General features: G+C 59.2%; 56 protein-coding genes and 1 tRNA gene. 15 read left to right on the top strand and 42 right to left on the bottom strand.

The genetic code is table 11. The annotated features are described in order from the left end of the window. The 3 genes from GHO03_RS11760 to leuA form a co-directional block, all read left to right on the top strand. The coding region (locus tag GHO03_RS11760; protein ID WP_306108792.1) for an exodeoxyribonuclease VII large subunit at positions 1 to 322 on the top strand (322 nt) is incomplete at its 5' end. Between the two features lie 3 nt (positions 323 to 325). Further along, positions 326 to 1,150, top strand: coding sequence for a peptidoglycan DD-metalloendopeptidase family protein (locus tag GHO03_RS11755; RefSeq protein WP_095018339.1), 825 nt, complete (start codon positions 326 to 328; stop codon positions 1,148 to 1,150). A gap of 345 nt (positions 1,151 to 1,495) precedes the next feature. Beyond that, positions 1,496 to 3,175: a 2-isopropylmalate synthase gene (gene leuA, locus GHO03_RS11750; RefSeq protein ID WP_095001460.1), complete on the top strand. Its 1,680-nt coding sequence runs from the start codon at positions 1,496 to 1,498 to the stop codon at positions 3,173 to 3,175. 211 nt (positions 3,176 to 3,386) lie between these two features. Here the strand turns inward: leuA and GHO03_RS11745 are convergent, their stop codons facing one another. The 21 genes from GHO03_RS11745 to trmJ form a co-directional block, all read right to left on the bottom strand. Then, positions 3,387 to 4,178: an amidohydrolase gene (locus GHO03_RS11745; RefSeq protein ID WP_153380724.1), complete on the bottom strand. Its 792-nt coding sequence runs from the start codon at positions 4,176 to 4,178 to the stop codon at positions 3,387 to 3,389. After that, on the bottom strand, positions 4,166 to 5,314 hold the full coding sequence (locus GHO03_RS11740; protein WP_153380726.1) for a pyridoxal phosphate-dependent aminotransferase: 1,149 nt from the start codon (positions 5,312 to 5,314) through the stop codon (positions 4,166 to 4,168). The genes GHO03_RS11745 and GHO03_RS11740 overlap by 13 nt, the downstream gene beginning before the upstream one ends. Positions 5,315 to 5,437: 123 nt before the next feature. Continuing rightward, a complete protein-coding gene (gene der / locus GHO03_RS11735; protein ID WP_016779615.1) occupies positions 5,438 to 6,907 on the bottom strand; it encodes a ribosome biogenesis GTPase Der in 1,470 nt (489 codons plus the stop codon). A 138-nt stretch (positions 6,908 to 7,045) separates the two neighbouring features. Next, complete coding sequence (gene bamB / locus GHO03_RS11730) at positions 7,046 to 8,197, bottom strand: outer membrane protein assembly factor BamB (RefSeq protein ID WP_095001463.1); 1,152 nt, start codon at positions 8,195 to 8,197, stop codon at positions 7,046 to 7,048. Beyond that, a complete protein-coding gene (locus tag GHO03_RS11725; RefSeq protein ID WP_178102644.1) occupies positions 8,190 to 8,831 on the bottom strand; it encodes a tetratricopeptide repeat protein in 642 nt (213 codons plus the stop codon). Before GHO03_RS11725 ends, bamB begins: the two co-directional genes overlap by 8 nt. Positions 8,832 to 8,871: 40 nt before the next feature. Then, complete coding sequence (gene hisS / locus GHO03_RS11720) at positions 8,872 to 10,161, bottom strand: histidine--tRNA ligase (RefSeq protein ID WP_095001465.1); 1,290 nt, start codon at positions 10,159 to 10,161, stop codon at positions 8,872 to 8,874. Between the two features lie 22 nt (positions 10,162 to 10,183). Then, the gene (gene ispG, locus GHO03_RS11715; RefSeq protein WP_086795918.1) at positions 10,184 to 11,293 is read right to left on the bottom strand and encodes a flavodoxin-dependent (E)-4-hydroxy-3-methylbut-2-enyl-diphosphate synthase; all 1,110 of its coding nucleotides are present in this window, start codon (positions 11,291 to 11,293) and stop codon (positions 10,184 to 10,186) included. 3 nt (positions 11,294 to 11,296) lie between these two features. Beyond that, a complete protein-coding gene (locus tag GHO03_RS11710) occupies positions 11,297 to 12,283 on the bottom strand; it encodes a RodZ family helix-turn-helix domain-containing protein (protein WP_095020374.1) in 987 nt (328 codons plus the stop codon). After that, positions 12,283 to 13,041 carry a type IV pilus biogenesis/stability protein PilW gene (gene pilW / locus GHO03_RS11705; RefSeq protein WP_095020373.1) on the bottom strand — a complete coding sequence of 253 codons (759 nt, stop codon included), beginning with the start codon at positions 13,039 to 13,041 and terminating at the stop codon, positions 12,283 to 12,285. The genes GHO03_RS11710 and pilW overlap by 1 nt, the downstream gene beginning before the upstream one ends. Before the next feature lie 12 nt (positions 13,042 to 13,053). Then, positions 13,054 to 14,202, bottom strand: a complete 1,149-nt coding sequence (gene rlmN, locus GHO03_RS11700; RefSeq protein WP_095001468.1) for a 23S rRNA (adenine(2503)-C(2))-methyltransferase RlmN — start codon at positions 14,200 to 14,202, stop codon at positions 13,054 to 13,056. A gap of 28 nt (positions 14,203 to 14,230) precedes the next feature. Continuing rightward, complete coding sequence (gene ndk / locus GHO03_RS11695) at positions 14,231 to 14,656, bottom strand: nucleoside-diphosphate kinase (protein ID WP_016779608.1); 426 nt, start codon at positions 14,654 to 14,656, stop codon at positions 14,231 to 14,233. A gap of 94 nt (positions 14,657 to 14,750) precedes the next feature. Next, entirely contained in the window at positions 14,751 to 14,951 is a 201-nt protein-coding gene (iscX, locus tag GHO03_RS11690) for a Fe-S cluster assembly protein IscX (protein WP_016779607.1), read from the bottom strand. 12 nt (positions 14,952 to 14,963) lie between these two features. Beyond that, positions 14,964 to 15,305 (bottom strand): ISC system 2Fe-2S type ferredoxin, encoded by a 342-nt coding sequence (gene fdx, locus GHO03_RS11685; RefSeq protein WP_003443365.1) that lies wholly within the window; start codon positions 15,303 to 15,305, stop codon positions 14,964 to 14,966. Between the two features lie 3 nt (positions 15,306 to 15,308). Further along, positions 15,309 to 17,171, bottom strand: coding sequence for a Fe-S protein assembly chaperone HscA (hscA, locus tag GHO03_RS11680; protein ID WP_095018332.1), 1,863 nt, complete (start codon positions 17,169 to 17,171; stop codon positions 15,309 to 15,311). A 50-nt stretch (positions 17,172 to 17,221) separates the two neighbouring features. Continuing rightward, positions 17,222 to 17,743, bottom strand: a complete 522-nt coding sequence (hscB, locus tag GHO03_RS11675; protein ID WP_095001470.1) for a co-chaperone HscB — start codon at positions 17,741 to 17,743, stop codon at positions 17,222 to 17,224. Positions 17,744 to 17,751: 8 nt separating this feature from the next. Beyond that, positions 17,752 to 18,075, bottom strand: a complete 324-nt coding sequence (iscA, locus tag GHO03_RS11670) for an iron-sulfur cluster assembly protein IscA (protein ID WP_016779604.1) — start codon at positions 18,073 to 18,075, stop codon at positions 17,752 to 17,754. A 68-nt stretch (positions 18,076 to 18,143) separates the two neighbouring features. Next, positions 18,144 to 18,530: a Fe-S cluster assembly scaffold IscU gene (gene iscU / locus GHO03_RS11665; protein ID WP_007929523.1), complete on the bottom strand. Its 387-nt coding sequence runs from the start codon at positions 18,528 to 18,530 to the stop codon at positions 18,144 to 18,146. Between the two features lie 96 nt (positions 18,531 to 18,626). Next, complete coding sequence (locus GHO03_RS11660; protein ID WP_019823684.1) at positions 18,627 to 19,841, bottom strand: IscS subfamily cysteine desulfurase; 1,215 nt, start codon at positions 19,839 to 19,841, stop codon at positions 18,627 to 18,629. A gap of 49 nt (positions 19,842 to 19,890) precedes the next feature. Further along, positions 19,891 to 20,382 (bottom strand): Fe-S cluster assembly transcriptional regulator IscR, encoded by a 492-nt coding sequence (gene iscR / locus GHO03_RS11655; RefSeq protein ID WP_003443378.1) that lies wholly within the window; start codon positions 20,380 to 20,382, stop codon positions 19,891 to 19,893. Between the two features lie 251 nt (positions 20,383 to 20,633). Beyond that, on the bottom strand, positions 20,634 to 21,410 hold the full coding sequence (cysE, locus tag GHO03_RS11650) for a serine O-acetyltransferase (RefSeq protein ID WP_095001471.1): 777 nt from the start codon (positions 21,408 to 21,410) through the stop codon (positions 20,634 to 20,636). 2 nt (positions 21,411 to 21,412) lie between these two features. Next, positions 21,413 to 22,183 (bottom strand): tRNA (cytosine(32)/uridine(32)-2'-O)-methyltransferase TrmJ, encoded by a 771-nt coding sequence (trmJ, locus tag GHO03_RS11645; RefSeq protein WP_095018331.1) that lies wholly within the window; start codon positions 22,181 to 22,183, stop codon positions 21,413 to 21,415. Between the two features lie 144 nt (positions 22,184 to 22,327). Between trmJ and suhB the strand changes: the two genes are divergently transcribed. Continuing rightward, the gene (gene suhB, locus GHO03_RS11640; RefSeq protein ID WP_016779599.1) at positions 22,328 to 23,143 is read left to right on the top strand and encodes an inositol-phosphate phosphatase; all 816 of its coding nucleotides are present in this window, start codon (positions 22,328 to 22,330) and stop codon (positions 23,141 to 23,143) included. 159 nt (positions 23,144 to 23,302) lie between these two features. Here suhB and GHO03_RS11635 read toward each other — a convergent pair whose 3' ends face one another. The 6 genes from GHO03_RS11635 to queA form a co-directional block, all read right to left on the bottom strand. Beyond that, positions 23,303 to 23,830, bottom strand: coding sequence for a glycine zipper 2TM domain-containing protein (locus GHO03_RS11635; RefSeq protein WP_095001472.1), 528 nt, complete (start codon positions 23,828 to 23,830; stop codon positions 23,303 to 23,305). Positions 23,831 to 23,951: 121 nt separating this feature from the next. Continuing rightward, positions 23,952 to 24,866 (bottom strand): protein translocase subunit SecF, encoded by a 915-nt coding sequence (gene secF / locus GHO03_RS11630; RefSeq protein WP_095001473.1) that lies wholly within the window; start codon positions 24,864 to 24,866, stop codon positions 23,952 to 23,954. 9 nt (positions 24,867 to 24,875) lie between these two features. After that, positions 24,876 to 26,744 carry a protein translocase subunit SecD gene (secD, locus tag GHO03_RS11625; RefSeq protein WP_153399856.1) on the bottom strand — a complete coding sequence of 623 codons (1,869 nt, stop codon included), beginning with the start codon at positions 26,742 to 26,744 and terminating at the stop codon, positions 24,876 to 24,878. A gap of 66 nt (positions 26,745 to 26,810) precedes the next feature. Continuing rightward, on the bottom strand, positions 26,811 to 27,146 hold the full coding sequence (gene yajC, locus GHO03_RS11620; RefSeq protein ID WP_095001475.1) for a preprotein translocase subunit YajC: 336 nt from the start codon (positions 27,144 to 27,146) through the stop codon (positions 26,811 to 26,813). 42 nt (positions 27,147 to 27,188) lie between these two features. After that, positions 27,189 to 28,304 carry a tRNA guanosine(34) transglycosylase Tgt gene (gene tgt / locus GHO03_RS11615; protein ID WP_083369874.1) on the bottom strand — a complete coding sequence of 372 codons (1,116 nt, stop codon included), beginning with the start codon at positions 28,302 to 28,304 and terminating at the stop codon, positions 27,189 to 27,191. 11 nt (positions 28,305 to 28,315) lie between these two features. Next, positions 28,316 to 29,377 (bottom strand): tRNA preQ1(34) S-adenosylmethionine ribosyltransferase-isomerase QueA, encoded by a 1,062-nt coding sequence (gene queA, locus GHO03_RS11610; RefSeq protein WP_095025428.1) that lies wholly within the window; start codon positions 29,375 to 29,377, stop codon positions 28,316 to 28,318. 106 nt (positions 29,378 to 29,483) lie between these two features. Between queA and GHO03_RS11605 the strand changes: the two genes are divergently transcribed. After that, positions 29,484 to 29,568 (top strand) — tRNA-Leu (locus GHO03_RS11605). Positions 29,569 to 29,715: 147 nt separating this feature from the next. Here GHO03_RS11605 and GHO03_RS11600 read toward each other — a convergent pair. Continuing rightward, the gene (locus tag GHO03_RS11600; protein WP_153399854.1) at positions 29,716 to 30,087 is read right to left on the bottom strand and encodes a hypothetical protein; all 372 of its coding nucleotides are present in this window, start codon (positions 30,085 to 30,087) and stop codon (positions 29,716 to 29,718) included. Between the two features lie 145 nt (positions 30,088 to 30,232). On the opposite strand from GHO03_RS11600, the gene GHO03_RS11595 reads away from it, so the two are divergent. Further along, positions 30,233 to 30,562 carry a hypothetical protein gene (locus GHO03_RS11595; protein ID WP_095024016.1) on the top strand — a complete coding sequence of 110 codons (330 nt, stop codon included), beginning with the start codon at positions 30,233 to 30,235 and terminating at the stop codon, positions 30,560 to 30,562. Here the strand turns inward: GHO03_RS11595 and GHO03_RS11590 are convergent, their stop codons facing one another. The 3 genes from GHO03_RS11590 to GHO03_RS11580 all read right to left on the bottom strand — a co-directional run bounded on the left by GHO03_RS11590 (position 30,563) and on the right by GHO03_RS11580 (position 32,245). Continuing rightward, complete coding sequence (locus GHO03_RS11590) at positions 30,563 to 30,946, bottom strand: cytochrome c family protein (protein ID WP_095020368.1); 384 nt, start codon at positions 30,944 to 30,946, stop codon at positions 30,563 to 30,565. A gap of 91 nt (positions 30,947 to 31,037) precedes the next feature. Continuing rightward, on the bottom strand, positions 31,038 to 31,598 hold the full coding sequence (locus GHO03_RS11585; protein ID WP_095024018.1) for a DUF924 family protein: 561 nt from the start codon (positions 31,596 to 31,598) through the stop codon (positions 31,038 to 31,040). A 29-nt stretch (positions 31,599 to 31,627) separates the two neighbouring features. Further along, positions 31,628 to 32,245, bottom strand: a complete 618-nt coding sequence (locus GHO03_RS11580) for a LysE family translocator (RefSeq protein WP_016779589.1) — start codon at positions 32,243 to 32,245, stop codon at positions 31,628 to 31,630. A 170-nt stretch (positions 32,246 to 32,415) separates the two neighbouring features. Here GHO03_RS11580 and GHO03_RS11575 point away from each other — a divergent pair, with 170 nt between their 5' ends. After that, positions 32,416 to 32,868 carry an Lrp/AsnC family transcriptional regulator gene (locus GHO03_RS11575; RefSeq protein WP_133144809.1) on the top strand — a complete coding sequence of 151 codons (453 nt, stop codon included), beginning with the start codon at positions 32,416 to 32,418 and terminating at the stop codon, positions 32,866 to 32,868. A gap of 122 nt (positions 32,869 to 32,990) precedes the next feature. Here GHO03_RS11575 and GHO03_RS11570 read toward each other — a convergent pair whose 3' ends face one another. Continuing rightward, the gene (locus GHO03_RS11570) at positions 32,991 to 33,908 is read right to left on the bottom strand and encodes a LysR family transcriptional regulator (RefSeq protein ID WP_133144808.1); all 918 of its coding nucleotides are present in this window, start codon (positions 33,906 to 33,908) and stop codon (positions 32,991 to 32,993) included. Positions 33,909 to 34,025: 117 nt separating this feature from the next. Between GHO03_RS11570 and GHO03_RS11565 the strand changes: the two genes are divergently transcribed. Continuing rightward, positions 34,026 to 34,913: an SDR family oxidoreductase gene (locus GHO03_RS11565; RefSeq protein WP_153399852.1), complete on the top strand. Its 888-nt coding sequence runs from the start codon at positions 34,026 to 34,028 to the stop codon at positions 34,911 to 34,913. Between the two features lie 87 nt (positions 34,914 to 35,000). Here GHO03_RS11565 and uxuA read toward each other — a convergent pair whose 3' ends face one another. The 6 genes from uxuA to GHO03_RS11535 all read right to left on the bottom strand — a co-directional run bounded on the left by uxuA (position 35,001) and on the right by GHO03_RS11535 (position 42,406). Beyond that, positions 35,001 to 36,176: a mannonate dehydratase gene (gene uxuA / locus GHO03_RS11560; protein WP_095018325.1), complete on the bottom strand. Its 1,176-nt coding sequence runs from the start codon at positions 36,174 to 36,176 to the stop codon at positions 35,001 to 35,003. 17 nt (positions 36,177 to 36,193) lie between these two features. After that, complete coding sequence (locus GHO03_RS11555) at positions 36,194 to 37,645, bottom strand: mannitol dehydrogenase family protein (protein ID WP_153399850.1); 1,452 nt, start codon at positions 37,643 to 37,645, stop codon at positions 36,194 to 36,196. Positions 37,646 to 37,656: 11 nt separating this feature from the next. After that, positions 37,657 to 38,946 carry an MFS transporter gene (locus GHO03_RS11550; RefSeq protein WP_153399848.1) on the bottom strand — a complete coding sequence of 430 codons (1,290 nt, stop codon included), beginning with the start codon at positions 38,944 to 38,946 and terminating at the stop codon, positions 37,657 to 37,659. A gap of 137 nt (positions 38,947 to 39,083) precedes the next feature. After that, a complete protein-coding gene (locus GHO03_RS11545) occupies positions 39,084 to 40,112 on the bottom strand; it encodes a Zn-dependent oxidoreductase (RefSeq protein WP_153399846.1) in 1,029 nt (342 codons plus the stop codon). 76 nt (positions 40,113 to 40,188) lie between these two features. Then, positions 40,189 to 41,400 (bottom strand): D-mannonate dehydratase ManD, encoded by a 1,212-nt coding sequence (gene manD, locus GHO03_RS11540; protein WP_095001487.1) that lies wholly within the window; start codon positions 41,398 to 41,400, stop codon positions 40,189 to 40,191. A 4-nt stretch (positions 41,401 to 41,404) separates the two neighbouring features. Next, a complete protein-coding gene (locus GHO03_RS11535; protein ID WP_133144803.1) occupies positions 41,405 to 42,406 on the bottom strand; it encodes a sugar kinase in 1,002 nt (333 codons plus the stop codon). Between the two features lie 211 nt (positions 42,407 to 42,617). Here GHO03_RS11535 and kdgR point away from each other — a divergent pair, with 211 nt between their 5' ends. Together kdgR and GHO03_RS11525 are read left to right on the top strand one after the other, a co-directional pair. Continuing rightward, the gene (gene kdgR / locus GHO03_RS11530) at positions 42,618 to 43,403 is read left to right on the top strand and encodes a DNA-binding transcriptional regulator KdgR (protein ID WP_095018322.1); all 786 of its coding nucleotides are present in this window, start codon (positions 42,618 to 42,620) and stop codon (positions 43,401 to 43,403) included. A 152-nt stretch (positions 43,404 to 43,555) separates the two neighbouring features. Further along, positions 43,556 to 44,398, top strand: coding sequence for a hypothetical protein (locus tag GHO03_RS11525; protein WP_133144802.1), 843 nt, complete (start codon positions 43,556 to 43,558; stop codon positions 44,396 to 44,398). On the opposite strand, the gene GHO03_RS11520 is transcribed toward GHO03_RS11525, so the two are convergent. Then, positions 44,334 to 45,092: an SDR family oxidoreductase gene (locus tag GHO03_RS11520; protein WP_095024028.1), complete on the bottom strand. Its 759-nt coding sequence runs from the start codon at positions 45,090 to 45,092 to the stop codon at positions 44,334 to 44,336. The genes GHO03_RS11525 and GHO03_RS11520 overlap by 65 nt on opposite strands. Positions 45,093 to 45,112: 20 nt before the next feature. Continuing rightward, positions 45,113 to 45,850, bottom strand: coding sequence for a sulfite exporter TauE/SafE family protein (locus GHO03_RS11515; RefSeq protein ID WP_153399844.1), 738 nt, complete (start codon positions 45,848 to 45,850; stop codon positions 45,113 to 45,115). A 191-nt stretch (positions 45,851 to 46,041) separates the two neighbouring features. Between GHO03_RS11515 and GHO03_RS11510 the strand changes: the two genes are divergently transcribed. Beyond that, complete coding sequence (locus GHO03_RS11510) at positions 46,042 to 47,352, top strand: aminotransferase class III-fold pyridoxal phosphate-dependent enzyme (RefSeq protein ID WP_095020358.1); 1,311 nt, start codon at positions 46,042 to 46,044, stop codon at positions 47,350 to 47,352. A 21-nt stretch (positions 47,353 to 47,373) separates the two neighbouring features. Here GHO03_RS11510 and GHO03_RS11505 read toward each other — a convergent pair whose 3' ends face one another. Next, complete coding sequence (locus tag GHO03_RS11505; RefSeq protein ID WP_133144801.1) at positions 47,374 to 48,888, bottom strand: PLP-dependent aminotransferase family protein; 1,515 nt, start codon at positions 48,886 to 48,888, stop codon at positions 47,374 to 47,376. A 184-nt stretch (positions 48,889 to 49,072) separates the two neighbouring features. Between GHO03_RS11505 and tauA the strand changes: the two genes are divergently transcribed. The 3 genes from tauA to GHO03_RS11490 are packed head-to-tail and all read left to right on the top strand — an operon-like array spanning position 49,073 to position 51,820. Next, positions 49,073 to 50,071 carry a taurine ABC transporter substrate-binding protein gene (gene tauA, locus GHO03_RS11500; protein WP_153399842.1) on the top strand — a complete coding sequence of 333 codons (999 nt, stop codon included), beginning with the start codon at positions 49,073 to 49,075 and terminating at the stop codon, positions 50,069 to 50,071. A 43-nt stretch (positions 50,072 to 50,114) separates the two neighbouring features. Then, a complete protein-coding gene (locus GHO03_RS11495) occupies positions 50,115 to 50,951 on the top strand; it encodes a taurine ABC transporter ATP-binding protein (protein ID WP_095001501.1) in 837 nt (278 codons plus the stop codon). Next, positions 50,951 to 51,820, top strand: coding sequence for an ABC transporter permease subunit (locus GHO03_RS11490; RefSeq protein ID WP_095018315.1), 870 nt, complete (start codon positions 50,951 to 50,953; stop codon positions 51,818 to 51,820). Before GHO03_RS11495 ends, GHO03_RS11490 begins: the two co-directional genes overlap by 1 nt. Positions 51,821 to 51,904: 84 nt before the next feature. Here the strand turns inward: GHO03_RS11490 and GHO03_RS11485 are convergent, their stop codons facing one another. After that, positions 51,905 to 52,600, bottom strand: coding sequence for a CerR family C-terminal domain-containing protein (locus tag GHO03_RS11485; protein WP_095001503.1), 696 nt, complete (start codon positions 52,598 to 52,600; stop codon positions 51,905 to 51,907). Between the two features lie 107 nt (positions 52,601 to 52,707). Between GHO03_RS11485 and GHO03_RS11480 the strand changes: the two genes are divergently transcribed. Continuing rightward, a partial coding sequence (locus tag GHO03_RS11480; protein ID WP_153399840.1) for an HlyD family secretion protein occupies positions 52,708 to 53,208 on the top strand: 501 nt, incomplete at its 3' end.

Raw genomic sequence — 53,208 nt, 5'->3', positions numbered from 1 at the left:
ACAACATCCGGGGCGTCAGCTGGCCATGTTGCGCCAGCGTCTGGACAGCCTGGCCGAGCGCTTGCCCCGGGCCATGCGCGAAGGCCTCAAGGCGCGCCGCATGCAGCTGCAAAACCAGATGCAAACCCTGCATGTGGTCAGCCCGCTGGCGACCCTGGGCCGTGGCTACAGCATCCTGCTCGATGAAAAGGGCAATGCCGTTCGCCGGGCCGCGCAAACGCAAAACGGTCAGCGCTTGACCGCCAGGCTGGGCGAAGGCGAACTGCAAGTGCGCGTTGAGGACAATCACCTCACGCCTGTCACCCTTTCTTTACTGGATTAACCAATGCCACGTTTTTTCTCTGCCGTGCTGTTGCTGTGCCTGACTTTCAATGCTCAGGCGGCTGACAGCTATATCACCCGCCTGCTGAACAAACCGGTGCCCGGAGGGGTGGCCGTGATTGAACTGGGCAGCGGCGCCCAGGCGCCCAAGGCCAGCTATGACGGCAAGCCGGTCATGGTGATCAAGGAACAGGACACCTGGCGGGCGATTGTCGGCATCCCGTTAACGGTCAAACCCGGTAGCCAGCAGATCACCTCCGGCGGGCGCAACCTGAGCTTTGCGGTGGGCAGCAAAAAATACCCCGAGCAACACATCACCTTGAAAAACAAGCGTCAGGTCAATCCCGACCCGGCCGATATCAAGCGCATCGACAACGAGCTGGCGATCCAGATCAAGGCCTACCGCACCTTCAGCCCCAACACGCCGAGCAACCTGTTGCTGGACAAACCGGTCAATGGCCCGCTGTCGAGCAAGTTCGGCGTGCGCCGCTTCTTCAATGGCGAAGAGCGCAACCCTCACGCCGGGCTCGACTTCGCCGTACCTGCTGGTACACCGATCAAAACCCCGGCAGCGGGCAAGGTAATCCTGATCGGCAATTACTTCTTCAATGGCAATACGGTGTTTGTGGATCACGGCCAGGGCTTTATCAGCATGTTCTGCCATATGTCGAAAATCGACACCCGCGTGGGCCAGCAACTGGCCCGTGGCGATGTGGTGGGCAAGGTTGGCGCGACAGGTCGGGCCACGGGCCCGCATATGCACTGGAACGTCAGCCTCAATGATGCGCGGGTTGATCCGGCGATTTTCATTGGTGCCTTCACTCCCTGAGAAGCGCTCAAAAAGGGAAAATGCCTCGTGGCACGCGAGGCAAGCCCTCCCTTTAAATCACGCAATATCGAGCAAGACATTTATCAATACGCGCTATAAAAACGCGCATCTCTCGTCTTATTGAGCATTTATCTCAATATTTTTTATAGGCTTGCCATCTTTCCCGCCAATGGTTAGGGTTGAGCCTATGAACACACCTCACGTCCTCATTCTGCTTCGCCAACATCGCAGCCTTTGCCTCGTCAGTGCACGACTGCAAAGCTAGTTGCGGTGCCTCGCCTTCTGCTTTGTTTTTTTCCGGCTCGCCGCGTCTGAATCGCAGGCCTGCATATTAAGGATAGCCTGATGACCATGCTCAAGAATCCATCTTCCAAGTACCGCGCCTTCCCGGTCATTGACTTGCCCGACCGTACCTGGCCGTCGAAAACCATCACCCAGGCGCCGATCTGGTGCAGTTCCGATTTACGCGACGGCAACCAGTCGCTGATCGAGCCGATGGATGCGGTAAAGAAGCTGCGATTCTGGAAAACCCTGGTCAGCGTAGGCGTTAAAGAAATCGAGGCATCGTTCCCGGCGGCATCGCAAACCGACTTTGACTTTGTCCGCACCCTGATCGAAGACGGCCATATACCGGACGACACCACTATCCAGGTGCTGACCCAGGGCCGCGAAGACTTGATCGCCCGCACCTTCGAATCGCTGCGCGGCGCGAAAAAGGCCATCGTCCACCTGTACAACGCCACTTGCCCTGCTTTCCGCCGCATCGTGTTCAACCAGGACAAGGACGGCATCAAGGAAATTGCGGTCAGCGCGGCGAAGCTGTTCGTCAAATACGCCGCTCAGCAGCCCGAAACCCACTGGACGTTCGAATACTCGCCAGAGACCTTCAGTGCCACCGAACTGGAGTTCGCCAAGGAAGTGTGTGACGCGGTAATCGAAGTGTGGAACCCGACGCCTGAGCACAAGATGATCCTCAACTTGCCTGCCACCGTTGAGTGCGCGACGCCGAATATCTACGCCGACCAGATCGAGTGGTTCGGCCGCAATATCAATCGCCGTGACAGCGTGCTGATCAGCCTGCACACCCACAATGACCGTGGCACCGGTGTAGCCGCCACCGAGCTGGGCCTGATGGCTGGCGCCGATCGTGTCGAAGGCTGCCTGTTCGGTAACGGCGAACGGACCGGTAACGTCGACCTGGTGACCGTGGCCCTGAACATGTACACCCAGGGCCTGGATCCGCAGCTGGACTTCTCCGATATCGATGGCGTGCGCAAGGTTGTCGAAGAGTGCAACCAGATCCCGGTGCACCCGCGTCACCCGTATGTGGGCGACCTGGTGCACACCGCGTTCTCGGGTTCGCACCAGGACGCCATCCGCAAAGGCTTCGCCCAGCAGAAACCGGACGCCCTGTGGGAAGTGCCGTACTTGCCGATCGACCCGGCGGATATCGGTCGCAGCTACGAAGCCGTGATTCGGGTTAACAGCCAGTCGGGCAAAGGCGGGATCGCTTACCTGCTGGAACAGGAATATGGCATCAGCCTGCCACGTCGGATGCAGATCGAATTCAGCCAGGTGGTACAACGCGAAACTGACCGTCTGGGCCTGGAAATGACTGCTCAGCAGATTCACAGCTTGCTGCGCACCGAGTACTTGCAGGCCAACACTCCTTACGCGCTGGTCAGCCATCGCTTGCAGGAAGAGAACGGTCACAGTGCGGTCGAAGTCGAAGTCTCGGCCAAAGGTGACGGCGAGACCAATCTGCGCTGGAGCGGCAAAGGCAACGGCGCGCTGGAAGCACTGGTAGCCGGCCTGCCGGTCAATGCCGAAATAATGGACTACAACGAGCATGCGATTGGTGCTGGCACCAACGCCAAGGCTGCGGCTTATATAGAGTTGCGGGTCAATGGCGGCCGAGCCGTGCATGGCGTGGGCATTGATGAAAACATCACCACGGCAAGCTTCAAGGCATTGTTCAGCGCTCTGAACCGTTCCCTGAGCGAAGCCGAGGCGAAAGCCGCGTAAACGTTGGCCTGAAACGCAAAAGCCCCCAAGGTGAGAACCCTGGGGGCTTTTTATTGCATCATGACCGGCAATCACCAGCCCCTGTGGAAGCGGGCTTGCTCGCGATTCAGGCGGCGCGATTTGGCAGGCAGACCGCGGTGATGCCATCGCGGGCAAGCCACGCTCCCACAGGTTTACGTCGTACACACAAGCTGATAACTGCTTCTACAAATCAGCGCAGATCAAAACTGTCCGCATCCAGGTTGGCCGGGAAGCGCTCGCGGTAAGCACCCAATTCGCCCGCATTCAGGCTCATGGTAAATACGCCATCCGCCTCCCCTGCACTGAGCAGCGACTCGCCCTGAAAATCGAGGATATGACTGTCCCCGGTATACACCAGACCTTTGCCGTCCGTGCCCACCCGGTTCACCGCCGCGACATAACACAGGTTTTCGATGGCCCGCGCCGGCAGCAAGCGGTTCCAGTGCAACCGCCGCGCACCCGGCCAGTTGGCGGTGTACAGCAACAGGTCGGTGTCATGGGGGTCGCAGCTCCACACCGGGAAGCGCAGGTCATAGCAAATCAGCGGGCGAACACGCCAGCCCTTGACCTCAAACTGGACCTGACGCTCACCCGGAGTGAAATGCTCATGCTCACCGGCCATTCGGAACAAGTGGCGTTTGTCATAATGCAGCACTTCGCCATCCGGACGCGCCCACAACAGGCGGTTGCGGTGGCTGCCATCCGCCGCGAGCACAATCACGCTGCCCGTCACCACGGCATTGAGCCTTTGTGCCTGCTTGCGCAGCCACTCGGTGGTCGGGCCGCTTTCGGGCTCAGCAAGGGTACTGGACTCCATGCTGAAGCCGGTGGTGAACATCTCAGGCAAGACCACCAGGTCAGCGCCAACAGCCTGCTCAAGCAACTCTTCGAAATGATCGAAGTTGGCCTGACGGTCATGCCAGGCCAGCGTGGTTTGCACCAGCGCTACGTTTAAATCGGGTAATCCCTTTAGATCACGCATAGTTTCTCTGCTGCTTCACGCAGCGTCTCCTCGCGTTTGGCAAAACACAGTCGAACCAGCCGTTGCCCTGCGGGCGGGGCCTGGTAGAACACCGACACCGGAATGGTGGCTACACCATGCTCACGGGTCAGCCACACCGCCATGTCGACATCATTGAGGTCCGGACGAATTTGGGAGTAATCCACCAACTGGAAATACGTCCCTGCCACCGGTTTGAAAGTAAAACGCGATGGGCTCAGCAAATCACAAAACAGGTCTCGTTTGGCCTGATAAAACCCGGGCAACTCTTCAACGTGCTCGGGGTGGGCACTCATAAAGTCAGCCAATGCATATTGCAGGGGAGTGACCCCACAAAAACTGACGTACTGGTGAACCTTGCGCAATTCGGCGGTCAGAGCCGGCGGTGCCACGACATAACCGGTTTTCCAGCCCGTAACGTGATACGTCTTGCCGAAAGAGCTGACCACGAATGCACGATCGTACAGTTCAGGATGGGACAAAACACTGACATGGGGCACGCCATCGAACACCAGGTGTTCGTACACCTCATCGCTGATGAGGTAGATATCCCGATCAGCAATCAGGCGGGCCAACTGGTCAAGCTCGGCACGGCTGATCAAGGCACCACTGGGGTTGTGCGGGCTGTTGAGAATGATCATGCGCGTGCGCGGGCTCAGCGCATCTTCAAGCTTTTGCCAGTCTATCGAAAAGTCATCCAGCCCCAACTGCACATGCACACAACGGCCACCCGCCAGTTCGACCGAAGGCTCGTAGCTGTCGTAGCACGGATCAAACACAATGACTTCATCGCCAGCATGAATCACGGCCTGAATGGCGCAGAAAATAGCCTGGGTAGCGCCAGGGGTGATGGTCACTTCAGTGTCAGCATCCACCTGTGCGCCATAGCTACGGGCGATCTTGGCCGCCACTTGCTGACGCAACGCAGGCAGGCCGGTCATTGGGGAGTACTGGTTATGGCCACTGGCAATGTGCTGGCCAACTGCATCACGCAACGCCTGCGGGCCATCGAAGTCAGGGAACCCCTGAGACAGGTTGAGTGCGCCGGTTTCTGCCGCGAGCTGCGACATGCGCGTGAAGATGGTGGTGCCGACGTTCGGCAACTTGCTGGTGATCATGGCCGTTCCCTGTTGAGTTCCCGGCACTGACTGCGGCACAGGACCCACCGAGGATAGCCCAAACGCCTGACACGAAAAAGGGTCCTTTCGGACCCTTTCTCATTACGCTTTGAGCTTGCGCGGTTAGCGCTTGTCTTTGCGATTTTTCTCGGCTTTCTTGTGGTGCGACATCATGCGACGTTTCTTGTTGACCTGACGGTCGGTCAGCGAGTTCTTGTTGCCTTCGTACGGGTTCTCGCCACCTTTGAACTCGATGCGGATCGGCGTACCGACCAGCTTCAAGACGCGACGGTAGGTGTTTTCGAGATAACGGACGTAAGACTTCGGCACCTTCTCAACCTGGTTACCGTGAATCACGATAATCGGCGGGTTGGCACCACCCAAGTGGGCATAACGCAGCTTGATCCGGCGGCTGTTGACCATCGGTGGCGCGTGCTCGCTAACCGCATCTTCCAGAATCTGGGTCAGGCGGTTGGTCGGCCAGCGGGTAACCGCCGACTTGAAGGAGTTTTGCACCGACTGGTACAGGTTACCCACGCCAGTGCCGTGCAGCGCCGAGATAAAGTGGATATCGGCGAAGTCGACGAAGAACAGGCGACGGGTCAACTCGACCTTGACGAACTCGCGCTCGCTAGGAGTCATGCCGTCCCACTTGTTGATCGCGATAACCAGAGCCCGACCGGCCTCCAGGGCAAAGCCCAACAGGTTGAGGTCGTGGTCAACCACGCCTTCACGGGCGTCCATCACAAAGATCACCACGTTGGCGTCTTTGATCGCTTGCAGGGTTTTGACCACGGAGAATTTTTCAACTTCTTCGTGGATCTTGCCGCGCTTGCGCACACCGGCGGTGTCGATCAGCGTGTACTTCTCGTCGTTACGCTCGAACGGGATGTAGATACTGTCGCGAGTGGTACCCGGTTGGTCATAGACGATTACCCGGTCTTCACCAAGCATGCGGTTGACCAGGGTCGATTTACCGACGTTCGGGCGACCGATGATTGCGATCTTGATGCCGTCTTTTTCGCTAGGGCCCGGAATGCGCTTGGCTTCCTCACCTTCGAGAACAACTTCTTCTTCGCCGTCTTCCGGCTCTTCTTCGTCACGCGGGAAGTTGCTCAGGGCAATTTCCAGCATCTGCGTGATACCACGGCCATGGGCACCGGCGATCGGGATTGCATCGCCCATACCCAGCGGCGCGAACTCGGCGCGAGCCATGTCCGGGTCGATGTTGTCGACCTTGTTGGCCACCACGTAGGAGCGCTTGTTACGTTTGCGAAGGTGTTCGCCGATCATCTGGTCAGCGGCAGTGAAACCCGCCTTTGCATCTACCAGGAACAGAACGACGTCAGCTTCTTCGATGGCCAGCAGCGACTGCTCGGCCATTTTTTCGTCCATACCGTGCTCGTCACCGGAGATACCGCCGGTGTCGACCAGAATGTAGGAACGCCCTTGCCACTTGGCCTCACCGTATTGGCGATCACGGGTCAGACCGGACAAGTCGCCGACGATGGCGTCACGAGTCCTGGTCAGGCGGTTGAACAAGGTGGACTTGCCGACGTTTGGTCGGCCCACCAGGGCGATTACGGGAACCATGCGGCTCTCCACTTCGTTATTTCAGAAAATACAAAAGCCGCTGCAAGGCAGCGGCCAGAGTTCGGAACAGCACAAATGTGCCGCAAACCTTGCCAGAGCAAGGCTGCCCGAGGCCCTAGAGCCTCAAGCATAGACGCCTTAGCGAATGGTCAGGGCTTCCAGTTTGCCGCTGTTACCAAACACGTAAATCATGTCACCGACCACCAGCGGACGTGCCCGAAGGCCATCACTGTCAACGCGGGTACGGCCCACGAAACGACCATCGACCTGGCTGAGCAGGTGCAGATAGCCTTCCATGTCACCGACTGCCACATAGCTGGAGAAGACCTCTGGAGCCGACAATTGGCGGCGTGCCAGAGCATCATTGCTCCACAGCGAGGTGGTCGAACGCTCGTCAACGCCTTCTACAGTGCCCGACGCCAGGCTGACGTAGACGCTGCCGAAACCTTGGGCGACACCTGCATAGCTGGAAGCATCACGCTGCCAGAGCACGCGACCCGATTCCATTTCCAGTGCCGCCATGCGGCCCTGGTAGCTGGCGACGTACAGTGTACCGCCAGACAACAGCAGGCCACCGTCGATATCGACAATGCGTTCAAGCTCGGAGCGACCCTGCGGGATGGCAACACGTTGCTCCCACACAGGCACGCCGTTGCGGGTATCCAGGGCGACCACTTTACCGGTCGACAAACCGCCGATGGCCAGGTGATTGGTCACCAGTGGCGCCCCCGTACCACGCAGGGTCAGCACGCCTGGCGTGCTGTCATACGTCCAGCGCTGATTGCCGGTGTCAGCATCCAGACCGATCAGACGATCGTCCTGAGTCTGTACCACCACCACATCACCGTTGGTCGCAGGAGGTGCAAGCACTTCGCTGTTAACGCGAGAGCGCCATTTTTCTTCGCCTGTGCTGGAATCCAGGGCAATCACGTCACCTTGCAAGGTGCCAAGCATGACCAGGCCATAGCCCAGGCCAACTGCGCCGGAAACAGGCAGATCGAGGTCTTTTTTCCACTCAACGTCGCCGTTCATGCGGTCCAGAGACATCACCACGCCCGTTACGTCAGCAGCGTAGATATTATTGCCTTCAACAGCCGGAACCAGCATGTTGTAGGTTTTGCCCTGACCGTCACCGATCGAGCGGCTCCACTGCTTTTGCAGCACGACTTCTTCTTTGAAGTCGGTCAGCTCCGCCGGTGGCAATTCTTTTTTGCTGTTGCTGCTGCAACCCGCGGCCAAAACGACCAGAGCCAGCAATGCTGCATGTTTCCATCGCATCACGTCACGCATCCCCTTTGGCCAGGTCATCGAGCTTGATTTGCAAGCCGCCTACTGCTGCTTCATCCGACAATCCGGCCTTGGCCTTCTCGTAGGCTGCACGCGCATCGTCAGTACGGCCCTGCTGCACCAGCAGGTCGCCCTTGAGTTCTTCACGGCTGGCCAGGAATGCCTTGTCCGAGTCGCCTTCCAGCAGCTTCAGGGCATCGTCAACCATGCCCTGTGCGGCCAGTACCTGAGCCAGACGCTGACGCGCCACTTCGCCCAGAGTGGCATTGGCCGGCTTGTCGACAATGACTTTCAGCTCGGTAGCCGCGTCATCAAGCTTGCCGTTATCCACCGCCACCTTGGCCACAAACAGGCCGCCAAATTGCGAATAGGCAGTGCCTGCGTATTCACTTTTCAGCTTGTTGGCCAGATCCGCCACGCGGGCCACATCCGGCTTGCCGTCAGGGGTGAGCGTGGTTTCAAGCAATTGTTGGTAGAGAACCGACGCACCTTGCGACTGATTCGCCTGATATTTGTGCCAGAGCTGCCAGCCGGACACCACTACCAGCGCAAGCAAGCCGCCAGTCAGCAGGGGTTTGCCGTTGCGCTGCCACCAGTCTTTCAACTCGCCCAGCTGATCATCTTCGTTACTCGACACCCCAACACTCCTTATTCGCTAAATCGGCTGTTTTGCAGCTTCAACCCTGCACGATGCAGGTGGCCAAGTGCTCGGCTAGAGCATCCCAGGCAATCGTTTGTTGTTCGCCCTGGCCACGCAGGGGTTTTACACCTACCACTTGCTGGGCCAATTCGTCGTCACCCAGGATCAGCGCAAACAGTGCACCGCTCTTGTCAGCCTTTTTGAACTGGCTTTTGAAGCTGCCCGCACCGGCATTGATCTGCAGGCGCAGGTTTGGCAGTTGATCACGAACGCGTTCGCTCAAAGCCAGGGCTGCCAGTTCGGCGGCTTCGCCGAAAGCACACAGGTAAACATCGACCTGACGTGCGATTTCTTCGGGGATCTGCTCAAGGGTTTCGAGCAGCAGGATCAGGCGCTCGATGCCCATGGCAAAACCGACACCGGCAGTAGGCTTGCCGCCCATCTGCTCGACCAGGCCATCATAACGACCGCCCGCACACACGGTGCCCTGGGCGCCCAGTTTGTCGGTTACCCATTCAAATACGGTCTTGCTGTAGTAGTCCAGGCCACGAACCAGCTTCGGGTTTATCGTGTACGGGATGCCGGCGGCATCGAGGCGAGCCTTGAGGCCCTCGAAATGCACGCGGGACTCTTCGTCCAGGTAGTCCACCAGTTTCGGTGCATCCACCAGAACCGCCTGGGTATCGGCGTTCTTGGTGTCGAGCACACGCAGCGGGTTGGACTTGAGGCGACGTTGGCTGTCTTCGTCAAGTTCGCTCAGACGCGAGGACAAATACTCGACCAGGGCCGCACGATAGCGCGCACGGGCTTCGCTGGTGCCCAGGCTGTTGAGTTCGAGCTTGACCGCATCGCGGATACCCAGCTCGCCCCACAGGCGCCAGGTCAGCACGATCAGTTCGGCATCGATGTCCGGACCATCGAGGTTGAACACCTCGACGCCAATCTGGTGGAACTGGCGATAACGGCCTTTTTGCGGGCGCTCGTGACGGAACATCGGGCCGATGTACCAGAGTTTTTGCACCTGGCCACCGCCGGTGATGCCGTGCTCAAGCACCGCACGCACGCACGCCGCAGTCCCCTCAGGACGCAGCGTCAGCGAATCGCCGTTGCGGTCCTCGAAGGTGTACATCTCTTTTTCGACGATATCGGTCACTTCACCGATCGAGCGTTTGAACAGCTCGGTGAATTCGACGATTGGCATGCGGATCTGCTTGTAACCGTAGTTATCCAGCAAACGCGAAACCTTGCTCTCGAAGTAGCGCCACAGAGGCGTCTGCTCCGGCAGGATGTCGTTCATGCCACGAATGGCTTGCAAAGACTTGCTCACAATAAATCCTTTATTCGTCTGGTTAGCCGCGCGCGATAACGGCTGCGTCAGCTTCGACCTTTTCGGCCGCCTTCTGCCGGATCAGTCTTTCGAGCTCATCCACCAGATTGTCATTCGTCAGTTTCTGCGACGGCTTGCCGTCGATGTAAATCAGGTTGGGTGTACCACCGGTGAGCCCCACATGGGCTTCCTTGGCTTCGCCAGGGCCATTGACCACACAACCGATCACGGCAACATCCAGCGGCACCAGCAGGTCTTCGAGGCGAACTTCAAGTTCGTTCATGGTTTTCACCACGTCGAAGTTCTGCCGCGAGCAGCTCGGGCACGCGATAAAGTTGATGCCGCGCGAGCGCAGGTGCAAGGACTTGAGGATGTCGTAACCGACTTTTACTTCCTCAACCGGGTCTGCTGCCAGGGAGATGCGGATGGTATCGCCAATTCCTTCGGCGAGCAGCATACCTAGGCCCACGGCAGATTTCACTGTGCCTGAACGCAAACCACCGGCTTCGGTAATGCCCAGATGCAGCGGCTGGACGATTTCCTTGGCCAGCAGACGGTAGGCTTCAACCGCCATAAACACGTCGGAGGCCTTTACGCTGACCTTGAAGTCCTTGAAATTCAGGCGTTCAAGGTGCTCAACGTGGCGCAGTGCCGATTCGACCAGAGCGGCAGGCGTCGGTTCGCCGTATTTTTTTTGCAGGTCTTTTTCCAGGGAACCGGCGTTGACGCCGATTCGGATCGGAATACCGCGATCGCGGGCTGCATCAACCACCGCCCGCACACGGTCTTCGCGACCGATGTTGCCCGGGTTGATGCGCAGGCAGTCCACACCCAACTCTGCAACGCGCAGGGCGATGCGGTAATCGAAGTGAATGTCGGCGACCAATGGCACCTTGACCAGTTGCTTGATCCGGCCAAAAGCCTCGGCTGCGTCCATATCCGGCACGGAAACCCGCACGATATCGACACCCGCGGCTTCCAGGCGGTTGATTTGCGCAACGGTTGCAGCGACGTCATTGGTGTCACTGTTGGTCATGCTCTGCACAGCAATAGGGGCATCGCCACCTACAGGTACATTACCGACCCAGATTTTGCGCGATTCGCGACGTTTGATTGGTGATTCGCCGTGCATGACTTATTGACCCAACTTCAGACGAGCAGTCTCGCCACTGGTGAAAGGAGCGACATCCACAGGCTGGCCGTTATAGCTGACCTGGGCACCGCGGGCATAGCCCAGGCGCAAGCTCAGGGGTGGCTTGCCGCTCACTTCTAGATTTTCGCCCTTGCGCTTCAAGCCACCAAACAGCACTTTGCCCGTGCCGTCGGTCACTTGAGTCCAGCAATCAGCGGTGTATTGCACGCTCACTTTGCCAGCACCGGCAACCGGGGCGGCAGTGTCGGGCGCAGGCGCGGTGGACGTAACAGGTGCCACTACTGGCGCAACTGGCGCAACAGCAGCAGGTACTGGCTGTACCGGAACGGCAACGGGTGCCTGGGGCTCGGCAGCGGGAGCACCCGGCAATGCCAGTGCCGTGGTCGCGCCCTGCTCCGGCGCCGATTCGGCCGCCAGAGGTGTTTCGCCTTCGGCCTTGGCCTCGGCTACTGCCTGATCTTCAGGTTCGTCCAGCGGGTGGATGCGGGTTGTGCCGTCAGCCCCTTCGACTTCGACGTGTTCCGGAGCAAGACCAATCAGGTCCTTGGCGCGCATGGACGTCTGGTCTTGCCACCAGATAAAACCGCCTCCGACCACGGCAATCAACAGCAACAGGCTGACGATACGCAAAATGGTATGCGACACGCGCACCGGCTCTTCTATGCGACCCAGGCTGTGCACGTTGCTGCCGTTGGCATCAGTGCCGGTGTACAGGTCAAATTCACGCACAAGGGCGGCCTGGTCCATACCCAGCAATTTGGCATAGGCCCGGATATAGCCCCGGGCAAAGGTATGCCCAGGCAGTTTGTCGAACGCGCCCGTTTCAAGGTTGCTCAGGGAGCTGGCCGTGAGGTTGAGTTTCAAGGCGACTTCAGCCAGCGTCCAGCCATTGTTTTCACGGGCCTGACGCAGAGTCTCACCGGGATTGACACGAGTCGCTGCTAGAACTTCGGGTTGCGCCGCTTTCATCATTGCTCCGACAGGTATTGCTGATATTCCGGCGTGCCGGGATAGAGTCGTTTTAGTTGCTGGCCATGGTTGGCAGTTGGGGTGCGGTCATCGAAAACACTCGCCAGTCGCGCACCGAGCAATAGACTACGTGCATTTTGCCCGCTAAGCAGGCTAAAACGATCGTAAAAGTCACGCGCCGTTACATATTGTTTGTCCTGATAAGCCATCTCGGCCATTTCAAGCAACGCACGGGGTTGTCGAGGGTTCAGGCGCAGTGCTTTTTCAAGCTGCTGGCGCCCCGCTTCAGGTTGCCCCAACTCAAGTGACGTTATACCCAGATTTTCGTAGATGCGGGAGCGTTCCGGATAAAGGTTGTCTGCTGCCGCCTTTTGAAACTGCACGCTGGCCTCCTGATAGCGCTGACGCTCAAACAGGAAACTGCCGTAATTATTGAGGATCCGGGCATCAGCTGGCCGACCGTTCAACGCGGTACGGAATGCCTGCTCGGCCAGGGCAAACTCCATTTCGGCCTGAAACACCAAGGCCAGTGCGGCGTTGGTGTCCGGGTCGGTCTTGTCGAGTTCAAGGGCCTTGCGCAAAGGGACTTTGGCCTGTTCGGTCATCCCTTGCTGCAAATAGCCCAGACCCAGCTGAACATAAGCCTGACGCGCCTCGTTACGCCCTTTGTCGCCAGCCATCGGGCTTGAATCGCCCGATGACACGCAGCCAGCCAAAAAGCTGACCAAAACGACCGGGAGCGCAGCGCGCAGGATCATGGATGTCCTCTCTCAGGGCGCAGAGGCAGCGTTTTGCGCTGTATCGGCGTCAGCACTCAGCTCACGCGCCGCGATCAGGCGCGAACTGCGGCGGGTACGGTCATTGACCTGACCTACCAGCTGCCCGCACGCCGCATCGATGTCTTCACCACGGGTGGTGCGCACGGTCACGTTGTAGCCAGCCTGCTGCAACAGCTCCTGGAAACGGCGAATGGCATTGTTGCTCGGGCGCTCATAGCCAGAATGCGGGAACGGATTGAACGGGATCAGGTTGATCTTGCACGGTGTGTCTTTAAGCAGCTCGATCATTTCTCGGGCGTGATCGACATGGTCGTTCACATCCTTGAGCAAGGTGTACTCAACGGTCAGCACGCGCTTTTCGCCCAGGGTCGCCATATAGCGACGGCAGGAATCAAGCAGCATGGCCAGCGGGTACTTCTTGTTGATCGGCACCAATTGACTACGCAGTTCGTCGTTAGGTGCGTGCAGCGACAATGCCAGCGAAACGTCAATGTGCTTGGCCAGCTCATCGATCATCGGCACCACGCCGGAGGTAGACAGGGTGACACGGCGCTTGGAGATGCCGTAGCCCAGGTCATCCATCATCAGGTGCATGGCAGAAATGACATTGTCGAAGTTCAGCAGCGGTTCGCCCATGCCCATCATCACCACGTTGGTGATGGCGCGGTCGATGGTTGCCGGAACGCTGCCAAAGGATTTGTTGGCAATCCACACCTGGCCAATCACTTCGGCGGCGGTGAGGTTGCTGTTGAAGCCTTGCTTGCCGGTGGAGCAGAAACTGCAGTCCAGGGCACAGCCAGCCTGGGACGAAACGCACAGGGTGCCACGTTTGCCCGAGGGAATATAAACGGTCTCGACGCAGCTGCCGGACTCTACGCGTACCACCCACTTACGGGTGCCATCGCTGGAGATGTCCTCGCTGACGACTTCAGGCCCACGAACCTCAGCAATGGCCTTGAGCTTGTCGCGCAAGGCCTTGCTGACGTTAGTCATGGCGTCGAAATCATCGACGCCAAAGTGGTGAATCCACTTCATGACCTGACCGGCACGGAAACGCTTCTCCCCGATTGAGTCGAAGAATTTCTCCATTTCCGGTTGAGTCAAACCCAACAGGTTGGTTTTGCCAGTCGTTGCAATCATGTCTTCACCCTCACTCACAAGCCAATACTTAGCGAGTGGTTACTTCAGTAGCTGCGAAAAAGTACGAGATTTCACGAGCAGCAGCGGCTTCAGAGTCGGAACCGTGAACAGCGTTTGCGTCGATGGATTCAGCGAAATCAGCACGGATAGTGCCGGCAGCTGCTTCTTTAGGGTTGGTAGCGCCCATCAGCTCGCGGTTCAGAGCGATAGCGTTTTCGCCTTCCAGAACCTGAACAACAACAGGACCGGAGATCATGAAAGCAACCAGGTCGCCGAAGAAGCCGCGCTCGCTGTGCTCAGCGTAGAAGCCTTCAGCTTCAGCTTTGGACAGTTGCTTCAGTTTGGAAGCTACAACCTTCAGGCCAGCGTCTTCGAAACGGGTAACGATCTTGCCGATAACGTTTTTAGCAACGGCGTCAGGCTTGATGATGGAGAAAGTACGTTGAACAGCCATGGTGTAACTCCAGAAACAGTGATTTAAGCGAAAAATTAAACCCGCGAATTATACGCGGGTTCTTGGGTATTGCATAATTACGTGCGTTGCAAGCTTAGTCGGCTTCTTCGATCCACAAACCCTGAATGGCTTCGAGCACCTTCTCTCCGCCGCGATCAGGGATATCGTCGAACTCCGGCAGCGCCATGACCAGATTGCGCAGCGTGACGAAATTCACCGAGAGCGGATCGACATCCGGGTGAGCTTCAGCCAGCTGGATCGCGATTTCCTGTACATCAACCCATTTAAGGCTCATGCCAATTCCTTATCAGTGCGGCGCTTCGGCAGCATGGTTGAGCGAGTATTTCGGAATCTCGACGGTGATGTCTTCAGTACCAACGCGGGCCTGACAGCTCAGGCGCGAAGTCGCTTCCAGACCCCATGCTCTATCAAGATAGTCCTCTTCCAGCTCGTCAGCTTCGTTCAACGAGTCGAAACCCTCGCGAATCACGCAATGACAAGTGGTGCAGGCACAAACACCACCGCAGGCACTTTCGATTTCAATGTGGTTGTCGTGGGCCACTTCGAGAATGGTCTTGCCGGTCTCAGCCTCTACAACCATACCGTCCGGGCAGTGCTCGGCGTGTGGCAGAAAAATGATCTGCGGCATCAGTTATTCCTCGATTTCATTCAGGTTGCGACCCGACAAAGCGGCCTTGACGGTCAAGTCCATGCGACGGGCTGCAAAGGCATCGGTCACTTGCGACAGACGCTTGGTCTGCTGCTCGATGGCGTAACCATCGGTGCCTTTCAACAATTCGGACAGTTCCTGCATCTGCAGCTCGATCACCATGCGCTCTTCGGCATCCAGCAAACGCTCGCCATCGACTTCGAGGGCTGCTTGCACGGCCTCGATCAGACGCTGGGCATCCACCTGCTGCTCGCGCAATACGCGGGCGACCTTGTCGTCGCTGGCGTACTGGAACGAATCCTTGAGCATTTTGGCGATTTCGCCGTCGGTCAGGCCGTAGGAAGGCTTGACCTGGATATTGGCTTCAACACCTGAACCCAGCTCGCGGGCCGACACACTGAGCAAACCGTCGGCATCGACCTGGAAGGTCACGCGAATTTTTGCGGCACCGGCCACCATCGGCGGGATGCCACGCAATTCAAAGCGCGCCAGGGAGCGGCAATCGCTGATCAGCTCGCGCTCACCCTGCAGCACATGAATCATCATGGCCGTCTGACCATCTTTATAGGTGGTGAAGTCCTGCGCGCGCGCCACCGGAATCGTGGTGTTGCGCGGAATAACCTTTTCCATCAAGCCACCCATGGTCTCCAGACCAAGGGACAACGGAATCACATCAAGCAGAAGCAGCTCGCCGCCATCGCGCTTGTTGCCGGCCAGGGTATCAGCCTGGATCGCAGCACCAATGGCAACCACTTGATCCGGGTCGATATCGGTCAGGGGCTCGCGACCAAACATCTGAGCGACCGCTTCACGCACACGAGGTACACGGGTCGAACCACCCACCATGACGACGGCCTGGACGTCTTCAATCTCGATATTGGCGTCGCGCACAGCACGGCGACAAGCCTTGAGGCTGCGCGCAACCATTGGCTCGATCATGGCGTCGAAGGCTTCACGGGTCAGCTCGGACTGCCAGCCACCAAAGGCAACCGTCACCGAGGACGCATCGGTCAGCGCTTCTTTTGCAGCGCAGGCAGCCTGCAGCAAGGTGCGCTGCGTGCCTGGATCAAGGTCGGCAGACAATCCGGCCTGCTCGACCATCCAGCTGGCAATCGCATGATCGAAGTCATCGCCACCCAGCGCGCTGTCGCCGCCGGTAGCCAAGACTTCAAACACACCGCCGGTCAGGCGCAGGATCGAGATATCGAACGTCCCCCCACCCAGATCATAGATAGCCACCACGCCTTCAGCCGACTGGTCCAGGCCATAGGCCACGGCGGCCGCTGTCGGCTCATTGAGCAGGCGCAGCACATTCAGACCAGCCAGTTTGGCCGCGTCTTTAGTGGCCTGGCGCTGAGCGTCATCGAAATAGGCCGGGACCGTAATCACCGCCCCCACCAATTCACCACCCAGGGTCTTTTCGGCGCGCTCACGCAGCACCTTCAAGATTTCGGCAGACACTTCAACCGGGCTTTTAGGGCCTTGCACCGTGTCAATAAACGGCATGTGCGACTCACCGCCGACAAAGCGGTAAGGCAACTGCTCGCCCAACTGCTTGACGTCGGACAGACCACGTCCCATCAAGCGTTTGACCGACAGCACGGTATTGAACGGGTCGCTGGAGGCTGCCAGACGTGCCGACTCGCCTACCTCGACGCGATCAGCGTGATAGCGCACGGCAGACGGCAAAATGACATTGCCATTGGCGTCGGCCAGAGGCTCGGAAAGGCCGCTGCGTAAAGCAGCGACCAGCGAATTGGTAGTGCCCAAGTCGATCCCCACAGCCAGACGTCGCTGGTGCGGTTGAGGACTTTGGCCGGGTTCGGCGATCTGCAGTAGGGCCATCGTAATCAGGACTTATCTGTAATCAGGCGTGCCATCAGGGAAGCACGGAGTTAATCGTCGAGGCGCTCTTCTAGCTGGCGCACTTCGTAAGTTAGCTTGTCGAGGAACTGCATGCGGCGCATCAGGCGTTCAGCCTGCTCACGCTGCGCAGCATCATCCCAACACGCTGCGAAGCTGTCGTTCAGGTGTTCCTGAGCGACTTTCAGTCGACGCTTGAATGCTGCAATACCGGCCATATCGGCGCTGTCATGCAAATCTTCAAGTTCTTCGCGCCACTGCATCTGCTGCATCAGGAACTCGGGATCGTGCACCGTGACTTCCAGCGGCAACTCGCCCCCCTTCAGCGCAAGCAGGTAACGCGCACGCTTGGCAGGGCTTTTGAGCGTCTGGTAAGCCTCATTGAGGCTGGCGGACTGCTCCAGCGCCAGGCGCTGCTCGCGCTCGGAAGCATCGGCAAACCGATCCGGGTGAACACCACGCGCCAGCTCTCGATAGCGCACAGCCAGCTGATCGAGGTCCAGATTGAAACCCGGTTGCAGCTCAAACAAAGCAAAATGACAAGGAGTACCCACGATCAGCCTCAGATATTGAAGCTTTCGCCGCAGCCACATTCACCGCGCACGTTAGGGTTATTGAACTTGAAGCCCTCATTGAGGCCTTCCTTGACGAAATCCAGTTCGGTGCCGTCAAGATAGGTCAGGCTTTTCGGATCAATGATCACTTTTTCGCCATGGGTTTCGAAGACCTGGTCTTCTTCACCTACTTCATCGACAAACTCCAGCACATAGGCAAGACCGGAACAGCCCGTGGTGCGAACACCCAGACGAATCCCCTCACCTTTGCCGCGCCCATCAAGGGAGCGGCGAATGTGTCGCGCAGCCGCTTCTGTCATGCTGATAGCCATCGTGACTCCTTACCTTTTGCCAGTTTCTTCACCTTGCCTGCGCCACTTGCGGGCGCAAGCAGTACGGATCAGATCAAACCTTTCTTCTGCTTGTAATCGCGAACAGCAGCCTTGATGGCGTCTTCAGCGAGTACCGAGCAGTGAATTTTTACCGGCGGCAAAGCCAGTTCTTCGGCCAGCTGAGTGTTCTTGATGGTCTCTGCTTCATCCAGAGTCTTGCCTTTCATCCACTCGGTCGCCAGGGAGCTGGAAGCGATTGCCGAACCGCAACCATAGGTCTTGAACTTGGCATCTTCAATGATGCCCTGCTCGTTGACCTTGATTTGCAGGCGCATTACGTCGCCGCACGCAGGGGCGCCGACCATGCCGGTGCCGACATCCGGGTCTTCCGCGTTCATCTTGCCGACGTTGCGCGGGTTTTCGTAGTGGTCGATGACCTTTTCGCTGTAAGCCATGGTACTAATCCTCACTCATCAGAGAGTCGCTCTTGAGACGCTGTAAAAGCTGCTGTTCGCTGCGCTTACAGCGTCTACTTACGGCGACTTAAATTGTTAGTGCGCCGCCCATTCGATTTTCGAGATGTCGATGCCGTCTTTGTACATGTCCCACAGCGGCGACAGGGCGCGCAGCTTGGTAACAGCCTCGCAAACCTTCTGCGCGGCGTAATCGATTTCTTCTTCGGTGGTGAAACGGCCGAAGGTAAAGCGGATGGAGCTGTGAGCCAGCTCGTCATTGCGGCCCAGGGCGCGCAATACGTAGGACGGCTCGAGGGAAGCAGAAGTACAGGCCGAACCGGACGACACAGCCAGATCCTTGAGCGCCATGATCAGCGACTCGCCTTCAACGTAGTTGAAGCTCAGGTTCAGGTTGTGCGGAACGCGGTGGACCATGCTGCCGTTGACGTACAGTTCTTCAAGGTGTTCAACCTGCTTGAAGAAACGGTCGCTCAACGCCTTGATACGGATGTTCTCTGCAGCCATTTCTTCTTTGGCGATCTGGAACGCTTCGCCCATGCCCACGATCTGGTGGGTGGCCAGGGTACCCGAACGCATGCCGCGCTCGTGACCGCCGCCGTGCATGGCTGCTTCAATACGCACCCGAGGCTTGCGGCTTACGTACAGTGCGCCGATGCCTTTAGGGCCGTAGGTTTTGTGCGCCGAGAACGACATCATGTCGACCTTCAGCTTGGCCAGGTCGATTTCAACCTTGCCGGTGGACTGTGCCGCATCGACATGGAACAACACGCCGCGCGAGCGAGTCAGCTCACCAATGGCAGCGATATCGTTGATGGTGCCGATTTCGTTGTTCACGTGCATGATCGAAACCAGGATGGTGTCGTCGCGCATCGCGGCTTCAACCATGGCCGGCGTTACCAGGCCATCGGTGCCCGGCTCGATATAGGTCACTTCAAAGCCTTCACGCTCAAGCTGACGCATGGTGTCGAGAACGGCCTTGTGCTCGATCTTGTCGGTGATCAGGTGCTTGCCCTTGGTGGCATAGAAGTGCGCTGCACCTTTGATTGCCAGGTTGTTGGCCTCGGTCGCACCGGAGGTCCAGACAATTTCACGGGGGTCAGCGTTAACCAGGTCAGCAACCTGACGACGCCCGTTCTCAACCGCTTCTTCAGCTTTCCAGCCGAACACGTGAGAGCGCGAAGCCGGGTTACCGAAGTTCCCGTCAACCAGCAAGCAGTCGCTCATTTTTTGAGCAACACGCGGATCAACCGGGGTAGTGGCTGAGTAATCGAGGTAAATTGGCAACTTCATGGACTATCTCCTAAATCAGGCTGGCTGGCGCACCGTCGTTTTTATGCAATCACTCGACGGCGGACGCTTCGATCTTATCCAGGTGCGGCGCTTTGCCATTACAGCGGCGCTGATCCTGACGCTGGGCTACTTCTTGTACCTCACGGCGAGTGACAAGGTCAGCCAAGCTGATACCGCTGAGAAAATCGTGTATTTGCAGGCTGAGGTCGCACCACAGGTGGTGGGTCAGGCAGGTGTCGCCGGCATGGCAGTCGCCAAGGCCCTGGCAACGCGTGGCATCGACGGACTCGTTCACGGCATCGATCACCTGAGCTACCTGGATGCCCTGCATGTCGCGTGACAGCTGATAGCCGCCACCCGGGCCACGCACACTGGAAACCAGGCTGCTGCGGCGCAATTTGGCAAACAGTTGCTCAAGGTAGGAAAGCGAGATGCCTTGGCGCTCGGAAATATCGGCCAGGGACACCGGCCCGTGCTGTGCGTGCAACGCCAAATCGAGCATTGCAGTTACGGCGTAACGGCCTTTTGTAGTCAGTCTCATGGACAGGTACCACGGAATTCGGAATGGAAGCGAGTATGCTATTCCCGACTATTTAAGTCAACTATTAGACCTAGTACTTTAGTCGGGATTATCCGCAAAAGAGCGCGCGCATTGTAGCAGGGTCTGCGGCGTAATGGCACATGGCACACATCTTGTGGCAGCGGGTTTGCTCGCGATGGCGGCAGCTCGACCAGCCTCAAAGACTGCAGCGCCAGCATCGCGAGCAGGCTCGCTCCCACAGCACCCAGAATCTAGACCGCCGTGCTTTCGTCCTTGCCCTTGACGCAGGCGAAGTCTTCTTCGCGCAGCTCAGGCAGCTCTTTCGCACAGTAAGGACTGCCCAAATCCTTGAGCGCGCCACACATACCATCCAGCTTGCCATCGACCGCCTGCAGATGATCCAGCAACTGGCCAATGGCCCGCGCCACCGGATCCGGCATATCTTCACTGACACCGTATGCGTCAAAACCGATTTTCTCAGCCATTGCCTTGCGCTTGGCCTCAGTTTCATCGTCATTCTTGATAATGATGCGCCCCGGAATACCCACTACGGTCGCGCCCGGCGGCACAGCCTTGGTCACAACCGCATTGGAACCGACCTTGGCCCCCGCCCCGACAGTGAACGGCCCCAATACCTTGGCGCCCGCCCCTACCACGACACCATTTTCCAGAGTGGGGTGGCGCTTGCCCTTGTTCCAGCTCGTCCCCCCCAGGGTCACACCCTGATACAGGGTCACGTCATCCCCGATTTCGGCGGTTTCACCAATCACGATACCCATCCCGTGATCAATAAAGAAACGACGCCCGACCTTGGCCCCCGGGTGAATTTCAATCCCGGTCAGCCAGCGCCCGAAGTTGGACACCAGACGAGCCAGCCACTTCCAGCCAGCCTGCCACAACAGCGCCGACAAGCGGTGAATCCAGATCGCATGCATCCCCGGGTAGCACGTCAGCACTTCAAAAGCATTACGGGCTGCAGGATCACGGTGAAACACACTTTGGATATCTTCACGCAGACGCTCGAACATCATTAATCCTTGCGCTTGAGCAGCTCGCCACGGGCTGCTTTTTGGGTTTCGGTGAGAATGCCACGCAAAATATTCATCTCGGCACGACTGACAGCACTGCGACCGTAGAGCCGACGCAGACGCGCCATGAGGTGGCGCGGCTTTTCCGGATCCATGAATTCGATAGCTACCAGGGTTTGCTCCAGATGCTCATAAAAGCGCTCCAGCTCATCCATGGTGGCCAGCTCGCCACTCTTGGTGGACGCCACCTCTTCTTTCTCGATCTTGCTCGGCTGCCCCTGGGCCGCCAGCCAGGCCATGCGGATCTCGTAGCTGAGCACCTGCACGGCCGCGCCGAGGTTCAGGGAACTGAATTCGGGATCAGAGGGGATATGCACATGGAAGTGACAACGCTGCAACTCGTCATTGGTCAGACCGGAGTCTTCACGACCGAACACCAGCGCGATTTCCGCACCCTGGGCCGCCTCTGCAACCACTTTCTGCCCGCACTCGCGCGGATCCAGCAGCGGCCAGGGGATACGACGGTCGCGGGCACTGGTACCCAGCACCAGATTGCAGCCCACCAGGGCATCTTCAAGGGTCGCGACAACCTGTGCATTTTCCAGAATGTCACCGGCGCCCGAGGCGCGCGCGTCGGCCTCATGGTGCGGGAACACCCTCGGCTCAACCAGAACCAGCCGCGACAACCCCATGTTTTTCATGGCACGCGCAGCACCGCCGATGTTCCCGGGATGGCTGGTATTGACCAGAACGACACGAATATTAGGCAGCAAAGGAAGCGCTCACAGACCAGCAAAAGGGAGCAAATCTTACCTAAGCAAAACGTCATAAGCTACGAAAGCTAACGCAAACCTTCATCTACCAAAGTTTTCTGATAGAATATTCGGCTTTCTTTAACAACCTTAGGTGAAACGTCCATGCAGCCCATGCTGAATATCGCGCTGCGCGCCGCCCGCAGCGCCAGTGAATTGATTTTCCGCTCCATCGAGCGCCTGGATACCATCAAGGTTGACGAAAAAGACGCCAAGGATTACGTCTCTGAAGTCGATCGTGCTGCTGAACAGAAAATCATCGACGCCCTGCGCAAGGCTTACCCGACGCACGGCATCCTCGGTGAAGAAACCGGCATGCACCCAGGCAGCGGTGAAGGTGAAGACTACCTGTGGATCATTGACCCACTGGATGGCACCACCAACTTCCTGCGCGGCGTTCCACACTTCGCCGTCAGCATCGCCTGCAAATACCGCGGCCGCCTTGAGCACGCAGTGGTTCTTGACCCGGTTCGCCAGGAAGAATTCACCGCCAGCCGTGGCCGTGGCGCCCAACTGAACGGTCGCCGCCTGCGTGTTAGCGGTCGTACCAGCCTGGAAGGCGCCCTGCTGGGTACCGGGTTCCCGTTCCGTGACAACCAGATGGACAACCTGGACAACTACCTGGGCATGTTCCGCAGCCTGGTTGGCCAGACTGCCGGCATCCGTCGCGCAGGCGCTGCCAGCCTGGATCTGGCCTACGTGGCTGCAGGTCGTTTCGATGCATTCTGGGAGTCGGGTCTGTCCGAGTGGGACATGGCTGCAGGCGCACTGCTGATTCAAGAAGCAGGCGGCCTGGTCAGTGACTTTACCGGTAGCCACGATTTCCTTGAAAAAGGTCATATCGTTGCCGGTAACACCAAGTGCTTCAAAGCTGTCCTGACTGCAATCCAGCCTCACCTGCCAACCTCGCTGAAACGCTAAGCGAATACCGCAGACAAAAAAAGCACCCTTCGGGGTGCTTTTTTTTGGCCTTGCAATTACCCCACCCCGTGGGAGCGGGCTTGCCCGCGATAGCATCACCGCGATTTGCCTGACAGACCGAGCCGCCCGCATCGCGAGCAAGCCCGCTCCCACAAGAATTTAATTCAGGATCAGCTTGCCTTCCTTGTCCACGGCAATTTCATTGCCCGGTTCGTGATCCATACGCACCTTGCCTTCCTTGCCATTGAGCGAATAGCGCACGTCATAGCCGACGACCTTGCTGCTGATGTCATTGACCGTGTTGCAACGCGTCTGGGTCGTGGTGTAGGTATCACGCTCCTGCATGCCTTCCTGCACCTTGTTACCGGCATAACCGCCACCCACCGCACCGGCAACCGTCGCGATCTTTTTGCCGTTACCGCCGCCCACCTGATTACCCAGCAAGCCGCCGGCGACAGCACCAATCACGCTGCCGACAATCTGATGCTGATCCTTGACCGGCGCCTGACGCGTCACAGTCACATCCTTGCACACCTCACGCGGCGTTTTGATCTGCTGGTTGACCGGCACAACGGCCAGCACCTGCGCAGACTCAGGGCCTTTCACCAAGCTGTAAGTGGCAAAAGCACCACCGGCTGTAACACCGACAGCACCCAGTACAGCACCCACCAGCAATGACTTGTTCACGTGAACCTCCAGACCATCTTAAGTGGGAACAGTCCCACACCAATCCTGGAGTTGGAGCACAAAAAAAGGCGCGAGTTCAATAACTCGCGCCTTTTAGGTGACAGTCGTCGATAACTATTGGTTATGGACGATCATCGACTTCCTTCTCACTCGCCGCAGGCGGGATCAGATCCTCTGCACTGAGATTCAGCCAGATCAGCACCACGTTGGCGATGTAGATCGACGAATAAGTACCCGCCAGAACACCCACGAACAGGGCAATCGAGAAGCCCCACAGGTTGTCGCCACCGAAAATCAGCAATGCGGCAATGGCCAGCAAGGTGGAGATCGATGTCGCCATGGTGCGCAGCAAGGTTTGCGTGGTCGAGATGTTGATGTTGTCGATCAGACTGGCCTTGCGCAGAACCCGGAAGTTCTCGCGCACCCGGTCAAATACCACAATGGTGTCGTTGAGCGAGTAACCGATGATCGCCAGCACCGCCGCCAATACCGTCAGGTCGAAGGTGATCTGGAACCACGACAGCACGCCCATGGTCACGATCACGTCGTGAACCAGGGACACGATCGCGCCGACAGCGAACTTCCACTGAAAGCGGAAGGCCAGGTAAAGCATGATGCCGCCCAGCGCCATCAGCATGCCGAGGCCGCCCTGGTCGCGCAGCTCTTCACCCACCTGTGGGCCAACGAACTCGACGCGCTTGATCACCGCCGGGTTGCTGGTATCTGCCTGACCCAGCGCAGCCGCTACCTTGTTACCCAGCAACGGATCATCGCCGGGCATACGCACCAGCAAGTCGGTGGTAGCACCAAAGCTCTGCACCACGGCATCGTGGAAGCCGGCCGAAACCAGTTCGTTACGCACCTTGGTCAGATCAGCCGGCTTCTCGTAGGTCAGCTCGATAAGCGTACCGCCGGTGAAGTCCAGGCCGTAGTTCATGCCCTTGTGGAACATGCTGAACAAGGCCAGCACGGTAAGCAGTACAGTGACGCCGAACGCTACGTTGCGAACGCCCATGAAGTTGATTGTACGTAACATGGCAGCCCCTTAAATCCACAACTTCTTGAAGTCCCGACCGCCATACACCAGGTTGACCAGTGCGCGGGTGACCATAATGGCCGTGAACATCGAGGTAAAGATACCCAGCGACATGGTCACCGCGAAGCCTTTAACCGGCCCGGTACCCATGGCGAAGAGGATCCCGCCGACCAGCAGGGTTGTCAGGTTGGAGTCAACGATGGCGGTAAAGGCACGGTTGAAACCTTCGTTGATCGCCCGCTGCGGTGTCATGCCATTGGCCAGCTCTTCACGTATACGCGAGAAGATCAGTACGTTGGCATCGACCGCCATACCCATCGTCAACACGATACCGGCAATGCCCGGCAGGGTCAGGGTTGCACCCAGCACCGACATCAGCGCCAGCAGCAAGACCATGTTGCCCGCCAGTGCCACCGTCGCGATCACACCGAAGAAACGGTAGATGGCGATGATGAAGATCGACACGAACAACATGCCCCACAGCGATGCATCGACACCCTTGGTAATGTTGTCAGCACCCAGGCTCGGGCCAATGGTGCGCTCTTCAGCGAAGTACATTGGCGCAGCCAGACCACCGGCACGCAACAGCAGCGCCAGCTCGGAAGCCTCACCCTGGCCATTCAGACCGGTAATCCGGAACTGACTGCCCAGCGGCGACTGGATGGTCGCCAGGCTGATGATCTTCTTCTCTTCTTTGAACGACTGAACCGGTACGTCCTTCTCGACACCGTCAACCACTTGCTTGGTGTAAGTCGTCACCGGCTTCTGCTCGATGAAGATTACCGCCATGCTGCGACCAACGTTGCTGCGCGTCGAACGACTCATCAGCTCGCCACCGTGACCATCAAGCTTGATGTTCACTTGTGGCCGGCCGTGCTCGTCAAAGCCTGCCTGAGCATCGGTTACCTGGTCACCGGTGATGATCAGACCACGCTCGATTTGCGCGCCAGGACGGTTACCTTCACGGAACTCGAAAGTTTCGGACGTCGCTTTGGAAGCGCCCGGCTTGGCCGCCAGACGGAACTCAAGGTTGGCCGTCTTGCCCAGGATACGCTTGGCTTCGGCGGTGTCTTGCACGCCCGGCAGCTCAACCACGATGCGGTTGGCACCCTGACGCTGAACCAGAGGCTCGGCAACACCCAACTCGTTGACCCGGTTACGGACGGTTGTCAGGTTTTGCTTGATGGAATATTCACGGATTTCCGCCAGCTTGGCCGGGGTCATCGCCAGACGCAGAACCGGCTGACCGTTCAGGTCTGCAGCGGTAATGTCGAAATCATTGAAGCTTTTACGGATCAGGCTACGCGCTTGCTCACGGACAGCTTCATCAGTGAAGCCCAACTGAATGGCACCGTTGAGTTGCGGCAGGCTGCGATAACGCACTTTTTCTTTACGCAGCAGGCTTTTGACATCGCTCTCGTACACTTTCATGCGTGCATCGACAGCTTTGTCCATGTCCACTTCCAGCAGGAAGTGCACACCGCCCGACAAGTCCAGACCCAGTTTCATCGGGTGAGCACCCAGACTGCGCAACCATTGTGGCGTGGTCTGTGCCAGGTTGAGCGCTACGACATAATCGTCACCCAGAGCCTTGCGTACAACATCCTTGGCTGGCAACTGGTCGTCTTTCTTGACCAGGCGCAGCAAACCAGCTTTGCCGTTCTGGGCCAGGGAAGCACCCTTGACTTCAATGCCTGCATCCGTCAGCGCCTTGCTTGCGCGATCCAGATCAGCTTGAGTGACCTGCAGGGCCGTGCTCGCACCCGACACTTGAATGGCCGGATCATCAGGGTACAGATTGGGAGCGGAATAAATAAAACCGATCGCCAGCACTGCCAGGATCAGTATGTATTTCCACAGAGGGTATTTGTTCAGCATCAATCACGCCGCCCGCTTAAAACGCGGGGCGCCTTGCGCGCCCCGTCGATTGTTGAAAGTTGAAACTTAGATCGCTTTCAGCGTGCCTTTAGGCAACGTGGCTGCAACCGAGCCTTTCTGAATTTTCAGCTCGACAGTGTCAGACACTTCGATGACAACAAAAGCATCGGAAACCTTGACGATTTTGCCGGCGATACCGCCAGTGGTCACGATTTCGTCGCCTTTTTGCAGGTTACCCAACAGGGCTTTCTGCTCTTTAGCGCGCTTGGCCTGTGGACGCCAGATCATCAGGTAGAAGATGACCAGGAAGCCGACCAGGAAGATCCATTCAAAACCGCCACCCATTGGGGCAGCAGCAGGTGCAGCAGCGTCCGCGAAAGCGGAAGAGATGAAAAAGCTCATTAAGCACTCCAGTTGCAATGTTGTTTCTTAAAGGTCCGGAACTCAGTCCAAGGGCGGCACAGGCAGCCCGCGCTTGGCATAGAAGGCGTCGACAAAGGTGGCCAATGTACCCTGTTGAATAGCCTCGCGCAAACCAGCCATGAGCACCTGATAGTGGCGCAAATTATGGATGGTATTGAGCATGCTACCCAGCATTTCGCCGCACTTGTCCAGGTGATGCAGATAAGCGCGGGAGAAGTTCTGGCAGGTGTAGCAATCGCAGGTCGGATCCAGCGGCGAATCATCATGGCGATGGAACGCGTTGCGGATCTTGATGACACCCGTGTCGATAAACAGATGCCCATTGCGGGCATTGCGGGTTGGCATCACGCAATCGAACATGTCCACACCGCGGCGCACACCCTCAACGAGATCTTCCGGCTTGCCAACCCCCATAAGGTAACGAGGTTTGTCAGCAGGCATCATCGCCGGCAGGTAATCCAGCACCTTGATCATTTCGTGCTTGGGCTCGCCGACCGACAAACCGCCGATGGCCAGGCCGTCGAAGCCGATCTTGTTCAGGCCTTCGAGCGAGCGCTCGCGCAGGTTCTGGTGCATGCCGCCCTGAACGATACCGAACAGTGCCGCCGTGTTGTCGCCATGGGCATTCTTGGAGCGCTGCGCCCAGCGCAACGACAGCTCCATGGAGACACGGGCAGTGTCTTCATCGGCCGGGTACGGGGTGCATTCGTCGAAAATCATCACCACGTCAGAGCCCAGATCGCGCTGGACCTGCATCGACTCTTCGGGGCCCATGAACACCTTGGCACCATCTACCGGCGAAGCGAAGGTCACGCCTTCTTCCTTGATCTTGCGCATGGCGCCCAGGCTGAACACCTGGAAACCGCCGGAGTCGGTCAGGATCGGGCCCTGCCACTTCATGAAATCGTGCAGGTCGCCGTGTTTTTTGATGACTTCAGTGCCTGGGCGCAGCCACAGGTGGAAGGTATTGCCCAAAATCATCTGCGCGCCGATCGCTTCGATATCGCGGGGCAGCATGCCCTTGACCGTACCGTAAGTACCGACCGGCATGAACGCTGGGGTTTCAACCACACCACGGGGGAAGGTCAAACGACCGCGACGAGCCTTGCCATCAGTGGCCAGCAGCTCGAAGGACATACGACAGTTGCTCATGCTTGATCCTCTGGGGCCGGGGCTGGAGCCGTCGGCGCAGGATTGCGGGTGATGAACATTGCATCACCGTAACTAAAGAAGCGGTACCCATGTTCAACCGCAGCCTTGTAGGCCGCCATGGTTTCGGGATAACCGGCGAATGCCGAAACCAGCATCAGCAGCGTGGATTCCGGCAGATGGAAATTGGTCACCAGCGCGTCGACCACATGAAAGGGTCGACCGGGGAAGATAAAGATATCGGTATCGCCACTGAACGGCTTGAGCACGCCATCGCGCGCGGCACTTTCCAGCGAACGCACGCTGGTGGTACCCACGGCGATCACCCGCCCGCCACGGGCACGGCATGCGGCCACGGCATCGACCACATCCTGGCCCACTTCGAGCCATTCGGTGTGCATATGGTGATCTTCAAGACGCTCGACCCGCACCGGCTGGAATGTACCCGCGCCCACGTGCAAGGTCACGAATGCCGTCTCGACGCCTTTGGCGGCGATGGCCTGCATCAGCGGCTCATCAAAGTGCAGCCCTGCCGTTGGCGCCGCGACGGCACCCAGGCGCTGGGCGTAGACCGTTTGATAGCGCTCGCGGTCCGAACCTTCGTCCGGGCGGTCGATATAGGGTGGCAATGGCATATGCCCGACACGGTCCAGCAGCGGCAATACCTCTTCGGCAAAGCCCAGCTCGAACAGCGCATCGTGACGCGCCAGCATCTCGGCTTCGCCACCGCCATCAATCAGGATCTTCGACCCGGGTTTTGGCGACTTGCTGGAACGCACATGGGCCAGCACGCGGTGGCTGTCGAGCACCCGCTCAACCAGAATTTCCAGCTTGCCGCCCGAGGCCTTCTGGCCAAACAGACGGGCCGGAATCACCCGGGTATTGTTAAACACCATCAAATCGCCCGGACGCAAATGTTCAAGCAAATCAGTGAATTGACGATGTGCCAGTACGCCGCTCTCCCCGTCCAGGGTCAGCAGGCGACTGTTGCGGCGCTCCGCCAAAGGATGGCGTGCGATGAGCGAATCAGGGAGTTCGAAAGTAAAGTCAGCAACGCGCATGATAGGTTTCGTCTAGCAGGGCCGGGGAGTTTAACGGACTTGGCAAAAATAGACCAATAAGTTGTTGACCGACCTAAACCTCATCTCTATACTTCGCCGCCATTGAGCCCTGATGGCGGAATTGGTAGACGCGGCGGATTCAAAATCCGTTTTCGAAAGAAGTGGGAGTTCGATTCTCCCTCGGGGCACCAAACATAGATTCAAGGTGCCGCTCAATGCACCCTGGATATACAGAGAAACCGGCCACCGCGCCGGTTTTTTTGTGCCTGCGATTTGTCCCGCCCGGGCTGACCTGCTTGCCCTCAGCCCGTACCCCCATCACCCACAGGTTATGGCGCTCAAGATTGCGGAACGCGCTCGATATAGGATTTGAAGCACTGCCCCTTCACCTTGTTGCTGAACTTTTCTGCAGCAGCCCATTTTTTTTCTTCTGTATCTTCTATCGAGTATGCCTGGGCATCGCGCACAAATAGCACGCGCATCTTCCTGGTGATGTCTGAAGGCTCATGGTAGGCATCGTAGACATAATCTACGGGCCTGCCCTCCTGTCGACTCAACATGATTGAGGCCGCATCAAGTGCCCAGCCGTCGCAATAAGACACTTCGCCGTTACTGAACTGGATAACGCCGTCCTTCATGGTCCAGGCCCCGGCTCCGCCCGCTGCGAGCAAGCCCATTGCAGCTACCAGGGCTGACGCTGTCTTGCGCATGTTCATCTTCCTTCCCTGAAAAAACCGGAGGGTATCACCGCATCAACCTAAATGCTGAAAGCCTCTTGTGCTGCCCCTTGGCCTTTTTTTTCGCCAGCAGAAAAGCGATGATCGCCGCCCGGCATCAACGTAGAGGATCTTGTCGATGGAATTGCCACTGGAATCAGTCGCCCTTTATGCACTCAAGCTGGCGTACGAGTCCGAAGGTTCGAGCCCGATTTTGCGCGACGACCCGGCCATGAGCGACTATCAACGCGATGTCTTTGCCTTTGACCTGCGCAAGGGCGATATCGACGCCATCCAGGATAAAATCGAGCGCTGTGTCGCACTGGCGCTGGACGCCCTGGGCGGCGCGCAAACGGTCATGGGCCGCGAACTGCAAAAGCTGGCCGCCGGTTTCAGCAATGCGCAGACCCCGGAGCAAATGCACCCGGCGCTGCTGACGCTCAAGGACTACCTCAAGGACGTGCAGTAATCACTGCCCCTGGACGGACTCGATATAGGCCAGCAGATTGTCGATCTTCTCTTGATCGCTGATGCCCCAAAAGATCATCCGCGTGCCGCTCACCACTTTTTTCGGTGCTTCTATATAGGCCGCCAGTTTTTCCCGCGTCCATACAACACCTGAGTTTTTCATGGCGTCGGAATACTGGTAGCCCTCGCTGGTGCCGGCCAGCCGTCCGATCACACCATTGAGTTGCGGACCAAAACCATTGCGGGCGTTTTCGCCGATGCTGTGGCAGCCGCCACAGGTTTTGGTGAACAGCCTGCCCCCCGCTTCGGCATCCCCTGCAGCTATCGCGCCGTGACTCAACAGCGCGGCACAAAGGCTAAGGATCAACAAGGCTGGGTACTTCATCGGTCACTCCATCAGGTAAGGGTGTTCAGGCTCAGGCGGCAATTATGCCTGCCCGCCAGCGGTTACACCTTGCTGGTGGTCAAGACAGGGCTTACCCGGCAAACCCGCCTTCATCCAGAAACGTACGTTCCTCCACGGTGGTATCGCGCCCCAGGACATGATTGCGATGGGGGAAACGCCCAAAACGCTGGATGATCACGGCGTGTTCTTCAGCCCAGACGCTGGCTTGCGGCCCAAGACTGTGGTGCAGTTGCAGGGACAGCTGTTGGTCGGCACTGTCTTCGGAATGCTCGAACGGCAAATAACAGAACACTCGCAAGTCGGCCTCGAACGCCTTGTCCATACCGCCATTGATCATCTCCCGGGCATAAAAGCGCGCCAGCGAGTCGGTGGCAAACATATGTGCGGTTCCACGAAAGGCATTGCGCGGGTACTGGTCCAGCAGCAACAGCAACGCCAGGGCGCCTTCAGGTTGCGCCAGCCAGTGCTCCAACTTGCGACTGGCCGCCAGGAAATGAGCGCTGTAGAAAGTGTCGCGAAACAAGGTATCGAAGGCTTCATCCTTGGCAAACCAGTGCCTGGGGCCAGCCTGTTTCCAGAACTCGATTACCGCCTGCGGTGTTATTTGCTGATCCTTCCCGGTCGCTGCCACAGTTTATTCCTCAGGTTGTTGGCCAAGCCTCAACTGTAGGCCTGCTCCGCCAGCAGCACCACCGCAATCAGGATCATTATCGCCCCCGATACCCGGCTGACATTCTTTGCAGCACCTGGCCGGGTGCGCAACACGGCGTGGGCACTGAAACCCACCGCCAGATACACCAGCGCGCAGCTGACTGCATGCAGCCCGCCCAGGGCAATGATCTGTGTCGGTATCGACCAGTTCGACAGCGGGTCGGTGAACTGCGGCAAAAGCGCCAGAAACAACAGCAGCACCTTGGGATTGAGGCCGCTGACACACAACCCCTTCCACGCCCAGCGCGACCATGAATCAGACGCCTGCCCCTGCCCGGACTGGGGGGTTGCGGGGTCCCTGAGCATGCACACACCCAGCCAGAGCAAATACAGCGCCCCCGCAACCGTCAGCACGCTGAGGATCATCGGATTGCGCGCCACCAGCCCGCCCACGCCTGCCGCCACAATCACCGTAGCCAGCAAATGCCCCGAGAGCATACCCGCCACCGCTGGCGTCACCAGCCGCCCGCGCATGCCCGCGGAAATCGCATAGGCCCAGTCTGCGCCGGGGGTGATGATAAACAAGAACGATACCGCCCAAAACGCGGCCAGGACGCTGAGTGTCACGGGACATTTCCTTTCTACGCTGGAACTTTGATGATGAGAGTTGGGCCACAAGACCCGCGCCGCTGCTCTCAGGGAAGGTCTCAGCGGGCAAAAGAAGAATAAGCAAATGCCGCCAGGATTATCTTTCGTTTATCCTAAGCAACAGTCATAAACGGGAAAGGTTCTTCCATATGGATCGCATTGACAGGAATATTCTTGCGCAGCTGCAAGCTGATGGCCGACTTTCCCTCACCGAACTCGCAGAACGGGTGGGTTTGAGTCTCTCACCCTGCCATCGGCGCGTACGGGCGCTGGAAGACTCGGGGGTGATCCTTGGTTATCGCGCCCTGCTGGCGCCGAGTGAGCTGGGACTTAACTTTTCCGCCATGGTGTTTGTCACCCTGCGCGAAGTGACCCGTCAGGCGATTGCCGATTTTGAAGCGGCAGTGATCGAGACCTCGCAGATCGTCGACGCACAAAGGCTGTTTGGTGACCCGGACTACCTGCTGCATGTGGTCGCCGCCGACCTGCCGGCCTTCCAGCAGCTCTACGATGAGCGCCTGACCTCACTGCCCAACGTGCAACGCCTGACGTCCACGCTGGTAATGAAGCGGGTTATTCAGGACCGGATGCTGCCGTTGTGAGGCGGCATAAAAACATGTGGGGGCTGGCTTGCCTGCGATGCAGACGATGCGCTGTCACTGTAAAACCGCAGTGATCCAATCGCGAGCAAGCCCGCTCCCACAGGACGAGTGCAACCCGCCAATTAATCCGCCAACGGCATCAGCCCGACGGTCAGGGCATCAAGCAAAGCACTGACCTTGGGCAGGGCCTTGCGGCTTTTTGGCCACACCAGGTTGATCGCCAGCCCCTCGCTCGCCAGATGCGGCAGCACCTGCACCAGTGAACCATCAGCCAGATGCTGCTTGATCAGCCAGGTAGGCAGTTGGGCGATGCCGCATCCCGCCAGCACCGTCATCACTTGCCCTTCACCATCTCCTACGATGTACCTGGCGGGCATCACCCGGCGCTCTATCTCTCCGGGGCGGCTGCCTGCGAAGTTCCAGGGGCTGACCGTGCCGTCGGCCCGCCCATAGGCCACACACTGGTGATGCGCCAGATCGCGGTCGGTCACAGGCGTGCCGTGAATGTTCAGATAAGCCGGCGCAGCACAGAACACATGCCGCTCGCGCCCCAGAAAGCGATGCTCCAGCGCCGCTGGCCAGATATCCGCCCCACCGACCCGCACGACAATATCCACGCCCTCTTCGACCGGGTCGATAAAGCGGTCGGAGAACGAAATATGCGGCAGCAGCAGTGCGTGTTTTTGCACAAACTGCAAAATCACCGGCAACGCCTGCAAACGCCCGAAGGCCGCCGGCAAGTCAATGCGGATCCTGCCCTGCGGCTCGGCATTGTCGGCCTGCATGGCCAGCTCGGCCTCCTCCAGTTCGGCCAGAACCCCGGTACAGGTCCGGTAAAAAGCCGCTCCGCCATCGGTCAATGCCAAGCGCCGCGTGGTGCGCTGGAACAAGCGCACCCCAAGCCTGCCTTCCAGCCGGGCGATGCCCTTGCTGATCGCCGAGGCCGTCAGGTTCAAACGCTCGGCAGCAGCCCTGAAGCTGCCCGAGTCGGCGACACAGACAAATACATCGATACCTTTCAGGCGCTCGGAAGCAAACATGCACGCCCCTCATTAGTGAATTCAGTTCATCTTATTAGATAAAAGGCATCCTAAATACGCCAGCAATTCCCCAGTAAGCTTTTACACCACGAACTTACTCAAGCATCAGGCGTATTTATGACTTCGCACAAACCCACCGTTTTAATCACCGGCGCCACCGGCCAGATCGGCGGCGACACCCTGCGCAACCTGCTGGCTGACAAGACCATTACCCTGGTCGCGGCCGTGCGCTCCCACGCCAAGGCCCAGCCATTTACTGCACAGGGCATTCGCACCGTGATCATGGATTTCGACCAGGAACACACCCTGGCCCCGGCGCTGGAGGGTATCGACCGCGCCCTGCTGATCACCGGCTACACCGTGGACATGCTGCGCCAGAGCAAGGCATTCATCGACCAGGCGAAAAAATCCGGCGTGCAGCATTTGGTGCATCTGGGCGCCTGCGGGCGGGACGACACCACCATCGGCCACTGGGCCTGGCACCAGTTTGTAGAACGTTATATCGAGTGGTCCGGTTTCTCGTTTACCCATTTGCGTCCCGAGTGCTTTATGCAAAACCTGCTCAGCTACGATGGCACCCGCGCAGTCATCAACGGAGTGATCGAGCAGTACACCGGTGATACGCGGTTCAGCTGGGTTGACGGCGAAGATGTGGCCCGGGTGGCCGCACAAGCTTTGTTGCACCCGCAAAAGCATGCAGGTCAGACCTATCGACTGGGCTACGACGTACAGTCCTATGGCGATATCGCCGCGATCATGACCCGCCTGCTGGGCCAGCCATTTCGTTATGACGCACAGTCACCGGACGTATTTGTGCAGAACATGCGCGCGGCAGGTGCAGAAATGGCTTATATGACCTGCGTACAGGACAACTTCACGCGCATGGCCGCCGGGCAAATTCCCGGGGTTGAAGAAACCTTCGACAACTTCAGCCAGATCACCGGGCGCCAGCCGGTGCGCTGGGAAGACTTTGTGCAAAAGCACCGCAAGATGTTTGCCTATTGATTCAACCCTGTCGCCGCTGCCACAGGCTGCGATGGGGCGCGCAGCCAGCGGCAGTGGCTACAGGTCAGCTGTGCAAGGCAAACGGTGTCACGCCAGTTGCTGGCGCATCGCCATTTCCACCCCGCGAATCTCGGCCAGGCCCTTGAGGCGACCGATCAGCGAATAACCCGGGTTGCTCTTGCGGTGCTGGTCATCGAGCAACTGATGACCGTGATCCGGGCGCAGCGGCAAGCGCGGGCCGCCCTCACGTTCACGGCGCAGATCCTCGGCCACCAGCGCACCGATCACCCCGACCATGTCCACATCACCTCCCAGGTGATGGGCTTCGTGGAAGCTGCGCGGATCGGCCTCGCGGCGGGTCGAGCGCAGGTGGGTGAAGTAGATGAAGGGCGCAAACTGTTTGGCCATCGCCACCAGATCATTGTCTTCACGCACGCCATAAGACCCGGTGCAAAAAGTCAGGCCATTGGCCGGGCTTGGCGCGGCATCCAGCAACCATTGCGCATCTGCGGCAGTCGACAGGATACGCGGCAGGCCCAGCAACGCCCGCGGCGGATCGTCCGGGTGGATGGCCATGCGCACACCCACTTCCTCTGCGACCGGAATCACTTCACGCAAGAAATGCCCCAGGTGCTCACGCAACTTCGCCTCGTCGATCTCGGCGTAGGTGCGCAGCAAGGCGCGGAAATCTTCCAGGCTGTAGTGCTCTTCTGCGCCAGGCAGACCGGCAATCAGCGTGTTGACCAGGCTGGTATTCTGCTCAGGGGTCAGCTTTTCAAAGTAGGCCCTGGCTTGCGCGATATCCTCGGCACTGTACTCGGCCTGCGCCTCCGGGCGCTGGAGGATAAACAGGTCAAATGCGGCAAAGGCGGTCTGGTCAAAACGCAGGGCCCAGCCACCGTCATCCATCTCCCAGGCCAGGTCGGTGCGGGTCCAGTCCAGCACCGGCATAAAGTTGTAGCAGACGATATCGATGCCGCAACTCGCCAGATTGCGCACGCTTTGCTGATAGTTGGCGATGTACTCGTCACGGCGACCACAGCCGCGCTTGATGTCTTCGTGCACCGGGATGCTTTCCACCACCGACCAGGTCAGGCCAGCGTCTTCGATCATCTGCTTGCGTGCCGCAATCGCTGCCACCGGCCATACCTGGCCATTGGGGATGTCGTGCAAGGCAGTGACAATCCCGGTGGCTCCGGTCTGGCGCACATCTGCCAGTGAAATCGGATCCTGGGGGCCAAACCAGCGCCAAGTCTGTTCCATGTCTATCTCCCTTCTTGTTAGTTATGTGCTGCAAAAGTTTTTAGCTGAGCCGTCATACCGGCCTGCTCAATGGCGCTGTAAGCGCGCTGCACCGCATCGCGAAAGGCCGGCCGCGCCGACAGCGCGAGCGGGAATACCTGCTCCAGATCGAGAAAGGCATCGACGCGCTGTGCCCCGTCAAGGCTGCCCGCCAGATCGGCAAACGTGGCGCTTAGCGGGTCATCGACCACATGGGCTTCACGGCCCGGCAAAGGCCGGGTGCAGTAGTGAATCCAGGCTGCAACCCCCAGCGCGATACAGTCAACGTCGCGCCCCGCTTCAAGCAGTGCCTGTGCACCCTGGAGCCAGCGCTGCGGCAGTTTTTGCGAACCATCCATGGCGATCTGGCGCAACCGGTGTTGCAGGCTGTCATTGGCAAACCGCGCGCACAGGTCACGGCCATAACTCGTTACGTCGATCTGCGCCGGCATATCCAGCGTCGGTGCGGCCTCTTGGGCCATATAGCGCTGGATAAACAACAGCAAATCAGGATCGCTGATGGCCTCGAATACCGTCTCGTGGCCCGCCAGCAAACCGATATAGGCCAGCAGCGAATGGCTGCCGTTGAGCATGCGCAGCTTCATGGTCTCGAACGGCCGTACATCCGCGACCATCTGCACGCCGTCCAGCTCCCAGTCCGGGCGCCCCTGGGGGAAGTGATCCTCGATCACCCACTGGCTGAAGCTTTCACACACCACTGCCGCGGGGTCCTGGCAGCCAAGCTGCTGCAGGTCGCTGAACGCTTGCGCATCCATGGCCGGAACAATGCGGTCGACCATACAACCGGGGAATGCCACGTGCTGCCCGATCCAAAGCGCCAGCTCACTGCCTTTAACCGCCAACCCCATGACCGCCTGACGGGTGCGCTGGCCGTTGTCCGGCATGTTGTCGCAGCACAGTACGGTAAAGGCCGGGATACCCGCCTGGAACCGGCGGCGCAGGGCCTCCAGCACAATCCCCGGTGCCGTACGTGGTGCTTGCGGGTGGGCAAGATCGTGGATAACACCCGGGTCTTGCAGGCGTAACTGGCCAGTGGCCGGGCTCAGGCAATAACCTTTTTCGGTAACCGTCAGGGTCACAATCCGTGTCTGCGGATCGGCCATGCGCTGCAACAGCTGCTCCAGTTCCGCGCCGCCATCACCGGCGTACAGGGCCTCACGCAATACCGTGACCTCGCGCAACGTCACCTGCTCGCGGTCACGATACTCGGCCACCGAGTAACGGCATTGCTGCTCGCGCAACTGCTCTACCAGGGTCCGGTTGGAACGCAGGTTGGCGCTGCACAAGCCCCACGGACCCTCACCGTGACGGTTGTGATGGCGTTGCAGATAGACCGCCTGGTGAGCACGATGAAACGCCCCCAGGCCCAGATGCACGATCCCGATTTCAGCTGCTGCGGCCACTGCGGGTACTGGTTGAATCACAGGCATCGACAGGCTCCTCAAGGATGGCTCAGGGCGGCAGCCGGCAAGACGCTGCCTGCTGGTGGTACGGCTTCATCGATCACCGGCAGTGGTTTGACATAGCGCGCTACACATACTGCACCGATGATGGTCAGCACACCGGCCAACAGGAAGGCGCTGGTGAACGAACCGGTGAACTGCACCAGGAAGCCGGTCAGGGTCGGACCGATAATGCCCGAGGTGTTGGCCAGAAAATGCATGAAGCCACTGACTCCGCCGACGCGGGCAGCAGGTACCGTGTCCTGGATGATTGCCCAGTAAATGGCACCGGTGAGGTACAGAAAGAACACCGCCAGGGCCACCAGAATCACGGCCGGGTACAGGGTGGTGACGAGCCCGGCAAGGCCGATGCACACGGCACAGGCCAGCAGACAGGTCACCAGTACCACTTTGCGTGAAAACATCATCCGCCCGGTTTTCTTGAACACGAAGTCGGAAATGAAACCGCCCAGTGCCAAACCGAGGAAGCCCAGCAACCATGGAATGACCGTGGCGATACTCATCTCTTTAACGTTGAGGCCGTGGGCCATCGTCAGGTAGCTGGGGAACCAGGTCAGAAAGAAGAACAGTGTGTAGTTGTACGAAAAGAACGCCAGCGAGGTGAACAGCACGGTCGGCTGCTTGAGGTAGTAACGCAGCGGGTGCACCGGCTGCGCCGCCATCTCGCTCTGGCCTTCGCCTTGCGCAATCTCTTCGGCAACCTTGCCGGTGGGCTTGTCATTGACGAATTTGTACCAGACCGCCGCCCACACCAGGCCAATCAGCATGATGATGAACGACACCTTCCAGCCGTAGCTGATGGCGATAAAGCCCACTACCGGTCCGGAAATAGCCCCACCCAACGGGGTGCCGGACATGGAGGAACCCAGCGCCCGTGCCCGTTGCTTGGGGGTGTACCAGTTGTTGACCATCTTGCTGGTGGTCACGCTCAACGGGCCTTCACCCATGCCGAACAGGATGCGGATAAACACCAGCGACATAAAGCCGACGGTCAATACCGTCAGACCGCTGAACAACGACCACAGCACCATGGCCAGCAGCAGTGTGGTTTTCGCCCCGTAGCGGTCAGCAGCCCAGCCGCCGATAAAGTTGAATGCCGCATAGCCGACGAAAAAACTGCTGAAAATCATGCCCATCTCACCCGTGGTCAGACCGTAGTCTTTCTGGATGAAGGGGGCGGCCACAGACAATGCCGAGCGATCCAGGTAGTTAATAACGCCTGCCAGGAACAGCATGATGATGACTAAGGTACGACCTTGACCAAACATTGGAACCTCCCGCTTGTTTTTGTATTCGGTGAGGGTGCCCGCTGGGGGCACGTGTATCGGTTGAATCCTTGACGCCGAAAGCCGTAACGCCTGACCTGTAGCCGCCGGAAGCGCAGCGCGGCTGCGCTTCTGAACGGCTACAGGGCGCTGTTGAGTTGCACCAGCACCTTGCGGGTCTGCTCGGGGTGGTTTTCGATCAGGGCAATCGCTTCCGGCATTTCATCGAACTGGATGCGGTGGCTGATCATTTCCTGAACCTGCAACTTGCCGCTGGCAATCAGTTCAATCACCCGCGCGAACTTGCGGTTGTTGAGCCGCGATCCCACCAGGGTCAGTTCTTTCTTGATCATTTCCAGCTGCACCAGATCGGTGGGCGTGGTGCTGAAACCCAGCAGGCCGATACGGCCGGCCGGTGAGGCAATACGCACCATTTGCGGCATCAGCGCCGGGATGCAGGCAGCATCGACAATCAGTGGCACGCCTTCGCCATGGGTCAACTCGCGCATCGTCGCCTCGACATCCACCTCCTTGCCGTTGAGGGTGCGGCTGGCGCCCAGGGCGCGGGCGGTTTGCAGGCGCTCGTCAATCACGTCAGTCACGGTAATGTCGGTCAGCCCCAATGCCCGGGCCATTTGCACCAGGGTCAGGCCGATCACCCCGGCGCCGTAGATCAGCAGGCTGTCGCCGGGGTGCGGCTGCATGCGATCCAGCACGTTAAGGGCAATGGAGTACGGTTCCACCAGCGCGGCATGGCTCAGCGACATAGTGTCCGGCAGGCGATAAACATTGCTCGCAGGCACGCAGACTTGCTCACTGAAACCACCGTCACGGTGCACACCGATCACTTGCAGTTGGGTGCACACATTGGGCCGATTGATGCGGCACGGGTAGCAGGTACCGCAGCTGATCACCGGGTCGATGCACACACGGTCGCCGACCTTGATCTGCGCAACGTCTGCACCCACTTCGCTGACCACTCCGGAAAACTCATGGCCGGTAATCCGAGGGAAGCGCACAAAGGGGTTTTGCCCGTGAATGATGTGCAGGTCCGAACCGCAGATTCCGGCATAGGCGACGTCGACCCTGACTTCACTGCGAGACAGTTGCGGGACATCGACCTGGGCCAGGCCGAATTCAAAGGGAGCTCTTACTTGAAACGCTTTCATCGGGTAACTCCTGCCAGGACATGACGCCCCGTTTTTTATAGTTATTAAACAGTCGAGCAATCAGCTTTAAGCGGTATTACCAGTGCCAGAGCGTGCCATCTTCCAGGCGGTTGACCGGCAGGCTGGCGCGCTTGTAGGGGTACCTGGCAGCCAGTTCTTCGTTGATGTCGACGCCATGGCCCGGGGTTTCACCCGGGGTGAAATGGCCGTCCTCAAAGCGATAGGCATGGGGGAAGACGTCATCAGTCAGCGGGTCGTGGGGCATGTGCTCCTGAATGCCGAAGTTGGGCACCCAGGTATCGAAATGCAGCGCCGCGCCCATGGTCACCGGCGACAGGTCGGTGGCGCCATGAAAGCCGGTGCGCACCTGGTACAACGCGGCAAAGTCGGCGATCCGCCGTACATGGGTAATACCGCCCGCGTGAACCAGGGTGGCGCGGATATAGTCGATCAGTTGTTCCTGAATCAGCTCGCGGCAGTCGTGAATAGAGTTGAACACTTCACCCACCGCCAGCGGGGTTGTGGTGTGCTGGCGGATAAGTCGAAATGCCTCCTGGTTTTCTGCCGGGGTGCAGTCTTCCAGCCAGAACAGGTTGAAAGGCTCCACAGCCTTGCCCAGGCGCCCCGCTTCGATCGGTGTCAGGCGGTGGTGAACGTCATGCAGGATGTGCAGGTCATCGCCAAAGCGCTCGCGCACGGCGGCAAACAGCTTGGGTACATGATTGAGGTACTTGGCGGTGTCCCAGACATGCTCTGCTGGCAGGTCGCTGTCGGCCGGTTCATAGCGTTCGCCACTGCGCTTGGCCACGCCATAGGTGGTGGCAATGCCCGGAATGCCGCATTGCACACGTACCGCCTTGTAGCCCAGTTCCACATGACGGGCCACTTCGGCCAGGCAGCCTTCGATGTCCTTGCCCGTGGCATGCCCGTACACCATTACCCGCTCGCGGCTTTTGCCGCCGAGCAGCTGGTACAGGGGCATGTTGGCTGCCTTGGCCTTGATGTCCCACAGTGCCACGTCAACGGCGGCAATGGCGGTCATGGTCACAGGGCCACGACGCCAGTAGGCACCGCGGTAAAGGTACTGCCAGATGTCTTCGATACGTCGCGCATCACGTCCGATCAACGCGGGCAGCACGTGTTCTTCGAGGTAGGCGACAACCGCCATTTCGCGGCCGTTCAAAGTCGCATCGCCAATGCCGTAGACCCCCTCGTCAGTGACGATTTTCAGGGTGATCAGGTTGCGACCCGGACAGGTGACAATCACGCGTGCTTCAACAATTTTCATCGGTTCAGGCCTCGGCGACAGAAGAAAATACAGGCATGTTCAGGCTTGGCATGGCCGCTGCGGGAATCAGCGCGCCGGGATGCTGCACCACTTCTGCGGCCAGCGTGTGCCCCCAGCGCGCAGCCTGTTGCGGCTCACCGCCTTGCAAGCGGCAGGCAAGGTACGCAGCACTGAAAGAGTCACCTGCCGCCGTGGTATCGACGATCTGCCGCACCTGTTCGGCGGGCACCTCGAAACGCCCGATCGGGCACTGGATAAGGCACGAAGCCGGGCCACGCTTGAGAGCCACTTCGCCCACACCAAACCGGGCATAGGCGCCAAACAGGGCTTCGGGATCGGCATAGCCGAACAACGCAGCATCGTCTTCCCAGGTGATCAGCGCCAGATCGGTCAGGCGCAGCATGTCGCTGTACGCCTTGCGTGCAGAAGACGCATCTGGCCACAGGTGTGGGCGGTAGTTGTTGTCAAAGACAATGCGCGTGCCGCTCTGGCGCGCTTGGCCCAGGGCCTGCATCAGGCGCTCGCGGCCGCCGGCGGTGAGGATCGCCAGGCTGATGCCGCTCAGGTACACATAGTCGTAGTCGGCCAGGGCGCGCAGTACGTCATCGGCTTCTGGTCCGTCGAAAACCCGTCGGGCGGCGGCTTCTCCGCGCCAGTAGGCAAAGCGGCGCTCACCCTGGTCATCGGTCTGGATGAAATACAAACCGGGCAGCGCGTCCTTGATCACTCGCACATGCTGATCGCCGACACCCTCATCACGCCAGAGCTGGCGCATGGCAACGCTGAAAGCGTCTGCGCCGATGGCGGTTACATAGTCGGCAACAATACCGTTGCCAGCCCCCAGACGTGACAGATAGACCGCTGCATTGAGCGTATCGCCGCCAAAGGTCTGGCTGAAAAGCGCTCCTGGCAGACCGCGCATCTCAATCATGCACTCGCCCACCAGAGCGACTCGTCGGGGGTGGGGCAAATCGGCCTGTGGGCAATGCCCGAGGGTTACCGTCATCACTTCGCGCCTTGTTTTTATGGGTCGCTTGGCGTCGATACAGGCACGGGTCGTGTCCTTGCATCGAGCTGATTATTATTTTCGGAACGGCGTTTCATTTCATTGCTTGAGGGCGAGTTTAATCAAAATCCCCGCACCGTCAAGAAAAATGAAACAGCGTTTCGTTTCCCTACGGTATATCCTTGTTTTTTTCATTTGCGTTGGAGCCTTCATGGACAACAGCACCACCCAGAACAATGAACTGGTCTCTGCAGTCGGCCGCACCATGGCCGTGCTTGAAGCGCTGGCCGAGCACCCGGAAGAGAGTGGCGTGTCCGAAATCGCGCAAAAACTGGATATGTCAAAAAGCACGGTCTATCGCTTTTTGCAGTCGCTCAAGGCCCGTGGTTATGTGGTTCAGGATGCTGAAGACCGCTACCGCCTGAGCGTGCGGTTGTTCGAACTGGGTGCCCAGGCCCTGCCCCATCTGGATATCGTGCGCGAAGCCGAGCCGGGGATGCGCCGGATCAACGAACTGACCGGGGAAACCGTGCACCTGGGCATCCTCGACGAAGGCAGCATCGTCTACGTGCACAAGATCGACTCCAAATACAACCTGCGCATGTATTCGCGTATCGGCCGTCGGGCGCCGCTGTACTGCACCGGCATCGGAAAGGTGCTGATGGCCTGGCTGAAAGAGGATGAGTTGCTGGCACATTTGCGCGAAGAGAGCTTCGAGCGGCGTACCGCCAACACCCTCACCAGCATCGACGAATACCTGCAGGAACTGGCTGTGGTACGCCAGCAGGGTTATGGCGAAGACCATGAAGAATTTGAAGACAACATGCGTTGTTTATCAGCCCCCATCCGCGACCGTTTCGGCCATGTGATTGGCGGCATGAGCGTATCCTTCCCGTGCTTTCGCTTTCGTGAGGAACTGAAACAGGACTACGTCAAACAACTGATGGAAGCCTCGCAGCAGGTTTCAAGTCAGTTGGGCTGGCATCCGCAAGGGTAAAGTAGGGGGCTGTTGCGCTGTGTGGTAAAGCGCAGCCCCTGCGCTAACGCGAATACAACCCAACTGCAATAAACACCTTGAATGCGATAAACTGCCCGCCGTTTAAAAAACGGCAAGGACTCCACCGGCTAGCCTCTCGCACAAGGATCGTCATGTTCAAACCCTCTTTCCCCCTCGCCCTGACAGCGGTGCTGCTTGCAGGTTGCCAGTCAGCGACCATTGACCCCGATAGCCCGCCCAAGCTCACCCAAGCCCAGGAAAAGGAGCAGGCGGTACAACGCGGTGTGTATGAAAAACTGATCAGCAGTGTGCTCGCCCGTGAGGGCGACCTGGCTAATACCCAAGGGCGCGATGGCAGTTTCAATCTGATGCTGACCCTCGATGACAAGAACCGCATCATTGGCTGCGGCACTCAACCCAACAAGAAAGTGGATGCCAGGGTTTACCCCTACAATCGCAAGCTGGCCCTGGACCTGCGGTCTATCTGCTGGACAGCGGTGTTCCCCGAGCTGCCCTCGTCACTGATCGACCCCAAGAGCAAGACGGCAAGGGTCGTGGCGCCAATTCTGGTGTATCCATTGGTTGGGCTTTCCCCCGAGACCCGGGCACGGCGCGATGCGGCCTTGCAGGACAAGGCGCAAAACGACTTTTTGTTCAAGCAACTGCTCGCGCCGATGCCCATCGACAGCATTGGTGTCGCCACGCTGATGATGATGACTGACAGCACCGGCCAGGTGCGCGAATGTGCCGCCAGCCTTGATCCGCACGCCATGCGCCCTTCTGAGTTCAGGCATGACGATGGGTTACTTGCAGGACTGGTTCAGCGCTGCAAGCAACTGGACTTGAGCGCCATGCCGGGCTTTGTGCCCAACACCCAGGGCATGAGCAGCGCGTTTTATCGCGTCGAGTACACGCCCTGGAAAGCCGGGCTCAAGCCCGCTCAATCGCAAAGTTGTTCCACGACTGGCTCACAGGCATCAACTCAAGGCTGTTGATATTGATGTGCGCCGGCTGGTTGAGAATCCAGAAAATCGTTTCGGCTATGTCCGCTGGCTGAATCGCCTGGGCGCCGGCGTAGACCGAATCATATTTGGCCTTGTCCCCGGCAAAGCGCACCAGCGAAAACTCGCTCTCGCACAGGCCAGGTTCAAGGTTGGTGACGCGCACGCCGGTACCCTGCAGGTCACAGCGCAGGTTCAATGAGAACTGCCGCACAAAGGCTTTGCTCGCGCCATACACATGACTGCCAGGGTACGGCCAGTTACCGGCAATAGACCCCAGATTGACGATGCCTGCCCCGGCACCGTGAGCGATCAACCGTGGCAGCAGCAAGCGCGTGCTGTACAGCAGGCCCTTGATATTGGTGTCGACCATGGTCTCCCAGTCATCCAGCGAGCACTCGGGGGCTGGCGCGGTGCCCAAGGCCAGCCCGGCATTATTGATCAGCCCGCGTAACCTGCTGAATTCCGCAGGCAGATGTTCAATGGCCTGCTCCATCGCGACACGGTCACGCACGTCCACCACCAGCGGCAAGATTCTGGCTTGCGCACACAGCTCGTCAGCCAGTGCATGCAGGCGCTCGGCCCGGCGACCGGTAAGCACCAGCGACCAGCCTGCGGCAGCAAAACGACGGGCACAGGCTTCGCCAAAACCGGACGTGGCACCGGTAATAAAAACAGTCGGCATCATAGACAGCTCCTTGGGATCGATCAGGACCACGACCGGCCCAGCAGACCAACGCCTGCCAGCACCAGCAATAGCCATTGGGTAAAACGGGCGGCCTGTTCGGCCTGGATACGCGCGAACAATTGTTGCCCCAGCCACAGCCCCAGCAGCAGCGCAGGCAGCATCAGCAATGCCTGCCGGCCTGTGCCGGGGGGGATGGCCAAAACCACCGCCAGCCCGGCCAGCGCCGCAAGATCGACGGCAAAAAAGAACATGATCAGCGTCGCTCGCAACGCCCGGGCCCGCAACCCGCAGTGGCTGAGCCACGCCACTACCAGCGGCCCGCCAATACTGAATGCGGCGATCAACGCCCCGCTGCTGCCCCCCACCAGCCAGGCACCGGCGCGACCCTCGCCCATCGGCAGGCGAATACGCGCCAGACCCAGAATCGCCAGTAGCCCCACCAACAGGTAGACCCCCACTGTCAGCCCACCGCTGTCGATACCCGTCAGCAACCAGATACCGCACGGCACTCCACACGCGGCCGCCAGCAGCAGGCGTTTGAGCAGCGGGTAATGCGCCTCGCGCCAGGCACTGCGCAACAGCATCACGCTGGACCCCACTTCCAAAAACAGCACCAGCGGCACCGCCTGTTGCAGCGACCCGAGCATCGCCAGCCCAACCACGGCAATGGCCGCAAAACCAAACCCCGTGAGCCCGCGCACCACAGCCGCCACCAGTACGCACAGCGCACTCAGGGCCCAACTTGCTTCAGGGTTCATACGCTGCTCCAGGGTGCTCAATGGCGCCACTGTAGTCAGCCGCGCGCCCCGGGGCTTAGATCCAGTCGGGGCTTTCGATGGGGCCAGAACTGGCCCTATCGAAAACCCCATCTGGATCTAAGGATTGCCCCCGGCCGTGACTAGTCTGCGAGCAACTGGCCGCACCGGACCGACCCTCAGGAGTGACATGCATGGCGACGAATCTGAACCACCAATGGATGCCTTTTACCGACAACCGTGAGTTTCACCGCGCACCGCAGTTGTTCGTCCGCGCCGAGGGCGTTCGTTACTGGAATGCCGAGGGCCGCGAACTGCTCGATGGCAGCTCCGGGTTGTTTTGCAGCGCTGCCGGCCATGGCCGTACCGAGATCGCCGAGGCGGTGTGCAAGCAATTGCTGAACCTGGATTTCACCCCGCACTTTCAACGGGCTTCGCCGTTGTCTTTCGAGCTGGCGGAACGCTTGAGCGACTTGTTGCCTGCTGGCCTGAACAAACTGTTTTTCACCAACTCCGGCTCCGAGTCGGTGGACAGCGCGATGAAAATTGCCCTGGCCTATCACCGTGCCCGCGGCGAAGCCCAGCGCACCCGGTTTGTGTCCCGCGAGTGGGCTTATCACGGCGTCAACTTTGGCGGCGTGGCCCTGTCGGGGATGATGCGCAACCGCCAGGCCTTCGCCACCGGCGGCCTGCCCCACGTCAGCCATATGCGTCACACCTGGCAAGAGGACCAGCGCTTTCAGTTGGGCGAACCGCAGCAGGGCGCCGACTTGGCCAGCGACCTGGAGCGGATCATCGCCATGCATGGCGGCGACAGCATTGCTGCCTGCTTTGTGGAGCCGATTGCCGGTTCCATCGGCGTGTATGTGCCGCCTGTGGGCTACCTCAAGCGCCTGCGCGACATCTGTGACAAACATGGGATTTTGCTGGTGTTCGATGAAGTCATCACAGGTTTTGGCCGCACCGGCCAGGCGTTTGCAGCACAGAGCTTTGAGGTGAAGCCGGACCTCATCACCCTGGCCAAGGCCCTGACCAATGGCGCAATCCCGATGGGTGCCGTGGCGGTGGACGAGGCGGTTTACGACACAGTGATCAATGCCAGCAAAGGTGGCGGCCCGGAACTGTTCCACGGTTATACCTACTCCGGGCACCCGGTGGCCTGTGCGGCAGCGCTAGCTTCGCTGGATATTTACCGGGATGAGGATTTGTTTGCCAAGGGCGCGCAACTGGCGCCGTATTTTCTGGAGTGCCTGAGCGGGTTGCAAGGCCTGCCACAAGTCAGCGACTTGCGCGGTTATGGGTTGCTCAGCGGAATACAGCTGACGCCGGGGGATGCGCCGGGAGCCAAAGGTGCGCGGGTGCAGAGGGCGCTGTATGACGCCGGGCTGCATGTTAAAACGACCGGGGATGCGATCATCTTTGCCCCGGCGCTGGTGACTGGGCGGGCGGATTTGGATGCGATGTTTGAAGTGTTGAGAGAGACGTTGGGGCGGGAGATTTTGTAAGGCTAAAGCAAGTCCCTCACCCTAGCCCTCTCCCTCTGGGAGAGGGCTGGGGTGAGGGGCTTTCAGCTCGCGCCACGCTTCACCCAGCGCCGCAATCCCCGGCTCGATCAGATCTTCGGCAATCGCCCCGAAGCCCAGCCGAAAGCAGTTGAGCGGGCGCGGCTCGCTCAAATAATGAATATCCCCCGGCTCAATCAACACACCACGCCTGGCCACCAGCCGCTGCAACACCCAGGCATCCACATCCGGCGGGCAACTGACCCACAGCGACGAGCCCCCCGCCATGCCGCTGGCATTGAGTTGCGGCAAATGCTCGGCCATGGCCCGGCTGATCACCCGCCACTTGCGCGCCAGCCGATCGCGCAACCGCCGGGCATGGGCATCGTAATGGCCCATCGATAAAAACAGCGCCAACGTACGCTGGTTGTTCGACGGCGGATGCCGGTAGATGTAACGGCGCAGCGCCCGCAGTTCATGGATCAGCTCGGCATCCGCGGCAATAAATCCCAACCGTACCCCCGGCAGCAGGCTTTTGGTCAAGCTGCCCAGATAGATCACCCGTCCGCTGTCATCAAAACTCTTCAAAGCCGGATGGTTGCTGCCCAAAAAATTCTGTTCGTTTTCGTAATCGTCCTCAATGATCAACAAGTCATTTTCACGGGCACTGGCCATCAGCTCCAGGCGTCGGTACAGCGGCATGGTCACGCCAGTGGGCGACTGATGGCTGGGCGTGCAAAACACCATCTCGCAGTCGGCCAGTTGCTCATTGACCACCAGCCCCTGGCGATCAATGCGCAGCGGTTTCAACGCGCAGCCACTCAGGCTGAAAATATTGCGCGCGTCCACATAGCCCGGATCCTCCAGCCCCATCACCAGCCCCGGGCGGCCCAGCAGCCGGGCGAGCATATACAGCGAATTCTGCGTGCCGATGGTGATCATCACTTCCTGCGTCGACACGCTGATCCCGCGTTTGGGCAACACACGCTGGACGATCTGTTCGACCAACAACGGATCGTCGAGCATCACTTGATCATCGACCCAACTGCGCATATGTGCGCCGGTGCTGGCGATGCGCGAACAGTCGCGCCAGCGGGCAGCGGTTTGCTCATCCGCCTCGACCTGACCATAGACGAACGGGTAGCGATACTCACGCCAGTTGCGCGGCTTGACAATGGCCCGCAACTGCGACGAACTGCTTTGCAGGCGCGCCTCCCAGTCCGGTGCATGGTCGGGGCGCTCGAAGATTTTTTGCGTGGCGGGTTTGAGGCTGACATTGAGCTGCTGGCGCAGGTACTTCTCGTTGATAAAGAAACCGCGCCGGTCCGATGGGATCAGATAACCATCCTGCACCAACTGCTCATACACCAGCACCACAGTATTACGCGACACGTTGAGCAGCTCACATAGCTTGCGCGATGACGGCATCGGCTCACCGGGCGGCATGGCACCGTCCAGAATCGCGCTGAGCAAGCTCTCGCGCAGTTGCTCCTGTAAGCCCCGGCCAGCTTCGAAGGGTCGAAAATAACGCTCCAACATGGTTCAAGCTCCTGGCCCGGCGCCCCGTCATGGCGCACCCAATGCGCTACAACCCTTGCCACACAAGGCCTGCAACGACCTCTGGCACCACAGCTTGCAGCAACTGGATCTAAAGCAAGCGCCGAGCCAGCGCCTAAGATCGGGCTGACAAAAACACAGACATCCCCCAGCCCGGAGTCTCACCATGCTCAAGCCCCTGAACAAATGGATCCGTCGCACCGTCTTGTTGCCCCTTACCGCTCTGAGCCTGGTAGCCACTGCCCACGCTCAGACCGTGACCATCGGCGTGCAAAGCATGTTTGCGCCCTGGAAAGACGCCATCGCGCAAAAGCAGTTCGAGCAAGCCACCGGCTGGGATATCCAGTGGCGCAACTTCGACAGCGGCGGCGACGTGATGATGGCCATGGCCTCGGGCGATGTGCAGATCGGGGTCGCCGGCAGCAGCCCGATTGCCGCCGCCGTGAGCCGCGGTGTGGATGCGCAATTGTTCTGGATTCTGGACAACATTGCCGATGCCGAGGCGCTGGTGGTACGCAATGGCAGCGGTATCGTCGCGCCACAGGACCTGGCCGGCAAAACCCTCGCCGTACCCTTTGTCTCCACCACCCACTTTCACGCGTTGTTTGCCCTTGAGCAGTTCGGCCTGACCGGCAAGGTCAAGGTTATCAACCTGCAACCTTCGGATATCCCCGCAGCCTGGGAGCGCGGTGATATCGACGCGGCGTTTATCTGGGATCCGGCCCTGGGCCGTCTCAAGCAAAGCGGCCATGTGCTGTTGACTTCGGGCCAACTGACCGACTGGGGCAAAGCCACCTTCGACGGCCTGGTGGTAGATAAACAATTCGCTGCCGCCAACGCCCCCGGCATGCAGGCGTTCACCCAGGTGCTGCAAGACAGCACCGCGGGTTACGTCAAGGCGCCAAAATCCTGGACCGCCGACTCGTCGCAGGTCATCAACGTGGCCAAGCAGTCCGGGGCCAAACCTGAAGAAGTACCACCGGTGCTGGCGCTGTACCAGTTCCCGCTGGCCAGCGAACAGGCCGGCCCGACGTGGCTGGGCGGTGGCGCTGCCAAGGCACTGGCCGCCACCGCCGAGTTCTTGAAAGCTCAAAAGAAAATCCCGGCCTTGCTGCCTGACTACAGCGCGGCGATCAACCCGACGTTTGTGCAAAACGCCCAATAACCCGCTCCCACAGGGCATCAAGTTAATTGACGAGGAACACGCCATGCCCCTCAGCCTAAAAATTCATGATGTGTCGGTGCTCTACCCCGGGCAGCAAAAGGGTCAGCCGGTAAGGGCTCTGTCCGGGGTCAATCTGGACATTGCCGCCGGTGATTTTGTCGTCGCCCTGGGTGCTTCAGGGTGCGGCAAGACCACACTGCTCAACCTGATGGCCGGGTTTATCCAGCCCAGCAGCGGGGTAATTACCCTGGGCGACTATCACGGCCAGGTGCCCGAGCGCATCGACGGCGCCGAGCTGCGTGACCAGGTCACCGGCCCCGGCGCAGAACGCGGTGTGGTGTTCCAGAAACATGCGCTGCTGCCGTGGCTGAATGTGATCGACAACGTGGCCTTCGGTCTCAAGTTGCGCGGTATCCCCAAGGTCGAACGCGAAGAACGTGCCCTGCATTTTTTGCAGTTGACCGGGTTGGCGGAGTTTCGCGATCACGCCACTTATCAGCTGTCGGGCGGCATGCAGCAACGTGTCGGGATTGCCCGCGCACTGACCAATGACCCGAAGATGCTGCTGCTCGACGAGCCCCTCGGCGCACTGGACGCCCTGACCCGCGAACGCTTGCAGGAACTGATCCTGGAGATCTGGCAGCGCACGCAAAAGATGATGTTTTTTATCACCCATGACGTTGAAGAAGCGCTGTTTATGGCCACCCGACTGATCATCATGTCGCCACGCCCGGGGCGTATCACCCACGAGTTTTCGGTGGATTTCGGCCAGCGCTTTCTGAAGTGCCGCGACGCTCGCGCCGTAAAATCCAGTCCCGATTTCATCGCCCTGCGCGAGCAGATCCTGAGCATCATCCACGGTGACGAGGAGGCAGCGTAATGAGCCTTTTGGACGAAAAACAACGCAATGCCGTGCTGCGCACCCTCCATGAACTGCGCCGCGCCGCGCCGGCAAAGCCGGGCGAGCAATATGGCGCACCGGGCAACGGCTCCAGTATGGGGCTGAGCCTGGGCACGATTTGTGTCGTGTTCGCCTTGTGGTTTTTCGCCACCAATGGCGGTTGGATCAAGCCGCTGTTTTTGCCCTCGCCCCAGGCGGTATGGACGCAGATCGTGGATGTCAGCCGCGACGGATTTGCCGATGCCAGCTTGTGGACACATATCGGCTGGAGTGCCCTGCGGGTGTTTGGCGCGTTTGCGCTGGCGGTGCTGACGGCAATCCCGGTGGGTATTTTGATGGGCGTCAATCGGGTGGCCCGAGGCGTGTTCGACCCGCTGGTGGAGTTTTACCGCCCGCTGCCGCCGCTGGCCTATCTGCCGTTGGTGGTGATCTGGATGGGTATCGGTGAAGGCTCAAAAATCCTTCTGATCTACCTGGCGATGTTTGCCCCGCTGGCACTCAGTGCCCGGGCCGGGGTCAAGTCGGTGGCCATTGAGCAGATCCACGCGGCCTATTCGATGGGCGCCAGCCGCGGGCAAGTGCTCAGGCAGGTGATCATGCCGGCAGCCCTGCCGGAAATTCTGACCGGCATGCGCATCGCCATCGGCTTTGGCTGGACCACCCTGGTGGCCGCCGAAATGGTCGCGGCCACGGCCGGGCTGGGCTTTATGGTGCTGACGGCGTCCAAGTTCATGGCCACTGATGTGGTGATCATGGGCATTCTGGTGATCGGAGCGCTGGCCCTGCTGTTCGATCTGGGCATGCGCTGGCTGGAGCGCAAACTGGTGCCTTGGAAGGGCCGGGGATAAATGAAAACCCGTAGCCGGCCCAGTGGGAGCGAGCCTGCTCGCGAAGGGCGTTCGCGAGCAGGCTCGCTCCCACAGTCGCAGGTCTTAGCGCACCAACCCGCGCAACAGGGTCACGGTCTGCTCGCGCACAATGCCCATCAGCATGGCGTAACGCTCGGCCGTCAGTGTGTCCCAGCCCAGTGACTTCAGCGAGCTGGTGCGGGTCAGGTGAAACGGCAGTAACTGCCCGGTCAGGGTCATGGAGCGCAGGATGCATTCTTCATCACTGGCATCCGGGCCCATCAGCCGCGAAATGATTCCGCTGGTCACGCCGATAATGCGCTGGCCTATACGCTGGCTGATCATTTCTTCACCGGCGCTGGGGCCCAGCCCCGCCTGCTCCCGCGCATAGAACTTGCGCCAGCTGTTGGTCCGGTTGGACACCAGCATGAATTCGGCAATCTTGCTCTGGATGGCGCAGAAGGTGTCGATCAGCTGTTCGGTGTCCGGCCGCGTGCCCAGCAGCGCCTGGGCCGCTTCGATGGTCGGCGCCAGGTAATCCCAGATCCGCTCCACCATGTACTCGGTGCAGGCGCTATACACCCCTTCCTTGTTCTTGAAGTAGTAATTGAGCGCCGGTGCATTAACCCCCGCCAATTCGGCGATATCGCGGGTCGAAGCGCCCTCGTAGCCACGCTCGCCAAACAGGTTGAGGGCCGCTTCGATAATCCGCGCACTGGTTTCATCCCCACACGTATAGCCGCCTTCGCTGGCAGGTCGGCGCCGGTGAATCGTGGTCATGGGCTTCTCCTTGATCGATGAAGACGGGAGTGTGCCTGAATTTATATCGATTGACATAATTTTACCGATCGTAATAATTGTTACAACCGATAACAATTGAGAGCACCATGACCGCACATCAGGCCCTAGACCCATCGATCAAGATCAGGCCCAAACGCCAGCCTGGTAAAACCCTGGCGCTGGGGGCTCTCGGCCTGGGCGCGCTGCTGGGTGCTGCCATATGGGGTGCACACTGGTGGAATGTGGGGCGTTTTATCGAAAGCACCAACGACGCCTACCTGCAGGCCGACAGCCTGAGCGTAGCCGCCAAGATCGCAGGTACGGTGAGCGAGGTGTATGTCAGCGACAACCAGACCGTCAGCGTCGGCCAGCCGCTGGTGCGCCTCGATGTGCGGACTTATCAGGCGGCGCGGGAAAAATCCGAAGCGGCCATTCGCGCAGCCGAGGCCGATATTGCCCGGGGCGAAGCCGAGCTTGAGCAGCACGGCGCGTCCATTGCCCAGGTGCAGGCGCAGCTGGAAGGTGAAAGCGCCAACGAGCAGTACGCCGCCGCACAGGTCAAACGCTACGCGCCCCTGGCCGAAAGTGGCGCCGAGACGCAGGAGCGC

The sequence above is a fragment of the Pseudomonas sp. FSL R10-1339 genome (assembly GCF_009600545.1).
Lineage (GTDB): Bacteria > Pseudomonadota > Gammaproteobacteria > Pseudomonadales > Pseudomonadaceae > Aquipseudomonas > Aquipseudomonas bubulae.
The sequence above is the reverse complement of the archived record's forward strand: the minus strand, read 5'-3'. Positions and strand labels throughout refer to the sequence as shown.

What these genes read in the sequence shown, in the direction of transcription:
- GHO03_RS11755 (WP_095018339.1), top strand. Translation starts at nt 326, where the DNA reads ATGCCACGTTTTTTCTCTGCCGTGCTGTTGCTGTGCCTGACTTTCAAT.
- leuA (WP_095001460.1), top strand. Translation starts at nt 1,496, where the DNA reads ATGACCATGCTCAAGAATCCATCTTCCAAGTACCGCGCCTTCCCGGTC.
- GHO03_RS11745 (WP_153380724.1), bottom strand. Translation starts at nt 4,178, where the DNA reads ATGCGTGATCTAAAGGGATTACCCGATTTAAACGTAGCGCTGGTGCAA.
- GHO03_RS11740 (WP_153380726.1), bottom strand. Translation starts at nt 5,314, where the DNA reads ATGATCACCAGCAAGTTGCCGAACGTCGGCACCACCATCTTCACGCGC.
- der (WP_016779615.1), bottom strand. Translation starts at nt 6,907, where the DNA reads ATGGTTCCCGTAATCGCCCTGGTGGGCCGACCAAACGTCGGCAAGTCC.
- bamB (WP_095001463.1), bottom strand. Translation starts at nt 8,197, where the DNA reads ATGCGTGACGTGATGCGATGGAAACATGCAGCATTGCTGGCTCTGGTC.
- ispG (WP_086795918.1), bottom strand. Translation starts at nt 11,293, where the DNA reads ATGCACGGCGAATCACCAATCAAACGTCGCGAATCGCGCAAAATCTGG.
- GHO03_RS11710 (WP_095020374.1), bottom strand. Translation starts at nt 12,283, where the DNA reads ATGAAAGCGGCGCAACCCGAAGTTCTAGCAGCGACTCGTGTCAATCCC.
- pilW (WP_095020373.1), bottom strand. Translation starts at nt 13,041, where the DNA reads ATGATCCTGCGCGCTGCGCTCCCGGTCGTTTTGGTCAGCTTTTTGGCT.
- rlmN (WP_095001468.1), bottom strand. Translation starts at nt 14,202, where the DNA reads ATGATTGCAACGACTGGCAAAACCAACCTGTTGGGTTTGACTCAACCG.
- ndk (WP_016779608.1), bottom strand. Translation starts at nt 14,656, where the DNA reads ATGGCTGTTCAACGTACTTTCTCCATCATCAAGCCTGACGCCGTTGCT.
- iscX (WP_016779607.1), bottom strand. Translation starts at nt 14,951, where the DNA reads ATGAGCCTTAAATGGGTTGATGTACAGGAAATCGCGATCCAGCTGGCT.
- fdx (WP_003443365.1), bottom strand. Translation starts at nt 15,305, where the DNA reads ATGCCGCAGATCATTTTTCTGCCACACGCCGAGCACTGCCCGGACGGT.
- hscA (WP_095018332.1), bottom strand. Translation starts at nt 17,171, where the DNA reads ATGGCCCTACTGCAGATCGCCGAACCCGGCCAAAGTCCTCAACCGCAC.
- iscA (WP_016779604.1), bottom strand. Translation starts at nt 18,075, where the DNA reads ATGGCTATCAGCATGACAGAAGCGGCTGCGCGACACATTCGCCGCTCC.
- iscU (WP_007929523.1), bottom strand. Translation starts at nt 18,530, where the DNA reads ATGGCTTACAGCGAAAAGGTCATCGACCACTACGAAAACCCGCGCAAC.
- GHO03_RS11660 (WP_019823684.1), bottom strand. Translation starts at nt 19,841, where the DNA reads ATGAAGTTGCCAATTTACCTCGATTACTCAGCCACTACCCCGGTTGAT.
- iscR (WP_003443378.1), bottom strand. Translation starts at nt 20,382, where the DNA reads ATGAGACTGACTACAAAAGGCCGTTACGCCGTAACTGCAATGCTCGAT.
- cysE (WP_095001471.1), bottom strand. Translation starts at nt 21,410, where the DNA reads ATGTTCGAGCGTCTGCGTGAAGATATCCAAAGTGTGTTTCACCGTGAT.
- suhB (WP_016779599.1), top strand. Translation starts at nt 22,328, where the DNA reads ATGCAGCCCATGCTGAATATCGCGCTGCGCGCCGCCCGCAGCGCCAGT.
- secF (WP_095001473.1), bottom strand. Translation starts at nt 24,866, where the DNA reads ATGTTACGTACAATCAACTTCATGGGCGTTCGCAACGTAGCGTTCGGC.
- secD (WP_153399856.1), bottom strand. Translation starts at nt 26,744, where the DNA reads ATGCTGAACAAATACCCTCTGTGGAAATACATACTGATCCTGGCAGTG.
- yajC (WP_095001475.1), bottom strand. Translation starts at nt 27,146, where the DNA reads ATGAGCTTTTTCATCTCTTCCGCTTTCGCGGACGCTGCTGCACCTGCT.
- tgt (WP_083369874.1), bottom strand. Translation starts at nt 28,304, where the DNA reads ATGTCCTTCGAGCTGCTGGCCACTGATGGCAAGGCTCGTCGCGGTCGT.
- queA (WP_095025428.1), bottom strand. Translation starts at nt 29,377, where the DNA reads ATGCGCGTTGCTGACTTTACTTTCGAACTCCCTGATTCGCTCATCGCA.
- GHO03_RS11600 (WP_153399854.1), bottom strand. Translation starts at nt 30,087, where the DNA reads ATGCGCAAGACAGCGTCAGCCCTGGTAGCTGCAATGGGCTTGCTCGCA.
- GHO03_RS11595 (WP_095024016.1), top strand. Translation starts at nt 30,233, where the DNA reads ATGGAATTGCCACTGGAATCAGTCGCCCTTTATGCACTCAAGCTGGCG.
- GHO03_RS11590 (WP_095020368.1), bottom strand. Translation starts at nt 30,946, where the DNA reads ATGAAGTACCCAGCCTTGTTGATCCTTAGCCTTTGTGCCGCGCTGTTG.
- GHO03_RS11575 (WP_133144809.1), top strand. Translation starts at nt 32,416, where the DNA reads ATGGATCGCATTGACAGGAATATTCTTGCGCAGCTGCAAGCTGATGGC.
- GHO03_RS11570 (WP_133144808.1), bottom strand. Translation starts at nt 33,908, where the DNA reads ATGTTTGCTTCCGAGCGCCTGAAAGGTATCGATGTATTTGTCTGTGTC.
- GHO03_RS11565 (WP_153399852.1), top strand. Translation starts at nt 34,026, where the DNA reads ATGACTTCGCACAAACCCACCGTTTTAATCACCGGCGCCACCGGCCAG.
- uxuA (WP_095018325.1), bottom strand. Translation starts at nt 36,176, where the DNA reads ATGGAACAGACTTGGCGCTGGTTTGGCCCCCAGGATCCGATTTCACTG.
- GHO03_RS11555 (WP_153399850.1), bottom strand. Translation starts at nt 37,645, where the DNA reads ATGCCTGTGATTCAACCAGTACCCGCAGTGGCCGCAGCAGCTGAAATC.
- GHO03_RS11550 (WP_153399848.1), bottom strand. Translation starts at nt 38,946, where the DNA reads ATGTTTGGTCAAGGTCGTACCTTAGTCATCATCATGCTGTTCCTGGCA.
- GHO03_RS11545 (WP_153399846.1), bottom strand. Translation starts at nt 40,112, where the DNA reads ATGAAAGCGTTTCAAGTAAGAGCTCCCTTTGAATTCGGCCTGGCCCAG.
- manD (WP_095001487.1), bottom strand. Translation starts at nt 41,400, where the DNA reads ATGAAAATTGTTGAAGCACGCGTGATTGTCACCTGTCCGGGTCGCAAC.
- GHO03_RS11535 (WP_133144803.1), bottom strand. Translation starts at nt 42,406, where the DNA reads ATGACGGTAACCCTCGGGCATTGCCCACAGGCCGATTTGCCCCACCCC.
- kdgR (WP_095018322.1), top strand. Translation starts at nt 42,618, where the DNA reads ATGGACAACAGCACCACCCAGAACAATGAACTGGTCTCTGCAGTCGGC.
- GHO03_RS11525 (WP_133144802.1), top strand. Translation starts at nt 43,556, where the DNA reads ATGTTCAAACCCTCTTTCCCCCTCGCCCTGACAGCGGTGCTGCTTGCA.
- GHO03_RS11520 (WP_095024028.1), bottom strand. Translation starts at nt 45,092, where the DNA reads ATGATGCCGACTGTTTTTATTACCGGTGCCACGTCCGGTTTTGGCGAA.
- GHO03_RS11515 (WP_153399844.1), bottom strand. Translation starts at nt 45,850, where the DNA reads ATGAACCCTGAAGCAAGTTGGGCCCTGAGTGCGCTGTGCGTACTGGTG.
- GHO03_RS11510 (WP_095020358.1), top strand. Translation starts at nt 46,042, where the DNA reads ATGGCGACGAATCTGAACCACCAATGGATGCCTTTTACCGACAACCGT.
- GHO03_RS11505 (WP_133144801.1), bottom strand. Translation starts at nt 48,888, where the DNA reads ATGTTGGAGCGTTATTTTCGACCCTTCGAAGCTGGCCGGGGCTTACAG.
- tauA (WP_153399842.1), top strand. Translation starts at nt 49,073, where the DNA reads ATGCTCAAGCCCCTGAACAAATGGATCCGTCGCACCGTCTTGTTGCCC.
- GHO03_RS11495 (WP_095001501.1), top strand. Translation starts at nt 50,115, where the DNA reads ATGCCCCTCAGCCTAAAAATTCATGATGTGTCGGTGCTCTACCCCGGG.
- GHO03_RS11490 (WP_095018315.1), top strand. Translation starts at nt 50,951, where the DNA reads ATGAGCCTTTTGGACGAAAAACAACGCAATGCCGTGCTGCGCACCCTC.
- GHO03_RS11485 (WP_095001503.1), bottom strand. Translation starts at nt 52,600, where the DNA reads ATGACCACGATTCACCGGCGCCGACCTGCCAGCGAAGGCGGCTATACG.